At 49.1% G+C, this 57671-nt stretch carries 44 protein-coding genes and 1 pseudogene (1 of these 45 running past the window's edge); 19 read left to right on the forward strand and 26 right to left on the reverse strand.

Features of this window, described 5'->3' with window-relative positions; genetic code table 11:
- Positions 1-577: 577 nt before the first annotated feature.
- Complete coding sequence (locus ACQY8X_RS05330) at positions 578-991, forward strand: hypothetical protein (RefSeq protein ID WP_428034113.1); 414 nt, start codon at positions 578-580, stop codon at positions 989-991.
- Between the two features lie 45 nt (positions 992-1036).
- On the opposite strand, the gene ACQY8X_RS05335 is transcribed toward ACQY8X_RS05330, so the two are convergent.
- A complete protein-coding gene (locus ACQY8X_RS05335; protein ID WP_428034114.1) occupies positions 1037-1903 on the reverse strand; it encodes a metallophosphoesterase family protein in 867 nt (288 codons plus the stop codon).
- Positions 1904-2506: 603 nt separating this feature from the next.
- Between ACQY8X_RS05335 and ACQY8X_RS05340 the strand changes: the two genes are divergently transcribed.
- The gene (locus tag ACQY8X_RS05340) at positions 2507-3160 is read left to right on the forward strand and encodes a CDP-alcohol phosphatidyltransferase family protein (RefSeq protein ID WP_428034115.1); all 654 of its coding nucleotides are present in this window, start codon (positions 2507-2509) and stop codon (positions 3158-3160) included.
- A gap of 72 nt (positions 3161-3232) precedes the next feature.
- A complete protein-coding gene (locus ACQY8X_RS05345; protein ID WP_428034116.1) occupies positions 3233-3679 on the forward strand; it encodes an adenylyltransferase/cytidyltransferase family protein in 447 nt (148 codons plus the stop codon).
- A 173-nt stretch (positions 3680-3852) separates the two neighbouring features.
- Here the strand turns inward: ACQY8X_RS05345 and ACQY8X_RS05350 are convergent, their stop codons facing one another.
- The 7 genes and pseudogenes from ACQY8X_RS05350 to ACQY8X_RS05380 form a co-directional block, all read right to left on the reverse strand.
- The gene (locus ACQY8X_RS05350; RefSeq protein WP_428034117.1) at positions 3853-4782 is read right to left on the reverse strand and encodes an IS481 family transposase; all 930 of its coding nucleotides are present in this window, start codon (positions 4780-4782) and stop codon (positions 3853-3855) included.
- A gap of 93 nt (positions 4783-4875) precedes the next feature.
- Positions 4876-5420 (reverse strand): annotated as a pseudogene (locus ACQY8X_RS05355) (DUF6933 domain-containing protein).
- 24 nt (positions 5421-5444) lie between these two features.
- Entirely contained in the window at positions 5445-8690 is a 3246-nt protein-coding gene (locus ACQY8X_RS05360; RefSeq protein ID WP_428034118.1) for a type I restriction endonuclease subunit R, read from the reverse strand.
- 58 nt (positions 8691-8748) lie between these two features.
- Positions 8749-10224, reverse strand: a complete 1476-nt coding sequence (locus ACQY8X_RS05365; protein ID WP_428034119.1) for a Fic family protein — start codon at positions 10222-10224, stop codon at positions 8749-8751.
- Positions 10225-10371: 147 nt separating this feature from the next.
- On the reverse strand, positions 10372-11346 hold the full coding sequence (locus ACQY8X_RS05370; protein ID WP_428034120.1) for a DUF5655 domain-containing protein: 975 nt from the start codon (positions 11344-11346) through the stop codon (positions 10372-10374).
- Positions 11343-12704 carry a restriction endonuclease subunit S gene (locus ACQY8X_RS05375; protein ID WP_428034121.1) on the reverse strand — a complete coding sequence of 454 codons (1362 nt, stop codon included), beginning with the start codon at positions 12702-12704 and terminating at the stop codon, positions 11343-11345. Before ACQY8X_RS05375 ends, ACQY8X_RS05370 begins: the two co-directional genes overlap by 4 nt.
- 130 nt (positions 12705-12834) lie before the next feature.
- The gene (locus tag ACQY8X_RS05380; protein WP_428034122.1) at positions 12835-15210 is read right to left on the reverse strand and encodes a type I restriction-modification system subunit M; all 2376 of its coding nucleotides are present in this window, start codon (positions 15208-15210) and stop codon (positions 12835-12837) included.
- 218 nt (positions 15211-15428) lie between these two features.
- On the opposite strand from ACQY8X_RS05380, the gene ACQY8X_RS05385 reads away from it, so the two are divergent.
- The 4 genes from ACQY8X_RS05385 (at position 15429) to ACQY8X_RS05400 (ending at position 18904) form a co-directional block, all read left to right on the forward strand.
- Positions 15429-16202, forward strand: coding sequence for a hypothetical protein (locus ACQY8X_RS05385; RefSeq protein ID WP_428034123.1), 774 nt, complete (start codon positions 15429-15431; stop codon positions 16200-16202).
- Between the two features lie 131 nt (positions 16203-16333).
- Positions 16334-16465, forward strand: coding sequence for an alpha-amylase (locus ACQY8X_RS05390; protein WP_428034124.1), 132 nt, complete (start codon positions 16334-16336; stop codon positions 16463-16465).
- A 53-nt stretch (positions 16466-16518) separates the two neighbouring features.
- Entirely contained in the window at positions 16519-18120 is a 1602-nt protein-coding gene (locus ACQY8X_RS05395; RefSeq protein WP_428034125.1) for a hypothetical protein, read from the forward strand.
- A gap of 25 nt (positions 18121-18145) precedes the next feature.
- Complete coding sequence (locus ACQY8X_RS05400) at positions 18146-18904, forward strand: hypothetical protein (protein ID WP_428034126.1); 759 nt, start codon at positions 18146-18148, stop codon at positions 18902-18904.
- A gap of 83 nt (positions 18905-18987) precedes the next feature.
- Here ACQY8X_RS05400 and ACQY8X_RS05405 read toward each other — a convergent pair whose 3' ends face one another.
- Positions 18988-21276 (reverse strand): bifunctional diguanylate cyclase/phosphodiesterase, encoded by a 2289-nt coding sequence (locus ACQY8X_RS05405; protein WP_428034127.1) that lies wholly within the window; start codon positions 21274-21276, stop codon positions 18988-18990.
- 187 nt (positions 21277-21463) lie between these two features.
- Entirely contained in the window at positions 21464-23761 is a 2298-nt protein-coding gene (locus ACQY8X_RS05410; RefSeq protein WP_428034128.1) for a diguanylate cyclase, read from the reverse strand.
- A gap of 433 nt (positions 23762-24194) precedes the next feature.
- Here ACQY8X_RS05410 and ACQY8X_RS05415 point away from each other — a divergent pair, with 433 nt between their 5' ends.
- Positions 24195-25001 (forward strand): ion transporter, encoded by an 807-nt coding sequence (locus ACQY8X_RS05415; protein ID WP_428034129.1) that lies wholly within the window; start codon positions 24195-24197, stop codon positions 24999-25001.
- 32 nt (positions 25002-25033) lie between these two features.
- On the opposite strand, the gene ACQY8X_RS05420 is transcribed toward ACQY8X_RS05415, so the two are convergent.
- Together ACQY8X_RS05420 and ACQY8X_RS05425 are read right to left on the reverse strand one after the other, a co-directional pair.
- Positions 25034-25621, reverse strand: coding sequence for an AAA family ATPase (locus ACQY8X_RS05420; RefSeq protein ID WP_428034130.1), 588 nt, complete (start codon positions 25619-25621; stop codon positions 25034-25036).
- Positions 25605-26030: a TA system antitoxin ParD family protein gene (locus tag ACQY8X_RS05425; RefSeq protein WP_428034131.1), complete on the reverse strand. Its 426-nt coding sequence runs from the start codon at positions 26028-26030 to the stop codon at positions 25605-25607. Before ACQY8X_RS05425 ends, ACQY8X_RS05420 begins: the two co-directional genes overlap by 17 nt.
- A gap of 158 nt (positions 26031-26188) precedes the next feature.
- Here ACQY8X_RS05425 and ACQY8X_RS05430 point away from each other — a divergent pair, with 158 nt between their 5' ends.
- A complete protein-coding gene (locus tag ACQY8X_RS05430) occupies positions 26189-26671 on the forward strand; it encodes a DUF1294 domain-containing protein (protein ID WP_428034132.1) in 483 nt (160 codons plus the stop codon).
- A gap of 15 nt (positions 26672-26686) precedes the next feature.
- Here ACQY8X_RS05430 and ACQY8X_RS05435 read toward each other — a convergent pair whose 3' ends face one another.
- From ACQY8X_RS05435 to ACQY8X_RS05445, 3 genes are all read right to left on the reverse strand, one after another.
- A complete protein-coding gene (locus ACQY8X_RS05435) occupies positions 26687-27325 on the reverse strand; it encodes a c-type cytochrome (protein ID WP_428034133.1) in 639 nt (212 codons plus the stop codon).
- An 11-nt stretch (positions 27326-27336) separates the two neighbouring features.
- Positions 27337-28647 carry a sulfite oxidase gene (locus ACQY8X_RS05440; RefSeq protein ID WP_428034134.1) on the reverse strand — a complete coding sequence of 437 codons (1311 nt, stop codon included), beginning with the start codon at positions 28645-28647 and terminating at the stop codon, positions 27337-27339.
- 159 nt (positions 28648-28806) lie between these two features.
- Complete coding sequence (locus ACQY8X_RS05445; protein ID WP_428034135.1) at positions 28807-30450, reverse strand: fatty acid--CoA ligase; 1644 nt, start codon at positions 30448-30450, stop codon at positions 28807-28809.
- A gap of 380 nt (positions 30451-30830) precedes the next feature.
- On the opposite strand from ACQY8X_RS05445, the gene ACQY8X_RS05450 reads away from it, so the two are divergent.
- On the forward strand, positions 30831-31871 hold the full coding sequence (locus ACQY8X_RS05450; protein WP_428034136.1) for a hypothetical protein: 1041 nt from the start codon (positions 30831-30833) through the stop codon (positions 31869-31871).
- 316 nt (positions 31872-32187) lie between these two features.
- Here the strand turns inward: ACQY8X_RS05450 and ACQY8X_RS05455 are convergent, their stop codons facing one another.
- From ACQY8X_RS05455 to ACQY8X_RS05465, 3 genes are all read right to left on the reverse strand, one after another.
- Positions 32188-32964 (reverse strand): DUF3465 domain-containing protein, encoded by a 777-nt coding sequence (locus ACQY8X_RS05455; protein ID WP_428034137.1) that lies wholly within the window; start codon positions 32962-32964, stop codon positions 32188-32190.
- A 29-nt stretch (positions 32965-32993) separates the two neighbouring features.
- The gene (locus ACQY8X_RS05460) at positions 32994-34451 is read right to left on the reverse strand and encodes a two-component system sensor histidine kinase NtrB (RefSeq protein ID WP_428034138.1); all 1458 of its coding nucleotides are present in this window, start codon (positions 34449-34451) and stop codon (positions 32994-32996) included.
- Between the two features lie 285 nt (positions 34452-34736).
- A complete protein-coding gene (locus tag ACQY8X_RS05465; RefSeq protein WP_428034139.1) occupies positions 34737-35678 on the reverse strand; it encodes a LysR family transcriptional regulator in 942 nt (313 codons plus the stop codon).
- A 138-nt stretch (positions 35679-35816) separates the two neighbouring features.
- On the opposite strand from ACQY8X_RS05465, the gene ACQY8X_RS05470 reads away from it, so the two are divergent.
- The 3 genes from ACQY8X_RS05470 (at position 35817) to ACQY8X_RS05480 (ending at position 39904) form a co-directional block, all read left to right on the forward strand.
- Entirely contained in the window at positions 35817-37232 is a 1416-nt protein-coding gene (locus ACQY8X_RS05470) for an acetyl-CoA carboxylase biotin carboxylase subunit (RefSeq protein ID WP_428034140.1), read from the forward strand.
- A gap of 98 nt (positions 37233-37330) precedes the next feature.
- Positions 37331-39136, forward strand: a complete 1806-nt coding sequence (oadA, locus tag ACQY8X_RS05475) for a sodium-extruding oxaloacetate decarboxylase subunit alpha (protein ID WP_428034168.1) — start codon at positions 37331-37333, stop codon at positions 39134-39136.
- Between the two features lie 105 nt (positions 39137-39241).
- A complete protein-coding gene (locus tag ACQY8X_RS05480) occupies positions 39242-39904 on the forward strand; it encodes a carbonic anhydrase (RefSeq protein ID WP_428034141.1) in 663 nt (220 codons plus the stop codon).
- Between the two features lie 73 nt (positions 39905-39977).
- On the opposite strand, the gene ACQY8X_RS05485 is transcribed toward ACQY8X_RS05480, so the two are convergent.
- The 4 genes from ACQY8X_RS05485 to ACQY8X_RS05500 all read right to left on the reverse strand — a co-directional run bounded on the left by ACQY8X_RS05485 (position 39978) and on the right by ACQY8X_RS05500 (position 47374).
- Positions 39978-41219: an MFS transporter gene (locus ACQY8X_RS05485; protein WP_428034142.1), complete on the reverse strand. Its 1242-nt coding sequence runs from the start codon at positions 41217-41219 to the stop codon at positions 39978-39980.
- A gap of 139 nt (positions 41220-41358) precedes the next feature.
- Entirely contained in the window at positions 41359-42276 is a 918-nt protein-coding gene (locus tag ACQY8X_RS05490) for a pseudouridine synthase (RefSeq protein ID WP_428034143.1), read from the reverse strand.
- Positions 42277-42380: 104 nt separating this feature from the next.
- On the reverse strand, positions 42381-45503 hold the full coding sequence (locus tag ACQY8X_RS05495) for an EAL domain-containing protein (protein WP_428034144.1): 3123 nt from the start codon (positions 45501-45503) through the stop codon (positions 42381-42383).
- A gap of 407 nt (positions 45504-45910) precedes the next feature.
- Complete coding sequence (locus ACQY8X_RS05500) at positions 45911-47374, reverse strand: PLP-dependent aminotransferase family protein (protein ID WP_428034145.1); 1464 nt, start codon at positions 47372-47374, stop codon at positions 45911-45913.
- A gap of 111 nt (positions 47375-47485) precedes the next feature.
- On the opposite strand from ACQY8X_RS05500, the gene ACQY8X_RS05505 reads away from it, so the two are divergent.
- Together ACQY8X_RS05505 and ACQY8X_RS05510 are read left to right on the forward strand one after the other, a co-directional pair.
- On the forward strand, positions 47486-48262 hold the full coding sequence (locus ACQY8X_RS05505; protein WP_428034146.1) for an aldolase: 777 nt from the start codon (positions 47486-47488) through the stop codon (positions 48260-48262).
- Between the two features lie 9 nt (positions 48263-48271).
- Positions 48272-49150: a dihydrodipicolinate synthase family protein gene (locus tag ACQY8X_RS05510; RefSeq protein WP_428034147.1), complete on the forward strand. Its 879-nt coding sequence runs from the start codon at positions 48272-48274 to the stop codon at positions 49148-49150.
- A gap of 125 nt (positions 49151-49275) precedes the next feature.
- Here ACQY8X_RS05510 and ACQY8X_RS05515 read toward each other — a convergent pair whose 3' ends face one another.
- Complete coding sequence (locus ACQY8X_RS05515; protein ID WP_428034148.1) at positions 49276-50187, reverse strand: dienelactone hydrolase family protein; 912 nt, start codon at positions 50185-50187, stop codon at positions 49276-49278.
- A 130-nt stretch (positions 50188-50317) separates the two neighbouring features.
- Positions 50318-51199 carry a DMT family transporter gene (locus ACQY8X_RS05520; RefSeq protein WP_428034149.1) on the reverse strand — a complete coding sequence of 294 codons (882 nt, stop codon included), beginning with the start codon at positions 51197-51199 and terminating at the stop codon, positions 50318-50320.
- Positions 51200-51512: 313 nt separating this feature from the next.
- On the opposite strand from ACQY8X_RS05520, the gene ACQY8X_RS05525 reads away from it, so the two are divergent.
- The 4 genes from ACQY8X_RS05525 to ACQY8X_RS05540 all read left to right on the forward strand — a co-directional run bounded on the left by ACQY8X_RS05525 (position 51513) and on the right by ACQY8X_RS05540 (position 55468).
- Positions 51513-52964, forward strand: coding sequence for a TrkH family potassium uptake protein (locus ACQY8X_RS05525; RefSeq protein ID WP_428034150.1), 1452 nt, complete (start codon positions 51513-51515; stop codon positions 52962-52964).
- Between the two features lie 7 nt (positions 52965-52971).
- On the forward strand, positions 52972-54474 hold the full coding sequence (locus tag ACQY8X_RS05530) for a sensor histidine kinase (RefSeq protein ID WP_428034151.1): 1503 nt from the start codon (positions 52972-52974) through the stop codon (positions 54472-54474).
- Positions 54452-55147, forward strand: coding sequence for a response regulator (locus tag ACQY8X_RS05535; protein WP_428034152.1), 696 nt, complete (start codon positions 54452-54454; stop codon positions 55145-55147). Before ACQY8X_RS05530 ends, ACQY8X_RS05535 begins: the two co-directional genes overlap by 23 nt.
- Positions 55148-55228: 81 nt before the next feature.
- On the forward strand, positions 55229-55468 hold the full coding sequence (locus ACQY8X_RS05540) for a hypothetical protein (RefSeq protein ID WP_428034153.1): 240 nt from the start codon (positions 55229-55231) through the stop codon (positions 55466-55468).
- Between the two features lie 423 nt (positions 55469-55891).
- Here the strand turns inward: ACQY8X_RS05540 and ACQY8X_RS05545 are convergent, their stop codons facing one another.
- Together ACQY8X_RS05545 and ACQY8X_RS05550 are read right to left on the reverse strand one after the other, a co-directional pair.
- The gene (locus ACQY8X_RS05545; RefSeq protein ID WP_428034154.1) at positions 55892-56830 is read right to left on the reverse strand and encodes a glycosyltransferase family 2 protein; all 939 of its coding nucleotides are present in this window, start codon (positions 56828-56830) and stop codon (positions 55892-55894) included.
- Between the two features lie 22 nt (positions 56831-56852).
- Positions 56853-57671: the 3' portion of an NAD-dependent epimerase/dehydratase family protein gene (locus ACQY8X_RS05550; protein WP_428034155.1), read on the reverse strand. The gene runs 138 nt beyond the window's last position; the window shows 819 of its 957 coding nt (coding positions 139-957); its start codon lies off the right edge, out of view; it ends in the stop codon at positions 56853-56855.

Raw genomic sequence — 57671 nt, forward strand, 5'->3', positions numbered from 1 at the left:
TCATGTTTGATCCGTTCCAGGTTGTTATCAAGGCGTCGTTCATAGAGGATGTGGTCCGTCTCATCAATCACAGATACGACGCTGTTGTTGGAATGCAGATCGATTCCGGCATATAGTTTCATTGGTCGACTCCTCTTGTGGCTGTTTGTCGATGTTACCTCTTAACGATACGACTGCAGGGGGGAGTCGGCTAGATGATTATCAGGTCTTGCATTTTGCAGGGGTAAGGAAATAGGATTTAGTTCTTGTGCAAAATTCAAGACCAGCCCTTTTAGATGTCAACCGCTGCTGCATATGCCGTTTCGTCTGGATTGTGAAAGCAAAGTTACGGGTCACCGAAAACCGCATCAAGTGTTCGATGCACGGCATCATTTATCATCCTGAAACGGGGGTGTCTCTGAGTCCGACGATGTGTACCTGAGAGACACTAACCCCTGTTCAGACAGAGGAGGATGACGAGGGATTGTGGATGAGCGGGTCGAACTGCGCTCTCAGGGAAAAGAGTGCGCCGGTAATTGAGATAATCCTGTCTATACTAATCTGAGTTCTGGCCGCGCACACAGAGGAGTCGTTTAGTATGAATCGTTGGATCTACCCTGGAATCTACTCTGGAATCAGCCCCTGGTTAAACTTGTTTAAGTCGCCACTCAGTGGTGATGTGACACAGGATATATCGCCAGTGACCAGTTGGTGGTCACCGCAGATTGAACTCAATTTTGCCGGTAACCGGCCTATCGAAAACGCAGTGGTTCGGGATGTGGCCAGCTATGGTAAGCAGCTGGGCATTATCACCGATGTGTTGTTACAACTGACAAAAGATGAAACCGGTGAGGCGGTTGACCAGCTTCGTAAAGTCTCCGACGATGTTGAGAGGATAAAGCAGAAACACCTTAGCGTCAGTATGAGCACGCTGAAAGCTGGCTTGCTCAGGCTCAAGACGGAAGACCCTGAGGGGTATAAAAAGCTGCTGGATGAGCTGCAGCAGGGATGAATGGGTGCCGGTGACGATTCAGTTCTGCTGGCAGTGGTTAACACCTCAGTTTTCTGCGACTGGAAAATAGGGAATGATCTCTTCCTTGAACGTCAGAGATCTGTTTTTAATCGTGCCTCTGACGACATGGATAACCATGGCGTCGGTGCCAAAATTCTCGTAGTAGAGAAACATATTGGTATCGTTGGGGGTATTACTGCTGGACAGCGAGCCATTCTTGTACTGAGTGAAGGTGTGCCGGTGGTACAGATCGGTTGACCTCATGATCGACAGCTGATGCGTATGGCCGCAGAAGACATGTTCTATTTTATGCTCGCGTATAAATTCGACAACCATTCTTGAGTTGAACAGTGGATCTGAATCAGTATCGAGGATGGAGTAGTGATTCAGCAGCAGTATGCGATCATAACTGGCTTTGCTAATAGCATCAGACAGCGTTCTTAACATCTCCTTATCGACAAAACCGTTGTCGTCATAGAGCGAGTTGGCATCGAGGCAGACCAGCATAATCGATTCACCGTTGATGCTGATGTTTTTCAGGAAATTGATATCGGTAAAATGGTCTTTTATGCCATTGGTACTGCCAAGCAGAAAAATATTATTCTTCTTACAATTTTTCCGATTCAGGGGACGAAGGACATCGACATCGTCGATATACTGACGAAAGTAATCAGCACTGCGCATATTGCGTTTGTCATGATTGCCCGGAATCGAGACGATGTGCGGGCAGTTAATCGCCTTTAAAAAGTTCCCTGCTGCTTCAAATTCGCTTTCAAGAGCGTCGGTCGTATTATCGCCGGTGTTGATGACAATATCGGCAGCATAGCTGTTCAGTTTTTCCAGCAACAGCTCACTTTTCCCCAACCAGTGTCGGGGGCCAAAATGCATATCTGAGATGTGTAGTAGATTCATTTTGTGTCGGGTAAAACCCTTTGCCTAAGCAGGTGAATTGTGCCAATAAAGCAGCATTCAGGCGAGTAATCTGGGTTCAGTTGCACAGAGCTTCCACCAATAGCCCCTGAGTATGTCAACATACTGTGACAAACAACAGCGATATAAAAAGCGATTAGGAAATGGGCAGGTTTATTCGATTTTCCTTAGCGGTTTAATCGCTGAATAAGCGATTAAACCGGCAGTTCCATCTTATCGCTGTCAGCCCGACCCAATAGCGGGTATAGTGTACGAGTTAGTTTCCCCTGCATCGGGCCTACTGGCCAGCACGCCGCTATTCTTCTTATTGTTAGCTTTATTGTTCGACACGGCTTTTTCGACTTTTTCCAGAGCTTGTTTTCTTAGCTTTCTTTAAGAGCCTTTTCAAAGCGCATTTTTCGACCCTTTTTCACCTATTTGCCTGTACGCAAATAGAGTAGATTTTCGCACCGACTATCAGTGCTTCTCAGTACCTATGGGAATGGCCCGATTGTTAGCATATCTCTGATGTTGAGCAGCTGCTGCCCATGATTTTTCAGCGAGTGATGGTGCGTTGTTGATTTTTCCTTTTCTCTCAGGAGCACCATGACTACCACTACTGAAGACGTTCATAAACTACAACCCGCGATTCTTTCCTATGTGAAAGACCTGCCTAATCTCTGCTCACTTGCGGGCCTGGCCTGCACACTGTCTGCGATCTATTTCTGTATTATCGGCGTGTATGAAGCGGCGATGATCGGCATGATATGGGCCGTTGCCTTTGACTGGGCCGATGGCCTGGTGGCGCGACGCATGAAGGGGCGCACCGGCAATGACCGTATCTTTGGTGGTCAGCTGGATCTGGTAATAGACATTGTCAGCTATGGCGTCACCCCCGCGATTCTTCTACTGAGTTATGGACAGTTTGATCCTGTCTTTCTGCCTGCAGCTTTCATCGTCATTGCTGCCAGCGCGATACGTCTGAGTTACTTCAGTACCTATGGTTTGTCAGACCAGTCCAGATATACCGGCCTGGCCATGGATAACAACAATATTGCGCTGGTGTTTATCTTCCTCTTAGAGGGCGTTATTCCCCGGGAGATATTCGCTGTGATTTTCTATGTCAGCGCCGTAGGGCTTGCTGTACTCAATGTTTCTCAAATTAAAACCCCAAAACTGTCTGGCAATCCCAGAAACGTTTTTTTACTGGCGTTTTATACGCTCGGAATCACCAGTATTTACAGTTGGAAGCTTCTATAACTGGTAACAGTACTGGCAACAGTGTCGTTACCAACGGCACTTAAAATAATTTATTGAGGGGATAAACTGCCCATGATTGTATATACCGTAGGTACGTTTGATTTGTTGCATGTAGGCCACGTTGCGTTACTCGAATACTGTAAGTCATTAGGGGCTGTGCTGGCCGTTGGCGTTGCTTCAGATGAAGTTGTCCGCTCTTACAAGCCCAATGTTCCTGTTATTCCGCTGGAACAACGGATGGAGATGCTGAGGGCGTTGCGTTGTGTTGATATTGTGGTGCCGTACTATGAACTGGAATATGTCTCTGGCTGCAAAGAGGTGAGTGCTGATATTTTCGTGATTGGTGAAGACTGGGGAAGCCAGCCCCACAATGTCGCGGTAGAAGCGTATCTGGAATCGGAAGGCAAGCAGATCAGGCAAGTGGCCTACAACCCGCGCACATCCTCATCGACGATAAAGAAAAATGTGATGACCCAGCCCTACAAATCAAACGATTCAAATCTGGTTTTTGCGTCCTGATATTGTCAGTAGAGCAAAACAGGGGGAGTAAAACCCCCGGATTTGATTGTTTTGAACTCTGTTAACGATTGAGTATCCTGCCTGGTTTTTAAAATGCTTATCTCAAAAGCTTATCTAAAGAGCGTATCTGAAAAATAGCTCTCAACCAGAGAGTGCCCCGGTTCTGTTTTCATCTAGCTGTAGATTTCAGATACGTTGTTCACAAGTAACCGGCTTATAGGTGGTTGCTTGTTTAAACTACCATGTGGTCTGACAAGGTTATACCACTTCAGATAACAGGGTAGTTTCGCATTTCGCTGAGCGGAATTGTTATACAGTTTACCGTAAGACCATTCCCGAATCAGCGTCTGTATAAAACGTTCCGCTTTCCCGTTTGTCTGAGGGCGATAGGGGCGCGTATTCATGGGGCGTGCACCGATCGCTTTGACGGCATTTCTAAAGGCTCTGCTGGTGTAGCACTTACCATTATCCGTCAGCACCCGTTTTACCTTCACATCCATTGCTTTCAGTATCTTAAGGGTGTTTTCAAAGAACCTGACAGCATCCTTAGCCGATTGCCTGGGGTGAACCTCTGCATGGCTCCAACGAGTATAATCATCGATACAGATATGCACGTATTCCCAGCCAGCACCTTTGGTCATCACTTTACGAACACCTGTCTTGCGGTGGCCTGGCTGGCTGAAACGTGCGACACGCTTGATATCGAAGTGAATTAGCCCGCCTGGCTCATCGTATTCATAACGACGGACGGGTTCTGTCTTTTTCAGCAGGTGACCACACATGCGATGGGCAACAACACAGACAGTCGACAGCGGCATCTTGAGTGTGGCGGCAATATCCGTTTGTGACCAGCCACCCAGAGCCAGCGCTTTTATCGCTTGCTCTTGCCAATAAAGCGTTCGCGATGAGATGCGTTTAGGTCGACTTTTACGATCCCGAAGTCCATTGAGGCCTTCTTGATGATAGCGCCTGATCCAGCGATAGATTAGGCTTTTAGATACCTCGAAAAAGTCAGCCAGTTCGGAGACAGGTACCTCTTCTTCAAGATGTTTTTTGACAATTAAAACTCGACTATGGAGGCTAGATTTTGCATTCTTATGCATGGTTGTTCACTCCTCTGTTTAAAGGGCTATTGATTTCGCAACCAACAGCTTCCTATACAACCGAGTTGTGAACAACCTCTCTGAATTTCACAGCTAGTGAATGTTTATATCTGAATCAGGAAGGGCTTCAAGCAGGGTTCTCATCTCTCTGGCTGGCCACAAGGCTTCTTTCTGACCTTTAACCGTGCATGGACGGTCACAGAGGCTTCTGGACAAGGAATATGTGCCAAGATCGAGAATGTCAGTGCCATCCCAGGTGTATGACTCCAGTCCATCAATCATCAATCTCAGCGTGCCCTGAACTGAGCGGCTGCAATCGGTATCAAAAGACAGCTCACCCATCGTATCGAGTGCCTTTTTAATCAGCGCTTCAGGGTAGTCCATTTCAGCATGGTGTTGGCCAGCATATCGGTTAACCAGAAATCCAGCTGCTTAATCTCTTTCAGGGTGACAGCTGTTAATGCGACAGTAAAACGAGTCTGATCATGAGTAAACACGATGCACTGGCGGCGCTGTGTGGTGGTGATATTGGCATGCCAGTCGCCCAGCAGCGATGGCTTATTGGCTGATTTAGCAGGCAGATCAAAGCCTGCTTTTGTTAATTTTTCAGCCAGTTTTTTAGTGACGTGAATTATCATGTTATTTATACAATATATTGATAATCAGAGTTTATTATTCGTAAGCATATCGAACACTACCCGGGCAAACCCTTGAGCTACCTGCGGGTTGCTGAGTATCTGCATCATCTGGTTCTGATGGGCATCAGAGCTATCCATCACCGCTTCATCCAGCGCCATTGGAAAGTCCCCGAGGAAAGCCTGTTCTGAAGAGTTGTTTCTGATCTGATGCATCACCTTCTCGTTCTCCCCTACTTTGTCAGCCACCGTCCGGGCGTAGTTGAGCATGTCATCATCTGTCAGGTTATCGGTGATGAATAGCTCGTTGAGGCGTCGCAGAATAACGGACAGAAACTCCTCTTTTTTGTCCCTGGCTTTTGCGGAGCCAATATCGGTATTGGGGTCGATGGTGTAGACCCCTTCCTCTTTGATTTTCAGATCCTGCTGACGAATTTTAGACAAACGGTAATGGCTCAGAGTCACGTTGCTCAGATCGACATCATCATCCTGATCGATCTTTTCACGCAGCATCGGCCGAAGGTGGCGGGCGAACAGGCTGAGTTTTTCCAGCTCTTTATCATCGTAATCAACTATCTGCGACATAAACTCATAGAAGCGTACAAAGCTTCCCAGGTCTTTTTTGAAGATCTCCAGGGCATCTTTTTCCTGCTTACACTCTCTGAAACTGTTTTCCGCATTGGCGATCAGCGTGGCATCACCTGTATTTTTGGTACGTTCAAAGATATCTTTGGCCTGCTTATAGGCATCAATAGCCGAAGCATAACGTTTCTGCCAGCGTTCGACCGCCGGTTTGCAGATGTTACTGATCGCCGCATTGCTCTTATTTTTTATAAAGAAAGCGGCGCAGAACTGTTCGACTTCACTCCAGTGGAAGATCCCCTGCGCTTTAAGCTTCTCACAGAGGTCATACACCAGATTCGGGTCTGAAACATCCGTGAGTTCAGCGGTCTGATAATAGGGCTGAAACGCGTCCAGAATCTCCTGAGGGTCGTTAAAGAAATCCAGTACAAAGGTGCCTGACTCTGCTTTGCCCGGGTAGGTACGGTTCAGGCGGGACAGGGTCTGAACGCATTCCACGCCCCCCAGTTTCTTATCCACGTACATGGCGCAGAGTTTGGGTTGGTCAAAACCTGTCTGAAACTTGTTGGCAACCAGCATCACCTGATAGTCATCGGAATCAAAGGCTTTGCGCATATCGCGCCCTTTGAGCCTAGGATTCATACTGGTTTCGGTGTATTTCTCACCGATTAACCCCGCTGAGTTCGGATCATCACTGTTAAACTCAACCTCACCCGAGAAAGCGACCATTGCGGTGATGTTCTGGTATTTGTTATCGGCAACGTACTTATCGAACGCCAGCTTATAGCGTACCGCTTCTTTACGGGAGCTGGTGACGACCATCGCTTTTGCCTGACCACCCAACAGCCCCAGCACATTGTCTTTAAAGTGCTCGATGATCACCTGTACTTTCTGGGCGATATTGTAATCGTGCAGTCGCACCCACTGATTCAGTTTTACCTTAGCTCGCTTGCTATCAACCTCTTTGTCCTGTTCCCGTGCTTTTTCAGCCAGCTGATACGCCACCTTGTAACTGGTGTAGTTTTTCAGTACATCGAGGATGAAACCTTCCTCAATCGCCTGGCGCATACTGTAAACATGATAAGCCTCGGGCTTATTGGTTGATGACGCGGGCAGATCGGGATCGGGTAAACGGCCAAACAGTTCCAGGGTTTTCGATTTAGGCGTGGCGGTGAAAGCAAAATAGCTCAGGTTGTTTGAGCTTTTACGGGCGGCGATAGTGGCATCTAACAGATCTTCAGAGGTTAGTTCCTCCTGTTCCTCTTTGTCATCGAGCATCAACACCTCTTTCAACTGACGGGCAGTTGAACCAGACTGCGATGAGTGCGCTTCATCGGCAATCACCGCATAGTTGCGCGTTTTCAGGCTGACACTGTTCTCAATCGCTTTCAGAACATGGGGGAAGGTCTGAATGGTCACGATAATAATCGGCTGCGCATCTTCCAGCGCGCTGGCCAGTTTCTCTGACTTAGACCCCTGCCCCTCTTTATTATTGATCCGCCCGACGACACCATCGGCATGTTCAAACTGGTAGATGGTGTCCTGAAGCTGATCGTCCAGTACGGTACGGTCGGTTACCACAATCACGGAATGAAAACGTTTATTACCCTCCGTATCGTAAAGTGACGCCAGTTGATGGGCCGTCCAGGCGATGGAGTTTGATTTACCCGAGCCGGCACTGTGCTGCACCAGATACTTATGGCCAGGACCGTTATCACGGGCATCCCCCACCAGTTTATTCACCACATCCCACTGATGGTAACGGGGGAAGATCATCGTCTCTTTCTTTGTCTTCTTACCCTGCCAGTCCTCTTTGTCTTCGATCTGAAGGTGAACAAATTTGGCCAGAATTTTCAGCAGATTATCGGGTGCCAGCACCTCGTTCCACAGATAGGCGGTGGCATACTCGTTCGGATCAGCGGGAACATCGTTACCCGCGGCCCCCTCGGCGGTGCCTTTGTTAAAGGGCAGGAAGAAGGTGTTCTCTCCTTCCAGCTTCGTCGCCATATAGACTTCGTACTGACTTACAGCGAAGTGCACCAAAGCGCCGCGTTTAAAGGTCAGCAGTGGCTCTGGTTTATTGGTAACCGGATCTTTCGGCAGACGGGTGAGTTTGTACTGTTTTATGGCGTTTTCAACGGCCTGCTTGAATTCTGACTTCAGTTCCAGTGTGGCAATAGGCAAACCATTAAGAAACAGAACCAGATCGATGCGCCATTTTTTTGCCTGCTTACCTGTTTCAGTCAGATACTCATCCGTGGCATAGGGGCTATAGGTCAGCTCAGGCACTACCCTCAGACGGTTCTTCTGATAGCGTGCCAGCGCATCGGGGTTGAGATCATGATCAGGTTTAAACTGACAGAGGCGAAAGCGCGTACCGCGGTCTTTCAGTTCATTACGCAGCACGCCCAGGGTGCCAAAGGTGCGCAACTCTTTGCTCGCCGCATTCGGGTCCGCTTTGGACAGCTGAGAAGCGACCCGCTCAAGAAAGTGTTGTTCAGGGTTTTGTGGGTAGAGTTTGCAGTATTTCTGCCATTGAAGAGGCTGAGTCTCTTGCACAAATCCCAGCAGATCGGCTTCATACAGCGCCAATTTACGGTTGTAGTCTGATGCTGTACCAAGTAACCAGCCATTAACCAACAACTGCTGAATGATATCGTTCTGGAAGACACATTCCTGTGATTTGTTCATAGTGATTACGTCCCTACTTTCCCTTAATTATTAATCCATCTACTGCTTAAAAGCAGGGCTATTGATCAAACAGTGCGTCGTATTCCCGTTCCAGTGTGTCAAACACCTCATCGGGTAGAATATAACGGTATTGATCACGGCGTTTTTTAGACAGCCGACCTTTTTGATCAAGGCAGAGCATCACCAACCGGGACAGATCTTTATCATTGATATCAAACAACAGGTTAATTCTTTTTTTCAATGCATCATAACGGCTTAGATAAGCGACTTCACGCTTCATATACTGTTCTATAGCCTCCTCACTGGCATCAGCCATGAGTTCAGCACAGGCAGTTGCATCCCAGTATCGATAGATTGAGGCATCTCCTTTAAAAATAAGGTGTAGATTGTCCCTGTCTATATAGGTGATATCCCACATCTCGCGCACTTTAGCTGAATAGGCGTTCAACACATTAAGATAGTCGCGCTCTTTATCGTGTAACACAGCAGATACTGGCAGAATCAGGCCGTTGGAAAGGCTGCCTTTCTGGCAGAGCACATGATGAAACATAAAGCGTGAGAGTCGACCATTGCCGTCCATAAACGGGTGAAGATAGACGAATCCAAAGGCAACCACCGCGCCTAGCACCAGAGGGTCGACATCATCAGGCATATCATTGACCAGTGTTATCCAGCATTCCATCAGCTCACCACATAACTCAGGTTGAGGCGGAATATAGGTAACACCTAACGCCCCGGGTCCATTACTTAAATAGTTCTGTTGCTGACGAAATGAAGCCGCCCGTTCAAACGGGTTATTCAATGTGGCATTCTGCAGTTCGATCAGATAATCCTCATCAATGGCGCGCTGATTATGCGCCTGCCGCAACAGATTAGTGAAACGCTGCATTCTGCCACTATCGGGCTGCTCTTTTTCGATGGCAAAAGAGTCTCTGGTTTCGCTTAAATAGGCCCAGGAGAGCGCCCGGCTGAGCATGTCCGGGTCAAGTGATGCTGTAAACGCCTCGGTTTTTTCAAGCACCTGTTTATTCAGCGCGGCAGTTAGACGAGTGCTACGTTGTACCGTGATACAGTACTGCAACGAGCCCAGACCATTAAACTGAACCCGCCAGCGCTTATCTTTGTAACCCTGGGTAGTAATATACTGTTGCGGATCAAATAGCGGGACATAATTGCCCCTGTCCAGCGATGCTGTGCGGCAGATCGGTTGGCGGTTGAAGTGCTCCCATAAAAAGCAGGCGATGCGAATATACTTACCGGTTGGCGATGCATCAAAGGTTTCACGTATTGTCAGCTCATCAACCAGCGTTAGCGCTTGCGCAAGAATTTGAAGGTTAACGCCTTCATGTTTGAGGGCGAACAAGATATGCGCCAGGATGGTATCTTCAGGTATCAGGCTGGCCGGAATCGCCAGCATATTTTCAAGCCGCTGCTTGCGGTTGATTGGCATCACCTGGCAACTTACATCAAGTGCCAGCGCTTTAATCGGGTCTGCATCGAGCAGATAGGCATAGCCGGCGTACTGGCTCCCCATGGATGACTCCCTGAAAAATCGTTACCAATCCTAAATTTTTATTACAAACCAGCAAAAAACCAAAAAAATCATTACATCAAGAATAGCAAATAACCCAGCTGTTTTCTTCGCGCGGATTACCATGCTGAAATGTTCGCCTTTAGATAATCAATTTGCCTGATAACTTTGTGAGATCAGCTCAAAGGCGGTTTCGAGTTCAGCTACGCTGCGTAGATTCAGTTCAATATTACCCGTTCCCCAATGCCCAATATTGGATACATCGCGGATAAACTCAGGTTCATGGTGTTTGCCTGTGGGATTGAGTTTTAATAGCTCATCTGTGGGCGTCAGCTTGAGGTATAACTGAATTCTCGGGTCTTTGTTTTGTGGTAATACCAGCACGCTGACGAAGTTTTTGATCCGTTTAAAGGCGGTGTAGAGCTTTAGCTCTTTCCGCTGCACCTCATCCCCCAGACCGTTGGCGTATTCGCAAACCTGATTATAGAGGCTGATCAGGTCTGGGGAGGATTCAGCCAGCCGCTCTTCCTGGGATTTATCCCCTGACCTGCCCCGACTGCCTGTATTTGATGTTGCCCTGCTGCTTTGAGACGCAACCTTCTTCGGGGTGCTGGCATCAGCGGTTTGCGCGTTCACCAGTTCCAGCAACAGTAGATCATCGCCAAAGTAACGGTAGCGCATCAGTTCGATATTCCGATTGATCTGCTGTACCGCATGTTCATCATAGCGGTTGAAATCCGCCGCGATGCAGATCAGTCGTGTACCGCTCCACTCGATCGATTCGGTCACCTCTTTATCCAACTGTTTCATCACCAACAACTGAAACTCCGCCTGATGATCCAGCAACCAGTCGAGGTAGAACAACCCCTGATTGATCACATTCTCATTGCTATGGCGCTTATATTCGATAATAACGGGGCAGTTGTTTTCATCCAAACCCAGCGAATCGATCCGCCCTTTATGGGTTTTGCCGGTGCTGTATTCGCTGGCAAGAAAGCGCACCCCGAGAAAGGTTTCCAGCTGACTCTCGATCTGCTGTTGCAGCTCTTTTTCCAGCAACGCACTGCGCCCCGCCAGTTCAACAACACTGTCGGCGTTAATCGAGAATAGTTTGATATCGCTCATACGGTGGCTTCCATGCTGGGTTGATATTGTTCAGGTTTCCAGTTGCGCACGTCGATTTTTCCAGTGACGGCGGCTGAGATCAGGGCTGTGCGGCGTTCTTGGAGAAGCGAAACAAGACTCTCGGCTTTATTTATCGCAGCATCCATTAATGCCATTGTATTAAAAGCGTTATCTATAATCGCTTTTTGTTCTTTTAGCGGTGGAATGGCAGCCCGTAATGATCTCACGTCATCCATCCCTATGGTTTTAATTGTTGCACCAAACGTATAGCGCTCAAACTCTTCTTGCATTGCATAGAAGATCAGTAATAGGAACTCTGGTTTTATTTGATCTTCATAGCATAACCACGCAATTATATGCTGTGATACTGCCATTGGCCTCGTTGTGATCGCAGATAGCCCAATCGACGCATCTCTTGTAAAAATAACTGCGTTGGCAGGAAGAAGACGCGCGGATGAGTTTTGTATGCCTAATTCGTTAACCTTGTATTTAGTATCTTCAATATAGTCGACTATCTTAAGCGTTTTAGAGTCGTTAAGAGATACCCAAGGAATATTACAGTCCGTCCAATACTCTTCTTTTTTCTTATCTGGCGTATGACCACTTTCAATCTTAGCAAATTGCTTAATCGCACCAATTTTCCAATGTTCAGGCACTTGGCCTAACCACTCAACACCTGATTCTTTCATCGGGACGTTGGGGTTTAAGCCTTTGGTGACGGCATGGCTGATCACCGCCTGACGCTTCTCTTTCAGCAGCTTAATCAGTTGCTGCTGCTTTTCGATCAGGGTGTCGATCCTGGCGGTTTCGTGGTCGAGGAAGTTGACGATTTGTTTTTGTTCATGGGCTGAAGGCTTTGGGATTTGATAACTTCCCAACTCGTCCGAAGACAATTCCAAAAACGTAGTGCCTCTACCTAATAGATTTAGCTGAGAATTACTAATTAGCAGTATGTAATATACATACTTATGATCAAATTTATCTTTTATTACTAGGGATTTACATCCTTGGTTTGTACACAGAGTTTTTTCAGCTATTCCCAAGGTGCCTATCGGCGCACGTGAAGATAGAATTACTGAGTTAGCAGGAACAAGAGTCGTACCACATGATTCGTAACCAATCTTCGTAATACTTCTTTGGCCGTTACTGATGAGTGGTGTATCTGTTTTTCCTAAATCAGCTGGAGTAATCCATGATATTTCCCCGTCCCAGTACGATGACTCACCCGACTTAGGTGTTGCTCCATTAAAAATATCAGAAACCATTTTAACTGGTGAAGTCGTCCAGCCTTTTGGAACCTTTCCAATCCAATCTGAATTTACTTCTTGGTATTCAGGATAGACTTGATACCTACTCATATTCCAATCCCCTTCTCAGGGCGAGGATTTTTTTGTGAGCAGAAGGCGCGCCTGAGCGCAGCGAGGGAGCATAGCCTGCTATGTGACTGAGCGAGCACAGCCGCAACGCACTGATCGCGGAAAAAGACCGTCATGAGTGAACCTCCCGCAGCAGGTTCATGATCTCAGCACTTACCCTATCCAGATCCGCATCAATTTCTTCCAGACTACGGGGTGGCTGATAGACATAGAAATGCCGGTTAAAGGGAATCTCGTAACCGACAATACCGATCTCTTCATCTTTGGCATCGCGCTTATTGGCATCGATCCAGGCATCGGGTACATGAGGGGCGACTTCACGGTCGAAGTAGCTTTCGATCAGGTTCTGGGTGGGCTGTGAGGGATCGAGAGGTACATTCTCGTTGTCCCGCAGATCTCCATCGGGCTGGTATTCCACCACGGCGGGTTTGCCATTGATGGTTGCCTCAAAAGCACCGTATTTTGGTTGCGCTGTTTCTTTAAGAACTTTCCGAATAACGGGCTGCGCCGCTGGATTCTTCCAGCTAATGGCATCCAGCAGTTGTTTCTTCTCTTTGGCATCCAGCTTCACGCCTGTCTGTTTCATGGCGAGTTTCAGTTCGTCTTCAAACCGATTGAGGTCATCGCAGGGGTTATCAATAACGGCGTTAGTTCCCATTGATGCACCGAGCCCGCCCTGCAACTCGTAGCCTTTATGCAGCAGGCTTCGCTGGCTGAGCCAGAGTTTGCTGTCCAGCAGCTCTTTAATCTGTTTCTCTTTCAGTTCGGGGTAACTGGCTTTCAGTTCCGCCCTGATCTCAGTGGTGTATTCGCTCAGCTGACCATAACCGGTTTCATTCCACTGCTGGCCAAACTGTTCCCAGATCCAGCGCATCGGTGCATTAAACGGTTTCGGCGCAAAGCGCAGTTCTTCTAGGCGTTCATCGCTGATCTGTACCGACAGACGCAGTGGGCGCTCGATGGTAATACGACGATAACCGAAGTCCGTGGTATTGAATATTTTACTGGAGAAGGTTTTTGCTGATTCAGCCTTAGGATTAGCTGCCTGGCGGCCACGGCTGCTCTTCTGATCGGCAGGTTTATCCAATAGCTGATGATCAACGGTTTCGAATTCGCCAAAACAGCGGGTGATGATACGAATATCATCCGCACTCATCTCATTGCGCTTTGAGCCTAACGATTTACGCATCTTGCCGCAGAGATTAACTGCGTTAATCAGCTGCACTTTACCTTTGCGCCCGGCTGCTTTCTTATTCGACAGGACCCAGACATAGGTAGCGATGCCTGTGTTGTAGAACATATCATTCGGCAACGCGATAATCGCTTCCAGCAGATCGGCTTCGAGAATATAACGGCGGATCTCACTCTCTCCACTGCCTGCCCCGCCGGTAAACAGCGGTGAGCCATTAAGGATAATACCGATACGGCCGCCGCCCTCAACCTTGCCCTCAAGACTGCCTGAAGCGTTAACCGAGGTGTCGCGCAATTTGCTGATCAGGTGCATCAGAAACAGCAGTGAACCATCAGACACCCGGGGCAGACCAGGCCCGAAACGACCATCAAAGCCCTTCAGGGTGTGTTCGTCCTTGATCTCACCCTCGACCTTTTTCCAATCCACCCCAAACGGCGGATTGGAGAGCATATAGTCAAACTTATCGGCGTAGAGCTGATCGTTGGACAGGGTGTTGCCCAGCTTAATATTGTTGACCTCCTGTCCTTTGATCAGCATATCCGCTTTACAGATAGCGTAGGACTCAGAGTTAAGCTCTTGTCCGAAAGGCACCAGCTTGGCATTGGGGTTCAACTCATAGAGATATTCCATACCGCTGGACAGAAAACCACCCGTACCCGCCGTCGGGTCATAGATGGTGCGGATAATCCCCTCTTTGGTCAGCGCCCTGTCGTCTTCCATTAATACCAGCGAGGTGGTCAGATGGACGATATCCCGTGGGGTAAAGTGCTCCCCTGCGGTCTCATTAGAGCTTTCAGCAAAACGGCGGATCAGCTCTTCAAATACCAGCCCCATCTCGTGGTTGGAAATGGCATCAGGACTCAGGTCGGTATTGGCAAACTTCTGCACCACTTTGTAGAGCAGGTTGGCATCACTCAGCAAGCCGACAAACTCATCAAATTTAAAGTATTCAAAGATCTCACGGGCATCTTTAGAAAAACACTGAACATAGTTGTCCAGGTTATCTTTAATCCCTGTTTCACCCAGCTTATCAAGGGACATGGGCGAAGTGTTGTAAAAGTTCTGGCTGGTTGCCCGCAGAACTAACTTCTCAATCGCTTCCTCAGGCAGGCTCATGCCCTTCACTTTCTCATGAGCATCCAATACCGCCTGTTTATCCGCCTCCAGCACACATTCCAGACGCCGTAGCAGCGTAAACGGCAGGATCACTCGCCCATACTGACTTTGTTTGAAATCACCACGCAGAAGATCGGCCACTGACCAGATAAATGCAGCCGTTTGAGAGAAATTAGTCATGAAATCGTTTTGCCTTATTACAACGTATTAGCAGAGCCAGCGGGGAAAGAGATGAAGCGTCCGCTGCCTCTTTTTTGAATGGAAATCAGTGTACTACAGGCATTGGAGCTTAGGTATATCAGGCAGTCAAAATGGTGATAACGGAGTACAAATCATCGTGACTGCATGTTAGATTCAGTCTACCAATATTTGCATCACTAAATTAGCGGGAAGGAACCTTGCTCAGATCACTCAAGACATATTTAAGATCGTCGCTGCAAAATCAGACAGAAGAAACTTCAGGCTATGTTGTTTCGCTATTAGCCTTCATCGCTTTTTTAGCAGGGAAAGCAATGGGTTTTCAAGAGAATATTGAAGGTCTGTATTATTTTGCTGTTGTAGCATTGATATACGGCTTTCTAGTTTTCTTGAATTCATTGGCTAAAGCTTTCATTGGATCAGGTTTTGGAAAGCTATTGGTGTCTGGAGTCTTAGTCATAGGAAGTGGTATTAGCCTTGCTCTAGCGAGACAAACAATCAACGGTGAATTGCACGTACCCTCTTCTGCTTATCCAATAACCCAATCCATCTTAGCCGTTCTGTATGCGCCACTAACTCTCTCAATTTGTTTAGCGCTATCAGGTGTGCTTTTCCTGATGGTGGGCGTCGTACTAAGCTTTATGCCCGTCAAGGTAATATCGATGAAGAGTTTGCTTGTGAATTGGTGGAATGAAGCGTTTACAGCAAAAGAAATTGTACTCAACTTTACTAGGTTCATAGGCTTAATAGCTGTAATTAGTGTAGCGATGAACTTTGCCAAAGAAAACGATTGGTACACGGATGCGCTGGCATCATTTACCCGATGGTTTGCTTACTCATTCGAGTCTGAGGAGTATAGCTACTGCACTCTCAAGCCTGGTGAGCGTGTCGCGTACTTAAGCAATAACAAAATCGTAGTCGCAACCAAAGGCGTGAATGATGAGTATTTATACGAAATACAAACCTGTTTATAGCCTTGGTTGATATTCTTATCTGCCTGTTAATTAAAGAAAATTACTCGTCTCAAAAACTGACGGTTACTCAATTCTATTGATGAGATAAATTCTCACCTGCAATTACGCATAAACAAGTACAGGTGAATACTATGTCAAACAAAGCAAACAGCAATCATAAATCAAACATCAAGAATGCAAACCGTGGAACATCAGGAAATAACACCGCGAACGCCAAGGCAAATGGTAATCGTGGTAAGCAGTTAAATCCTAATCGCAAATAATTAAACGGTATTTCAGGCTCTCCACTGGGGAGCCTTTTAATCACGGAATAGATATGAAAACAGATATAGGCTTCCCTCCAGTAGGCATACTTGCGAAATTCTTGTTTAGTAGTACAGGACTGCTTGCCGAGAAAGATGCAAGAAAAGATCCCAGATTCTCTGACGCAGAGCGAAAGAAATATCAGAAAACACTTGATCGTCTCGTAACTGAAGAAGGTCAATTCGCCGATAATTTTGATCAGATCTTAGATGTTTTTCGTAAACAGCTTAAGACTATTATTCCATCCAAAAGAATTGCTAATGCAATGCTATGCTCAGTCAATGAGGTCTACGTTCAGTACAGGCACCTGATCAATGAGGAAGGAACATACTTCAGCCAGAAAGAAACTTTGAAGTGGGCATTAGAGACCCGATTCATTGGTCGAATGATTTTGTCACCCCAAAAAAACTACCTGCGATTTAATATCAAAGATGAGAGCTGGAAGACGCCTAATGATCCTTTTTGGTACCTGCCAACTGTAAAAGCAGATGGAATTACATGGCCTTTGCAGAAAGCGTTGGAATTTGGTCAAGAAGTTGCGAAAACTTCGCTTACTAATTTTCATTACCCTGGAGATGGAGGTGCTCAAGAGAACTACCAGCTAAAACAGAATGAAGCTAATGCTCGGAACTGGCTAAAAGGACAACATATTCCATCATGGCATGGCCTCAATATGAATTTGAGACAGTCGTTCGATGCGTTGCAAAGCTGCACATCAAAGCACCATCGTAAACTGTCCGAGAAAGAAAAATCTTCTGTATTGATTGTCGCTTTTATAGCCAGATTTAGCACCTATGTATGTCAAGAAATCGCTAAGGCTTTTGGTCGAGAGTTCCTGAGTTCTCTGATTGAACGTTATAAAATTTACACAGAACACCTTTCTCAGGATCACTCTGAAATAGAGGAGTATGTCGATTCAGAAATTGCTAAGGCTCTGCAAAATCGCAATTTCTCAAATGGTCTGCGGGATGAATTACTATGGACAAGCGTGCCATCCTACTGGGCGTACAAAGCAAATATTGGGACTGAATATGTAAAATCATTGGAACAGCGTAGACAAATTGAGACAAGACTTAATCAGCCATACACGGTTGAAGAACAGAAAGGCATCATACATAACTGTGGGAATTTTCAAGGACGCATGTTAATTGAAAGTCCCTGTCTTCAGGTTAAATATCCCCCACCCGAAGGTTTTTTTGATGAACTTCACGAAGCAGAGCAACTGAGAAAAACGCGAGAGATTAAGAAAGATACTATTCAAACGTTCGAACAACGTCTTAAGCAAAAATCTCTGACAGAGGCGCTGGGGTGGTATGCAAACTGGTTGTACGGAATAATGTATTATCGCCAGCAGTCATACGCTAAGGCTTATCTGTATTATGGAAAGGCGTTTGAACAAGCTAAGTATTCTGCGGGTAATAGACAATACCCCCTCGTAAATACATACATCGAATTATGCGCGAAAAGAAAGCAAAAAAAGGCATTTAGAAAGGCGGTGTCTTGGGCGCATTACATAGGAATGAGGGTACGTTGGATTGAGAGCGTACCACCTCAAGAAGACGAACTGGAAGTAGCTTATGCATTTTTTGAGAGTGCATTCTATCCGCAGACTTAAGGTCTTAGGCTGACAAGGAAATAACATGAGTCATTATAAATTGAAGTTGGGCAAGTGTCGTACAGTGTTTTTCGATCTTGAGTTCTATGTGCCTGAGAGCGCTCGCGTCGAAACAGGCTTCTGCTATAACCCTTGGGACAAAAGTTGTAAATTGATTGGAGGTGCTTTTCTCATTGCCAACCCCGATAAAGATATCAGGATATCGACAGATCAAGTTGAAAAACGAATTAAGACCGTATGGCGATGGGACTGCAAAACCGAGAAAGAGTTGGTACAAAGGATCTATGACATGCTCAATCAAGCGTTAACAGTGGTTCACAAAGCACATCAGGGTAAGCTAGCCGCTGTTCTGAGTGGTATTGGTATTTCCACTTCAGATGTATTGATTTTGTGTGATCTGTTTCGTCGTTATCAAATATTAGATAACGCGGAGACGTTCAGGTTTATGAATAAGTTTCGGATAATTGACCTTTCGCAGTTAGCGATTGGTATGTTTAACACGAATCACGATTTTCTTTATCCTAAGGTCAAGAATGACATTCTTAATAAATATCAACATGGAAAAAAATTTGAGTCAGGCACGAGTGTGTGGGCACTTTACGAGCAGAAGAAATTTGATGAAATCGAACATCGCGTTATAGATGAAATTGCCTCGACGCACCACTGTTACAAGGGAATGATTAGTGATATTAAGCGTTTCAGGTCGCTTGACTCAGAAGCAAAGAAACGCCAGAAAGAAAAACTAAAACAGCAAGCAGAAATGTCCTTGGAAGAATCAGCTTAACGTCAATACAGATAAAATGGGGTAGGTCAGGGGCGGTTTACCTACCCTACTCTCACATACCAATATCATTGGGCTTTAAGCAATTAACTAGCAACAATATCATGTTCCTCTATATACTGAATTAACGCCTCTTTTCTCATCGGTTTGGCAAAGTGATAGCCCTGTATCCGGTCGCAGCCAAATGCTTTGAGGATATCCACCTGTTCCCGGGTCTCTACCCCTTCAGCGACGATATCCATCTCCAGATTTTTGCCGATCATGATGATGTTTTGCACCATCTTCTGGGAGGATTCATCGACGAACATGACGTCGATAAAGCTCTTGTCGATCTTCAGTTCATCGATGGGCAGGCGGCGGAGGACGCTCAGGGATGAATAGCCGGTACCGAAATCATCCATAGAGATCTCGAAACCATGATCCTTAAACTCCTGCAGTAAAGGCACGATGTGATCAATATCCTCGATGAACAGGCTTTCGGTAATCTCCAGGGTAATCGAGGCGTTAGCGAGGTTGTTCGTTTGTATACTCTGAATAAATCGTTCGGCAAAGCCCACCTCCATCAACTGACGCACTGAGATGTTAATTGAGGTATGAAAAGACCGGTTCAGTGTGCTCTGAACCTCTTTCACATCTTTGAGGGTTTGCTGCGTGATAAAGTTGCCGATGGCGGGCATCTGGCCTGAGGTCTCGGCGACAGATATAAAACGATCGGGCGGGACAAACCCTAAGGTAGCGCTTTGCCAGCGCACCAGCGCTTCGACACCATAGAAATCTCCTTCCGGGGTGACCTGGGGCTGATAAACCATAAAGAGTTCATCATCGGAGATGGCGCTACGCAGGGCTTGCTCGATTTTGACGTTTTGCAGATAGCCCTCTTCCATCTTGTCTTCAAACAGATGGATACTGTTTTTAATTTTTTTCGATTCATACATCGCTATATCAGCAGAGCGCAGCAGGATATCAAAACTTTCACCATGGACTGGATATTGTGCAATGCCGATACTGGCCCCGATATGCAGTTTTAAGTTGTTAACCCTGTAGGGTTTGCAGATGGTTTCGATTATTGTTTGGGAGAGTGCCATCACCTCTTCGGTATCAACTAACGGGGTTAACACTACAAACTCATCTCCCCCGTGACGGATAATGATTGAGTCTTTTGGCTGAATCGACTGAAGTCTTCTGGCAAGGTCCAGCAGTAGCTGGTCGCCACACTGATGGCCAAAGCTGTCATTGATGCTTTTGAAACGGTCTAAATCGATATACAGAAGACTGAACGGCTTGGTAGGGTCACGAATCCAGCTATAGATATTGGTCTGCAGGTAACTCCGGTTGGGCATGCCCGTGAGTTGATCATGGGTTGCCTGATAGAGTAAATCTTCGTTTCTTTTCTTCGCTGCGTTGAAGATAATCCGAACCAGGGTGTAAAGAATGATCTCAACAGCCACAAATATAGAGAGATAGATCTTCACTAAATTTGTAAAGGCCGTGGTGATAATGTCCATTTTAGTGGTGGAGAGAAGCCAGAGTTTGTAGGTGTTGTCATACTTCAGTGACGCCAGATACTGGACCTTTTCGTCGCCGGTGTAGGGGAATGAGACTATATGCTCGGTGCGCTTCAGTTCGTCTTCTGAATGCTCATAATGCTGGCCTAAGCTCTTCTCAATGTTGACCAGTTTTTCTGCAGAAAAAGGCGATCGGTAGACTTCGTAATTATTATCAGGGCCGTTACTGGCATACTGTATGTACTGGTCATCGTCTCTGATAATAAGGGTGTTGTACTGATCGTTCTCATCGGCGTTTTTTACAATGAAGCCGAATGATTTTTCTAACCGTAGCGCAGCCGTAATGACCATTCTTACATTGCCCTGACTATCTCTGATCGCCTTTCTGATGGGGACTATCCAGTCATTAAACGGTTTAAAATAGTAGGTGCGGCCAAACATCATTTTTTGACTTTCCATCACCGCCAGGAAAGATTTACGACTCTCCTCCTGCTCAAGCAGATTAGGGAAACCGGACACATCGAGACCATTGGTTGCGTACAGCATTTGTCCCTGAGGATTAACGATGGCGATCGATGTAATCGCCGGACTTTCAAGCAGCGCAGCATCCAGTATCTTCATTGAACGGATGTTGTCTTTGTAACCGCTATCTTCAATAAACCGTTGCCCTAAAATATCCAGCATAACTTCGTGGGTCTGGTAGAGCGAGTGAGTTGAACTGGCTATCAGCTTAAGCGTATTCTCCTGGGACTTTTGGTACTGCAGGTAGATGTTGTTCCAACCGATGTAGGAGACTGCGATCAGACAGATCAAAAAGAAAATCGTGAGAATGTAGAATATCGACCAGATGCTCTTTTTGAACAACCTCATATGAAATCACCATTGATACGATGGTTTATAAGTCTGATTCAGTATGTCGCCTATTGCTGGATTCCGCGAACTCTTAATACCTAATATGGTTATTGTTTAAGCTGGAAACTGTTAGTTTTACCAATGATGCGTATCGGCTTTATCTGCCACTGCTGAATCAGCGCCGATGATTTTAGCCCTGTATCGATCAGGCACACACCACCCGGTTACGCCCTTCCTGCTTGGCGCGATACATCGCTTTATCGGCATCGGAAATCATATGGTTGATGCTGTGACTGCTGTCATTGTCAAAGTAGATTGTTGTCACACCGAAGGATGCGGTGACGGTGACTGTATCGCTGCCCAGAGAGATCGCCGCACTGGCAATTGCCTGACGTAGCCTCTCGGCACTGCGCTGCGCGTCATCGTGATTGGTCTGCACCAGCAGCACAACGAACTCTTCGCCCCCCAACCGGGCAAGAATATCAACGGCACGAATGGTGGCCAGACTGGCGTCAGCGACTTTCTGCAGCACCAGATCGCCAATCGCATGCCCGAAGGTATCGTTGATCTGCTTAAAGTGGTCCAGGTCAAACATAATGAGTGACAGAGGGTTGTTATAACGGCTGGCAACCAGTATCTCCCGGTTTGCCAGCTCAAAGAAATGACGCCGGTTGATCAGCTGGGTGAGAAAATCGGATCGGGCTTGCTTCTCCAGCTTCTGTTCCATCTCCCGGTGCAGGGTGATATCCCGCCCGATGGCCAGTGCGCCCCCACCCCCTTCATTCTCACTGACAATGTTGAACATCAGATAACAGTGTCCTGATGCTAGCGGCAGGTCGATCTCTACCTGTCGTGGCACCCCCGTGTGAATCACATTTTTAATCACTGAGTGGTAATGTCTAAGACTACTGTGATTTTCAGCTAGGTTCTTGGTAAACAGTGCGGCAAAGTTAGGATTGGTATAGATCAAATCACCGGCCTGATCATATCGGGCGATGGCATCCGGCGCGTTTTCTGCCAGGCTGCGGTAGGCTTGTTCACGCCTGATAAGCTCTTCCCGGTTATTAACATTCTCAATTGCAATAGCCGCCAGGTTTGCCGCAAAGGATATTAACTCGATATCGTCATCATTCGGGGAGCTTGGTGTTGCATGATAGATGGCAAAACTGCCCAGTATTTTGTTAGTCGATGCGATAATAGGTTCAGACCAGCATGATGCCAAACCTGCGCTAGCCGCCAGTTCACGATAGGGTTTCCAGTATGGATGGGTGGCAATATCTTCAACGATGACGCGCTTGCCCAAATAGGTTGCGGTGCCGCAAGACCCCACGCCCTCACCAATCTTGATGCCATTAATCGCTTCACTGTAGAAGTCAGGCAGGCTGGGGGCTGCGCCGTTTAAAAGATGTTTACCCTCGGCATCCAACAACAGAATACTGCAGTACATAGAGGGTTTATCTGTCTCAATGTCGGTTATCAGATGATGCATGATACTGCTGAGCGGTTCCCCCTGTGTGATCCGCTCTAACATTTTATTTCTTGTCAGGTTGCGCTGTTCACTGCGCCATTTTTCTGTGATATCGGTGCAGATAAACAGTTTTTTGTTGTTGATAGCCGAGATCTGCCCAGTAATTCTTTTGCTTGTTCCATCTTTACAATACACAGAGCTTTCGTGAGTAAAAGGTTCTGTGAATGTTCGACCGCTGCTGACCCAACCGTCCCAGCTAGACAGCATGGCATGATGACTTTCAGGGTCTGGATACGCAGCTTTAAACCAGGCTGTCAGGTTGGGCAGGTCTTCAAGGGTATAGCCCAACATGCGGCTGAAGGTGTGATTAATATATTCAATATTACCCGCCTCATCGCTCCAGCCTATGCCTGCCGGTGAGTTATCAAGCAGGTCTTTGATCTCAATGCTCTGCTTCTTACTATGTTTCAGTGCGTGCTGAAGGTGCTGTTCTCTGATAGAGCTCAGTGCACTGCTTGCCAGGACGGTTGTTACCTGAACCAGATGATTCAGTTGCCTCTCAATCTGCTCTTTGGGTATCACCGGAACCTGTTTAATTGCAGAGACATAGGCCGCTTTGTCGTAATTGAACTCCTCAGCCTGTTGTTCAAAATGTTTAAGATCCGGTGCTTCATGCAGCAGCTGCCCCATAAACAGGGTGGCAACATGGTTGCCCTCGATGATGACTGGTGTGGCATAGTCATACAGCCCGTTCTGACAGCGCGAATAGCTGACTTTTTGATTCTGGGCCTGTTCAAGAAGCGTGCAATTGCTTTTGACGCAGCGTCGGTTTGTCTCTTCATTGCCCCGATGAAAATAGTTGCAGGCTTCGGTCCAACCAGCCTGGGTAAGCACTTCACCATTAAGCCCGACAAGGCCATTCGGGATGCCTGTTGCCTGGTAGTAGCCTTCCAGTAATTCGGCAAAGCGAGTTATATCAAGCAGCTCATTGATAGGGTAATAATCACTGGAGCTGATTGCCGGGATCTTTTTCATCAGTTACATCTCAAGTTCCATCCATGTCGTATCAATTATCTGGCACAAGCGCCAGGTGGTCGCTATCCATAGTCCACACTTAATCAGGCATCCCACTCTATTTGTCTGCGCTACTGAGGTCAACGCACCCTGTTATATCCTGGGGTCTTTTTCTGCCTGTTTTGCTGATTTCCTCTCTTGCTCTCCTGTTAAGGCTAGTTTAATAACCTGCCACTAACCTGCCTTTGTGCTCTTTTTTAATAGAGGCTTGAGGTGTGTCATAAAGATACGTATTGTCACGGCCGCTTCGAGTTAAGGTTATCGCCACCGCTTCAGGGGCTGACCAGTCAAGCGTTTAAATTTTAAGAATCTCTATTTAACATATCGCTTTCAGAAACACCTTCAGCTATCTTTCCACCCGTGATGCCCAGAGTGGTTATGGAACCCGTTAAACATGATAAATTTTGGCCAGCTTCAGTCGACCTTTACCAAACTTCGCAGCAACAAAGCGTTTGAGCTGTTTGTTGTTATCGTTATTGTCAGCTCAGCCCTACTGGTGGGTGCTAAAACCTACGAACTGACACCGCTGGCGGTGTCTTTGGTCGTCTGGCTTGACCGACTGATTACGGTTTTCTTTTTAGTTGAGATCACTATTCGCTTCCTCGGAGAAGAGAATAAAAAGGACTTTTTCAAAAATCCCTGGAACATTTTTGACACCCTGATTGTCACCATCAGTCTGATCCCCATCGATAACACCGATATGGCACTGGTTGCACGTCTGGTGCGGGTTTTCCGGGTGTTGCGGATGGTTTCCGTTATCCCTGAATTGCGCCTGCTGCTCAACTCCCTGATTAAAGCGATGCCTCAGCTTGGCTATGTTATCCTGTTGATGTTTATCATCTTTTATATCTATGCTGCGATCGGCAGCACGCTGTTTGAAGATATCAATCCAGAGCTTTGGGGCGACATCACTATCTCGTTGCTGACCCTGTTCCGGGTGATGACATTTGAGGACTGGACCGATGTGATGTATGAAACCATGACGGTCTATAAGCTCAGCTGGATCTACTATCTGACCTTTATCTTCTTCACCGCGTTCGCGTTTCTGAATATGGTGATCGGCATCGTGGTGAATGTTCTGGATGAAGAGCACGCCAAGGTTAGAAAGCAGGCGGCGATCGACGCCCATGAGCCCACTATTGCTGATCTGCAACAGCAACTCGAAGAGATTAAGCTGCTACTGAAACAGCAGACAAAGTAGCGTTTTTACTGAGTCGCTGATGCCTCGGCTGACTAGACGAGATCGGTCAGCAGTTCCGCCGCCCAGTCGGGCAGCGGCTCAATGTGAGAGGTCAGCACCTGCTGGCGGATAGTGGCAATCTGGCGGAAAGGGTCGGTAGCGCTGGAGTTATCCAGAATTCTCACCTGATCACACAACGGCAGAGCCGCACGAACATTGATTAACGTTCTGGGGATGCGACCCTCCACTTTTTCTTCGGGCACAAAGTGCCCGCCCTCTTCTACTCGCTGACTGATGCGTGCATGGTTAAGCGCGCTGGACTGCACATGAATCAGTACCAGAATAATCTGATAGCCGAGCGCTTTGGCTTTTGCGATGAAATCAATCTTTGACGGGTGAGAGAAAACCGTTTCGAAACAGAAGTTGGCACCGTCCAGTAGCAACTGTTGACGCATATTTGCAGCCAGTTGTGCTGCGGTATAACTGTTGCCTTCGGGGTCATCCGGAAACAGTTGCTTTGCCAGGATGTCGGCATTGACGAAAGGCATCCCCAACGGTTGCAGAAACTTTCGGTAAAAGGTGCTTTTACCGGCACCATTCCCCCCTGTCAGCATCCACAGCTGTTTAGGCTGCACCGGCATCGAGCTCTTTTTCTACCTGAAACTGGCCGTTACGGAACTGCCCCAGAGAAACGTGTCCATCGCTGTCTATCTGCTCCAACAATCCCGGATGGCTGGCGGATGCCTGATAACGTAACGATGCAGTGGTAATGTCATCGCTCAGGCGGCCGCTTGTACGATCATTTTCAAGAGCCTCGAACAATGCATCAGGGTCAACTGCTGGGCCAACAACGGGCTCGATACGCACCCGGGCAAGGCCTGCACACACCTGCATCAGCGTATCGGGGCTGATGACATTGGCAACACTTCGGCCTATATCCGCCCAATATTCAATCTGCTCTGCGGTTGAGCGATGCAACTGCTTACCTGCCAGGGTGGCGTTTTCAACTAACTGCGCTTCTAAACGCAGTGGAGAGTGCGCTTTTGCCATGATGACTTTCTCCCGATGGGTTAACTTAAAAAATTGTAGCAGATCGCTACACGAATACCAATCATCCCCTGTTTCCTCGTCGCCGCTTTAGGATTAATATTGCGGCCAGACGACAAGGCTGACTCAAATCAGTAGTGATCACGCGACAAGGAGTGTTCATGCACACGATTCTATCTGACATATCTATGCTGGTTATCCCGCTTCAGATAGCCTTATCCTGGCTCAGCCTCTGGCTGATTGTTCGGTTTTTCTCCTCTCCGGTGGTTGCCACCTGGCTGACTAATGGTTTTTTTCTCTCATCTGTCGCCGCAGCACTTATTGTTAACCTGGGATTGCGACTGAACTTTTATGATGAACTGAGCTTTCGGGGGATACTGATCAGCCAGATGATCGGGATGAACCTTGCGGTTATGCCGCTTTTTTACTGGCTGGATAAACGCAGATCATTGCGTGAACACGCTAAACGGGCTCCGGAAGCGGCTCTGCACAGCCTGTCCTTTTTCGGTGGTGCAGGCGGTGCGCTGGTATCGCAGAAGTACTTCCATCACAAAACGGTGAAGCCAGGTTTTCGGGCAAAAACATGGGTGGCGTTTGCCGTCAACCTGGTGTTGTTCTATGCCATCCTTTTTTACATGCCCTGATGTACGATTGAACGACTATCCGCCGTAGTATTTTGCCAGATAATCGAGAATGCGTTCATGCTGGTCGTCGGGTAATTCATCCATGCCTTGCTCTTCAACCATCCACACCAGGGTGTCCGTCCAGCGGGAACGACTCATGCCCTGTTGCTTCACCAGCATAATGGAGTGGCAGCGAGAACAGACTGTGTAAACATCCTCCCGACCTGGGCCCTGTTTGAGCCCCCCGTAGTCAAAGCTACTGGATGCGCCAACCACAGGGCCATCGGCGGTTAGTGTTTGCAGATAGGCAACGACAGCATCGCGGTCAGATTCGGCACTGATCCCGGAGAATGCCATATGGTTATTGGGGATAAAGGTGGCGGGAGACGCCAGATAGTGCTTGAGATTCTCTGGTGTCCAGCTGCCGTCGAACTGTTTAAATGCGTCGGAGTATTCAAAGCCGACGGCAGAGCCCACCTTTCGGTCAACAACATCCCACAGGGTTGGACCGATTTTATGAGGTTGATCTTTAGCGAAGTTATGACAGCCCGAGCAGACCAGAACCAACTGCTTACCTTTGGCGGCAAGGTTGGCCTGATCGGCGGCGGCTGATTTAACCCCAATAAACCCGGTCAGCAGACTGATTATCAGTGCTGTAAAGACGTGTCTGATCATATAGCGCCCTATCAGCTAACGTTGACTGCAACCCGGTGCATACTGTTATTCAGGTAGCCTTTGGGATTCCAGGCAATGCCGAATGGCTGGCTGACACCCTTCTCATCCGTCGCTTTGGCCCACACTTCATAGTAGCCGGATTCCGGGAAGCTCACCTGTGCTTTGAAGCGCTGCCAGGCACCATAGTTGGGTTGCTCTCCCAGTTCAGCTTTGATCCAGGTAGCGCCGAAGTCGATGGAGATCTCCACCTGGGTAATTTTACGCTCTCCTGACCAGGCACTGCCGCGAACTTCCATTGATCTGTCACTGATGATGCTGCCGGTCGCCGGGTAGGTAATCAGGGATTTAACCGGCATGCGCTCGATAATAACAAAATCTTTTTTATCAACCTTTTCACCAGCAGCAACCGGGTGTTTCGGTACCCGGTAAGCGGTACCTGTCATCTTGGCACCATCGTGAACCCGATCACGAATGTTGATGCGTTGCAGCCATTTCTGCGAACAGGAACCAGGCCAGCCCGGAATAATCAGGCGCAACGGTGCACCATTCATCGGATGAATCGGTTGCCCATTCATGGCAAACGCGATCAGGTTATTGGGGTCCATCGCTTTGTCGATAGGTACACCACGGGAGATCGCCTCTTTATCTTCTTTACCGGAAAGATGTTTATCGGCACTGTGGTGAGCGGTATAAACCGCGCCGGGCTTAACCCCTGCCGCCTTGAGCACATCGGCTAAGCGGACACCGGTCCACTCAGAGCAGGCAACCGCGCCATAGGTCCACTGGTTACCACTGGCGGGGGGATTAAAGGCCGCACGGCCATTGCCGCCACACTCCACTACCACGGGCCGGGTAACGACTTCAAACTGCTCCTGTAGATCTTTGATCGACAGGGTTAATGGTTTATCAACCAGACCATCAATCGTCAGTTGCCAGGTGTCCGCATCCACGTCAACCGGAGGCACGCCATTGTTGCGAATGAAATGACGGCTGGTGGGTGTGATTGCATCGTCCAGCAGGTGGGCAGGCGTCTCAGCATTGACCGGCCGGTCATTGAGAATCGTCAGCCCCTCTTTTCCTTCAATAGAGAACGGGGTGGTATCATCGGCCATTGCTGCGGGAATAAGTCCCTGCGGCATATTGCGGTGATAAGGAATGAATGACACGCCCAACAGCGCTGCCATACTGGTGAGACCTGCCCCGCGCAGAAAGCCCCGGCGGTCCTGGTTTGCGACACGTCCGAAAACTTTCAGGTCAGCGGTGACAGGGTTATCTTCATACAACGCATGTAAGCCAACAGACTTTTTATTCTTGTTATTCATCTTTTTTACCTTCTCCGGTTTTTATTTTCAGATGAGTATTTCTCGAATATTAATAACAGCTAATATAGCTTAGTTAATAAATCGACAATTACCTAACCCGGCAGAAATAAAAACCGTTGGGCTGATGCAGGCAAAATTGTTGTATCAGCAAGTGCTCGTTTAGCCGCTATATTGCTGACGGATCACTTTTTTGTTGAGTTTTCCTACACTTGTTTTCGGTATCTCTGAGACCACACTCACCTTTTCAGGTATGGCCCATCTGTTTATCCGGCCACTCTCAACAAACTGCAGCAGGTGCGTCTGAATTGCGGCAGCGTCAATCTGATTGCCCGCGACCGGAACAATCAGAGCAAATGCCCGTTCCCCCCACTTTTCATCGGCAACCCCGACCACGGCAACCTCAGACACCAGCGGGTGCTGACTGATCAGGTTTTCCAGTTCAATTGATGAGATCCATTCGCCTCCGGTTTTAATGACATCTTTAATCCGGTCTTTAATCTCCAGTACGTCATGCTGATCCATTGACGCCACATCACCGGTATGCAACCAGCCGTTTTGCCAGAGCTCAGCGCCCTTTTCGGGTTCTTTGTAATAGCCCTGCGTCAGCCAGGGCGCGCGCACCACAACCTCGCCCACCGCTTCGCCATCATGGGCAACATCGTTTCCGGCAGGGTCTACAATTCGTAGTTCCACCATCGCGTTAGGGATCCCCGTTTTGATTCGCAGGGACGTCTGATCAATCATATCCAGCGCACGCGCCGCCGGAGGCAGATGGGTGGTGGTTAACAGCGGGCAGGTTTCGGACATCCCGTAGGCGGTATGGAAGAGAATCCCCTTTTCCGCCATCTGCTGTGCCAGGGCCAGTGTCGGGGCGCTGCCGCCAGTGACCATTTTCCAGCCAGTCATGTCCGTGGTTTTGGCCTCTTCACAGTTAAGAATCATCTGTAGTACTGTTGGCACGCCATGGGAGAAGGTGACCCTCTCTTCACGGTAAAGCTTTACCAGTTTATTGGGTTCATAGCGGCCCGGGTAAACCTGCTTAACCCCCAGCAGCGTCGCGATATAAGGCACGCCCCAGGCGTGCACATGAAACATCGGTGTCATCGGCATATAGACATCATCCGAACGCAGCATTGGCTGACCATCATAAAGTCCCAGAGTCGCTGCGCCATTCAGGGTATGCAACACCAGTTGGCGATGAGAGAAGTACACCCCTTTGGGGTTACCGGTGGTACCGGTGGTGTAAAACAGTGTCGCCACCGAGTTTTCATCGAAATCCGGAAACTCATACTGATCGCTGGCGTCTTGCAACAGTCTTTCATATTCACCAACGGTGTTTAAAGAGGTGGTGACCGGTTGCTGCTCATCGGATAGCTGAAGATACCCGATGACTTTGGGTAGCTCGGCGGATAACTGCTCAGCAATGGCGACAAAATCATCATGAACCAGCACTAACTTATCGTCCGCATGATCCATGGTGTAGCGAATCTGATCAGGACTAAGGCGCACATTGACATGGTGTAAAATTGCGCCAATCATCGGTACGGCAAAATAGGCTTCCAGATAGCGATGGCTGTCCCAGTCCATCAGTGCCACGGTGTCCCCCGCTTCTACTCCGGCATCGGTTAATACATGTGCCAGCTTACAGATACGCTGATAAAGGGTGCGGTAGTCATAGCGGAACAGATCGCTGTAGACGATCTCCTGCTCAGGTTGGTATCGCTTGCCCGATAACAGCAGGCTTTTGATCAAAAGTGGATAGTGGTAGGCATTTTCGGCGGGTTCTATTATTTTTGTTTTCATCGTTTTCCCTTAATTAAATTGTCATATCCCTCTGACGCAGTGCGTCATGAAGCGGTTTGGAGTTTATGGCTCTGCGAGTCTCAATAACCACCAATCTGCGGCCTGGCAAGCTGAACTAAGCAGCGATCTAAGCGACTGAAAGTTATATAGTTCTAGTCTTTTTGGCCGCCAGTGAAAATAGAGTATAGCTATGAATTCAGCGTAGCTGTAATTTTTCTCAAACCGACTGTCACCGCAGCAAACCTTAATCTGTCATAAATTTGTCACCAGCCTGTCACCACCAGAATTTAGCATGCCTCTGCTGATGTCAGGCCTGTGTATGGAAAGCCGTTGGCTGAGTAACTGTGCTTGTAAAATGAATTATGGGGATTATACGTATCATGTTGAAGAAACTACTGTTGGCCGCTTCAGGATCTTGCCTGTTACTGGCAGCTAATGCACCACTCGCGCTGGCTCATGATAGTGCAGAGACTCTCAAAGTTGGCCTCTGGGGCGATCAGTTCTATAGCAAGGATGCAGCAGAAAAGGCGCAGCGGGCCAGCCAGACTATCGAGTCGATGAATGCCCACAAGCTGAACTTTACAATGTACGCTGGTGACACTAAAAACGGCAGCAGCGAATGTAGTGACAAAGCGATTGGTGACGACATTATCAGTGTTTACAACCGACTGAATATGCCGACACTCTACACCCTGGGTGATAACGAGTGGACCGATTGTCACCGCACCAACAATGGCGCCTACAATCCGCTTGAGCGTCTTTCATTCCTGCGTAAAACCTTTTTCAGTAAAGCCACCACTCAGGGTAAAAACCCCATTGCGGTCGAACGTCAGGGCGAGCTGGGTGAAGCCTATAGTGAGAACAGTCGTTTCGTTGCCAGCAATGTCGAGTTTGTTGCTCTGGCGGTGACCGGAAGTAATAACAACCTGGTGGTGACTGAAAAACAGTGCACCAAGAAGTCTAAGCGTACAGCTGAAGACTGTGCCGCAGCCAGTGAAGAGTATAAAGCGCGTAACGCGAAAAACATCGAATGGCTGAAGCAGTCTTTTGCTAAAGCAAAACAGGAAAAACTGGCCGGTGTAGCCATCATTATTCAGGCTGATATCTTCTTCCCGTTTGAGCTTTCTGATGGTGGCTATGAAGATGACTTCATGAAGAATCTGGATGATAAAAACGGCTTCACTGATTTCTTCAAAACGCTGATCAGCGAAACCCAGAGTTATGATGGTCAGGTTGTCTTGATTAACGGCGATTCCCACTTCTTCAAAATGGATAAGCCGATGTACAACCCTAACGGTCAGCTGACGGCTAATTTTACCCGCGTTCAGGTGTTTGGTGAAGAGGATAACAGCTGGATTGAGATGACCGTTAACCCGGACAGCGAGAATGTATTTACCTTCGCTCCGGTGATGCTGAACTGAAACCTTGATTCATATCAACGTACTTAACATATTGAAAGTTATTGTGAAAAATAGGACTTTGTCCTAGTTACAGCATGCGGCATAGACCTTATTATGCCCAACGTGTTCAGGGTGATCAGGGATTTGATTACGGAATTCAGCAACGTGGCCAGAGGGATTGCAGGAAGCAGCGGCTACATGGAAATGGATGGCTGAACTTAAGGGGGCGTAGTATGGATGCTACAACTCCCTTGCCTTTTCTTCGGATAGCGCTTTACTCTCTTCTTACTGTTTTACCCCCTGTTTTTATTCGCTCTCCCTGCCCACTGGCTTGTTACTATTGATATCGTCTGGCGTTATGCTCCAGCCAGCCGTGAGGATGGTGACCTTTGGGGTCCCGATGAGTCCAGTGAACCACACCGCCTTTATTATTCCACTCATACTCGCCATTAAAGCTGACGCTGTCCCCTGTTCGCAATGAGTTCAGACGTGGCGCCAGATCGATATTATGAGCGATGAGAATAGTGATGCCCGACGACAATTGCAGAATAAAGCGCTGATGACGGCTTCCTTCCAGGTCGTCCGGTAAGAGTTTAACCACTTCGCCAGTGCCACTGACCTGCAGATTGCTCTGGTGGTTCCGGTACGCCTGCAGGATACGTTGGTTATCGTTTTGAACCCCTGCAGTGCTATGCTCAGCTGAACCATTCTGGACTGGGGCTGGAGGCGAACCACCCGGTAATGCGTTATAAACGGTCGCCCCTACCATGACGAAGATAATAGCTGAAACAACCCGCGACAGTTGCTTTGGTCTGCCACTGTTATTTGACGTCTGATGTCTTGAGTTTCGTACCGGTATCTGAGGCTGAGACCGCTTCTGGGAGACTGTTCGGTTTCGTGAGAGTCCCTCTATCTGGACATCAGCGGCACGTAGCCGCCCTTCCCGGTCTTTTATCGGCTGGTAGTGGATGATATCGCCGACCCGGGGTTTTCGGGGAATATTGCCGAAATCCCGTATATGAACAAACAGATCTTTGCCACCGCTGGAGGGTTTGATAAAGCCAAAGCCTTTATCATCCTTCCAGGTTTTCAGTGTACCGGTATGATGCTGCATATAACCTCCCTGTCTGCACCACCAGCAGATTATCGGGTGATGGGAATCTGCATATGGAAGGTTGAGCCGACAGCCGGATCTGAGGTAACCGCCATGTGCCCCTGATGCTGCTCCGTGATGATGTAGTAAGAGAAAGAAAGATGCTCACCGGTATCAAAACTATCAGCCTGCTGGGTAGTGCTGAAGAAAGGTTCAAACAGGTTCATCTGTTCTTCGCTGGTCAGCCCGATACCGTTGTGTTGAATCTTGATCCACATATTATCGTAACTCTCTGAAAGAATTATCTTTATGGTGGGCTCAAAGTTTTCCATTCCGGCTTTTTTCTGCAGCGCGATACAGGCATGGCGGAACAGGCTGAGGAATACTTGCTGCAACTCGGTGATATAGCAGGGAACCTGAGGCAGCCCTTTTTCAACCTGCCATTCCAGTTTAACCTGCTTGAACATCAGCCCGTCAGAAACAGTAATAACCTCTTTGCCCAGATTAACCGTATGCTCCATCACATCAACGATATCTGCCATCTGTTTCTCTGAGTGGCGGTTACGGGCAAAAGTCAGCAGGTTGTGAATTATCTTCGAGACCTGATCACCCTTGTCGGACATGTCACTGTGAATGGACTCCAGCAATGCCATTTTATCGTTACCGCCCTGCTCCAGCGTCAAGGGGTTGTCGGCCATGATATTTTTAAACCGTTTCAGATCCATCAGGATAGCCTGCAACGGAATATTAATATCATGCGCCATAGAGGACGCCAGCTCTCCCATAAATGACATTTTGTCATTGTGAATCAGCAGGTTTTCAGCGGTGGTCTCTTTAGATACATCGTCCACCAGAATAACAACGCCGGGCTCTGGACCGTTCAGCGGGTAGATGGTGATATCATAATGGGACAAGCTGCGCAGACTTTGCTTCAGGTGAATAATTTTATTCTGCTCAATCGCCTGCTGAATATGCTCGGGCACTACGGTCATGGTGGGATAGGCTTCCCACAGGGTTTTACCCAGCGCTTTCTCAGCCGCAACGCCAGACAGCTCCTCTACCCGGCGGTTCCACTGGGTCACCCGTCCCTCTTTATCCAGCCCCACCAACATCAGAGGCATCGATGTGAGAATATCCTTGATATAGGACTCGGATGAGCGCAGCTGATTGGCGGTAATAACGTGCTGATCAACTTCTGACTCCAGCAGATGGTTGCTCTCGATCAACTTATTGTTTGAGTCTTTAAGGGCCGCGGTACGCTCCTCAACGCGCTGTTCCAGCTCATTTTTAATGATGGTCAGCTCGCGGTTGGCTTTGTGAGCCCGACGACTGTATATCAGCAGATAGATGGCCGTAATTGAGAGGATAATAATCAGCGTGCCACTGCTGAAGTTGGCCAGGTGTTGCCATTTGGTTTTACCGTTTTCATCTTTAAACCAATCGACGGCTGCGACAACCCATGAGCTCTGCAAGCACAGAGCAAGTACAAATAATGCTTGTTTAATCATATATGTAATTAACTAATCCTGATGACCAAGAGGCATTTTTGGTCATGATAATTTTACGCAGCAGACGTAAGATACAACCGGTTTATCTTGTATCGTCTGATCCCAGATTCTGATTTTGCCCTATTCTATAGGATTTGACGCCGATTTCGTTATTTTTAAACACCTCTCCCCAGCGCGGTTCATTATCCGCTTATTGAGCCAGCGGAGGTTATGCATAAGCACCTGAATGACAGCCAGTGAGCTGCCGTGCTCAGCATTGGAATACAGGTGTAAGCCTGGCTGATTTTAACTGCCCAAAAACATCCGCTCAAACTGTTTAAGGTTCTGTTGAATGTAATCGAGAAACGCCTGCATCGCCGGGGTTGGATGTTTCGCCAGCGGATGCACAACACAGAAGCTTCGGCGCAGTGGAAAGCCATCGATATCAGCGATTTTCAGCTTCCCCAGCTCCAGTTCAGACATAATACTGAGTTGGGGCAACACCGCCACCCCCAGGCCCGCAATTACCGCATGTTTGACCGCATCGTTGGAGCCAATCTCCATGCTCGGGGTGAAGCGCAGACGCTGTTGCTGACAATGCTGTTCCAGCGCCAGACGACTGCCAGAACCGGGTTCGCGCACCAGTAAGTGACTGTCGAGAAATGTTTGTGCACCAATTTTTGATTGTTTCAGCAGCGGATGTTCATTGGGAACCACCGGCACCAGCACGTTATCGAGAAACGGCAAAGTCACCAGCGGTTTATCGGTGGGCACCATGCCCATAATTACCAGATCATCATTGTTCTCATTGAGTCGTTCCAGAGCGGTGGCCCGGTTGACCACCTTCACCCGCACACTGATCTGAGGATGCAGATCGAGAAACGCCCGTAACAGGTAAGGCACCATGTACTGCGCCGTGTTAACTGCCACCAGTTTCAGCTCACCGGCGATATTACCTTTCATCTCAGCCAGATCAGTCTGTAAATTCGACAGTTCGATAAAGACTTTATCGATGCTCTGTGCCAGGCGCACGCCAGCGGCGGTGCAAAACAGCCGTCGGCCAACATACTCGAACAACGGCTGATCCAGGGCCTGTTCTAATTGGCGAATCTGGCTACTGACCGCAGGCTGGGTCAGCCCGAGAAGGTCTCCCGCCTTACTGTAACTCTCCAGCTCGTATACGGCTTTGAATACCTGAAGTTGGCGAAAGGTCAGGCGACTGGTTATTTTTTTGATGGAAAGAGGCACTGAATGGATCTCACGCTGCTTAGTTATAAGTAATACCTTATAGATAAACAAAAAAATATCAATTTCTACTTATCGTTGTATGCGACTAGGATCTGTTTACACACTTACGGCACCGAGCCGGAGGCAGAGGAGAGTTTCATGATCAAAAAAGTACTGATCGCCAACCGGGGAGAGATTGCGGTACGTATCGTCCGCGCCTGTGCCGAGATGGGCATCCGCTCTGTGGCGATTTATACCGAGCCCGACCGCTATGCGCTACATGTTAAGCGCGCAGATGAAGCCTATTCTATGGGTGAAGATCCGTTGGCGGGTTATCTTGATCCACGGCGGATCGTTAACATGGCATTGGAAACCGGCTGTGATGCGATTCACCCGGGTTATGGCTTTCTTTCCGAGAATGCTGAGTTTGCCCGCCTCTGTGAAGAACAGGGTATCGCTTTTATTGGCCCCAAATCTGAAGTTATTCATAAGATGGGGGACAAAACTCAGGCGCGGGATTCAATGCGTGCCGCCGGTGTCCCGATTACACCCGGTTCAGAAGGTAACCTGGCCGACGTTAATGAAGCGCTGACCCTGGCGGACGAGATCGGTTATCCGATTATGATCAAAGCGACATCCGGCGGCGGTGGCCGCGGTATTCGTCGTTGTGACACCCCACAGGAGCTGAAATTGCAGTATCCCCGCGTTATCTCTGAAGCAACCAAAGCGTTTGGTTCTGCAGAAGTGTTTATGGAGAAATGTATCGTTGATCCGCGCCATATTGAGGTGCAGATTCTGGCTGACAGTCAGGGTAACGTAGTGCATCTGTATGAGCGCGATTGCTCTATCCAGCGGCGCAATCAGAAACTGATTGAGATCGCGCCCAGCCCGCAGTTAACCCCTGAGCAGCGCCAGTATATCGGTGGCCTGGCGGTTAAAGCGGCTGAGGCCGTTGGCTATGAAAACGCTGGTACCGTTGAGTTTCTACTGACCGGCAATCAGGTCTACTTTATGGAGATGAACACCCGGGTGCAGGTTGAGCACACCATCACCGAGCAGATTACCGGTGTGGACATTGTTCGCGAACAGCTGCGCATCGCATCGGGTCTGCCTCTGAGTTATCGCCAGGAGGATATCTCCTACCGCGGTTATGCCCTGCAGTTTCGCATCAACGCAGAAGATCCGAAAAACGATTTTCTGCCCAGTTTCGGCCGCATCTCCCACTATTACGCGCCGGGTGGTCCGGGTGTGCGGGTGGATACCGCGATCTATACCGGTTATGAGATACCGCCCTACTACGATTCCATGTGTCTGAAACTGGTGGTCTGGGCGCTGACCTGGGAAGAGGTTGTCGCCCGGGGACAGCGCGCTCTGGATGATATGCGCCTGCACGGCATTAAAACCACAGCGAACTATTACCAACAGATTCTCAAGCATCCTGATTTTCAGGCAGCGAATTTCAACACCAGTTTTGTACCAAACCATCCGGAACTGCTGAGCTATTCCGAGAAACGTCATCCGAGCGAGATGGCACTGGCGGTTGCGGCAGCCATTGCGGCCCATGCGGGCTGGTAAACGCTTTTCTGCGTCTTAAGCCAATGACTGATTGCAAAAACTAATTTCAGCCGACCGCCAGAGCGGTTGCAGGAGAAACTACAGTGAGTACTGTACATATGAACCAAGCAAAGAAAATTGAAGTCACCGATGTGATACTGCGGGATGCCCACCAGTCTCTGATCGCCACCCGTATGCGTACTGAAGATATGCTGCCGATCTGTGAAAAGCTGGATCAGGTGGGTTTCTGGTCGCTGGAGGTCTGGGGTGGAGCTACTTTTGACGCCTGTGTACGCTTTCTGAAGGAAGACCCATGGGAGCGCCTGCGCCAACTACGTGCGGCCCTGCCAAATACCCGTCTGCAGATGCTGCTGCGGGGGCAGAATCTGCTGGGTTACCGTCACTATGCCGATGATGTGGTTGAAGCGTTTGTTGCCAAAGCGGCGCACAACGGTATTGATGTGTTCCGTGTCTTCGATGCGTTGAACGACATCCGCAATATTGAAACCGCCATGAAAGCGGTTAAAAAAGCGGGTAAACACGCCCAGGGGACTATCTGTTACACCACCAGCCCGGTGCATACCCCGGAGCTGTTTGTGAAGCAGGCCATTGCGATGCGCGACATGGGTGCAGACTCCATCGCCATTAAAGATATGGCCGGATTGCTGACCCCTTACGCCACCTATGATCTGGTCGCAGCACTGAAAGCTGAGCTGGATCTGCCGATTGTGGTACACAGCCATTCTACCGCTGGTCTGGCTCCGCTGTGTCAGCTGAAAGCGATTGAAGCGGGAGCTGACCGTATCGATACGGCGATCTCCTCATTTGCGAATGGCACCAGCCACCCGGCGACCGAAGGTCAGGTTGCGGCCCTGCGCGGCACGCCTTACGACACCGAACTTGATCTGGAGCTGCTGGCTGAGATCGCTGATTACTTCCGTGAGGTACGGAAGAAATACCACCAGTTTGAAAGTGAGTTCACCCGCGAAGATGTCTCTGTACAGATCAACCAGGTGCCCGGCGGGATGATGTCTAACCTGGCTAACCAGCTGAAAGAGCAGAACGCCCTGGACAAGATCCGCGAAGTGTTTGCTGAAATTCCCCGGGTACGTAAGGATCTGGGTTACCCTCCTCTGGTCACGCCAACCTCACAAATCGTGGGTACTCAGGCAGTTTACAACGTGCTGGCCGGTGAGCGTTATAAAACCATCACCAATGAGGTTAAACGTTACCTGCAGGGCGGTTACGGTGCGGCTCCGGCAGAAGTGGATGCCCAGTTGCAGAAGAAAGCGATCGGCAATGAAAGCGTTGATGTGGGTCGCCCTGCGGACCTGCTGAAACCGGAACTGAACAAACTGCGTGAAGATATTGGTGATCTGGCGCAGACTGAGGAGGACGTACTAACCTTTGCTATGTTCCCCGATTTAGGTCGGGAATTCCTGCAACAACGGGCTGCTGGCACACTCAAACCTGAAGAGCTGTTACCCATTGATGCGGCGAAGGGAGCAAAACTGGGCCAGGCCGGTGCCTCTGAGTTTAAGATTGAGGTGCATGGTGAGGTCTATGATATCGCGGTGACCGGCGTAGGTGAGTTTGGTAGCGGTAAGCGTAAGATCTACATGTCGATGGACGGTGTGCCGGAAGAGGTGATCTTTGAGCCCCAGAACGAGTTTGTCTCCGAAGGTAGTAGTGGTCGTAAACACGCCAGCCAGCCGGGCCATGTCACCACTGCGATGCCAGGCAACATCTTCGAAGTCTTGGTTAAAGAGGGCGATGTGGTCGAAGCGGGTCAGGCGATTCTGGTGGCTGAAGCGATGAAGATGGAGATGGAAATTCACGCCAATATTGCCGGTACCGTTAAGGCTATTCATGTCGTCAAAGGTGACCGGGTCACCCCCGGTGAAGTGCTGGCTGAAATCGAATAACACTGGCCTGAATAAACCCAGAATCCAGGTTATTGAACGGTTATGGGGCACTCCCCCATAACCTCTGATTGTCACAAACGATATAAAACTAAGAGAGTCTGTTGCGTGGATAAAATTGTAAAAGGGGTGATCAACTTTCGCCAGAATGTATACCCGGAACACAAAGATCTGTTTGGCACCCTGGCCGACGGACAGAGTCCTGATGTGCTATTTGCCACCTGTTCCGACTCCCGAATCGATCCCAACCTGCTCACGGGCACCGCGCCTGGTGATCTGTTTATCTGCCGTAACGCCGGTAATATTATCCCGCCGCACAGCAACGAAACCGGCGGCATGACCGCGTCGATCGAATATGCGGTTGCGGTGCTGGGGGTACGCCATATTATTATCTGTGGTCATACTGATTGCGGTGCGATTAAAGGGGCGCTGGATCTGAATGCGCTCAACGGCCTGCCCCATGTCAGAGAGTGGCTGGGCCACTGTCGTTCAGCGATGGAGATTGTACGCGAACGACACGATATCCCTCATGATCATCCGGTGGGTTCCGAACACCTGAATGAAGCGATTGAAGAAAATGTCCTGCAGCAGGTGCAACATATCCGCACTCACCCGGTAGTCGCAGCAAAACTGGCCACCGGCAAAGTGGAGGTGCATGGCTGGGTCTACGATATTAAAAGCGGCACGATTCGCTGCTGTAAACACAACGACTCCGTTTTCAAGAGCTTTGACGAACTCTATGCCGATCTGATTGAAAAGATTGAGGAATAAGTTTTCACTGTTGTTTCCTACCTTTGCGCTTTGCTGAGTTCAGAAAGCGCTTTTTTTTTCGGGCATGACTGAGTTAACCCATTGCAGCAGCCTGCCCTGCCCTCAGTCGCTTCACCGGACGTTCGTCGATAAATATGTGAATCACCGCCGTTAGCAAGGCTATCGCGGCCGCCGCCCACCAGACAGTGTTGTAACTACCGGTCTGATCAAACATATAGCCGCCCACCCAGACTCCAACGAATGAACCTAGCTGGTGATTAAGAAAAACAATGCCATAGAGCGTCCCCATATGACGCAGACCAAACATCTGCGCCACCAGGCCTGAGGTAGCCGGAACGGTCGCCAGCCATAGAAACCCCGTGGCAATTGAAAACAGGTAAACGGTTGTCGTAGTGATCGGCAGCAGCATAAACAGGGCGATCACCAGCGCGCGCAACGCATAGATGATTCCCAGCAGATTTTTCTTTGAATAACGCCCCGACCAGGAACCAAATAACAGACAGCCGAATATATTAAACAGACCGATCAGCGAAAGGCTGGTAACCGCAACCGTAGAATCAAACCCCTGATCGGCAAGAAATGAGGGCATATGTACAGTAATAAAGGCCAGCTGAAAGCCGCAGACAAAAAAACCAGCGATCAGCAGCCAGTAATGCAGATGACCACCAGCCTCCTGCAGCGCTTCTTTTAACGACTGCGGAGATACGTCCTCAATTATTGTTCTGGGTTCGTCAACTTTACGAAAGGTGGTTGCCAGGATGATCATCATCAGCGCTCCGCCACCCATCAGTAACAGCGCAGTCTGCCAGCCATAGAGACTAATGAACGCCTGCGCCACCGGAATCACCATCAACTGTCCTGCGGAACCTGCCGCTGTTCCTAACCCCAGAGCGAAAGCACACTTTTCTGGCGCGACCATTCTTGCCAGCGCTGGCAAAATAACGCCGAATCCGGTTCCGGCAATACCCATGCCGATCAGAATCCCGGCACCGCTGTGCAGGCTCCAGACGCTGTCAGTGGTGGCGGTGATATAGATACCCAGGGCATAGAGCAACGCCCCGATAACCAGTGTTCTGAAGGTGCCAAAACGGTCGGCAAATGCACCGGTAAACGGCTGAAACAGACCCCAACATAGATTTTGCAGCGCCAGTGAGAAAGCAAAGACCTCCCGGCCATAGCCAAACTCGCTGGAGATCGGCGCCATAAAGAAGCCCATCGACGAGCGCAGGCCAAAATTAATCGCCAGAATAAGGCAGGAGGCAACGACAAACAGGCTGAGAAGCTTTACGTGGCCAGCGTTTATGGCAGTAGGCATAAGATCTGTTTCGACCGGGCTTAGGGTTAATGAGTAGCGTTAGTTAGATGGGCAGGCGTTATTATACAAACATGATATCGCCCCAGACAGATACAGATATTGCTGAAAACAGCGTGAATCTGCCTACTTCCGCCAGCCATTACACTGTTGCAGATAAGCCGGTTGCCAGATTCAGGGTATAGCCACAATGGAATGCTCTGGGCTGCTGCGTGACCGGGTCGATAAAGCGTAACTGCTGTGCTAACAGCTGCAAGGGCTGAGTAAAGTCATCGGCTGCCTCGGGCTGTAATGTGGGGTAATAGCGGTCATGCAGGATTGGCCATCCAAGGGTCTGCATATGCACCCGCAGCTGATGCGTTTTGCCGGTCACTGGCTCCAGTTCAAATAGTGCTGTGTCCTGTAGCCGGTCTAAGCAGCGCATCCGCGAATGACTGTTGGCAGCCCCCTCCACTACCTGCATCAGAAAGCGCGGATTGGCGGGTTGCAGTCGGTTAATGACCTCCCATTGCTGGCCATTCAATGGCTCGTCACGGCAGGCATCAACTCTGACAATCGCCTGATAGAGCTTGCTGACCTTACGGCTGGCAAACAGCTGGTGGTATAGATGGCAGGTTTCCGGATTAACCGAAAACATCACCAGTCCCGCCGTGGCCCGATCAATACGGTGTACCGCTTGCAGGGTTGGCAACCCGGTTTTCAGCCGCAGCCGGTTTTGCAGGCATTCATTGACATAACTCCCGCCAGGTGTAACAGGCAGAAAGGCCGGCTTATACGCCACCAGAATCTCGGCGTCTTCAAAGATGATCGTTTCGGTAAACGGAATCTCTGGCTCGCAATCAACTTCGCGGTAGTAATAGACCCGCTGCTTCGGACGATAGAGTGACTCAGCGCTGATGAGGGAACCATCATGCCAGTGCAGCTTGCCGTCGATTGACCGCTGCCGCCATACCTGAGCGTCAATCTGTGGGAATCGGCCAATCAGATAGTCTAAAACGGTAACGACGCCCGGGTTGATCTCTGGCAGGGTTAATTTAGATGGAAACCTGGCAATGGCCATGATCGGCTCCCAGTAACCGGTTAACCAATTCCATGAGTCTGCGAGGTGGTATCCTGCATGGCCCTTCCTGATATAGCAGAGACGACAACACTAGTGTATCTCCTTCATTGCTGCCACTCAGCATCTGGCAGCCATCGGGCGATCCAGCCGGGTATCTCGGCCGCAGGCATTGGTCGGGCGATGCCATAGCCCTGCGCTAACTCACAGCCCATCGCTAACAACTGGGTGCCGTGTGCTGTGGTCTCAATCCCCTCTGCGATCACCTGACGACGAAACGCTGCGGCAAGCCCAATGATTCCCATCACAATTGCGCGATCCGCTGGCTTATCAAGCATCTCCTTGATGAAACTAAGATCAATTTTCAACAGGTCTACCGGCAAACGTTGCAGATAGGTTAACGAGGAAAACCCCGTACCAAAGTCATCCAGAGCGAAGCTCACACCAATTTCACGGCAGGCATTCATGATGACAGATACATCAGCAATATCCCCCAGGGCACTGGTTTCCAGTATCTCCAGTTCCAGCCAGGTGGGGTCAATGTCCGGGTGTCGGGCCAGTGCTTCTGCCAGTTGGACAGGAAAGTTTGTCTGCTGTAGCTGAAGTGCATCCACATTAACGCTCACAGGGATCGTTAATCCGCCAGCGAGCCATTCTGACATCTGAGTCAGAACGGTATCAATCACCCATGACCCAATCTCAAGGCTGATCGGATGGTTCTCAATGATCGGCAGAAAGTCTCCGGGCAGGACGATGCCTCGTTCAGGGTGCTGCCAGCGGATCAGGGCTTCCACGCCGATAACCTTGCCGGTCCTCATGTTTACCTTGGGTTGGTAATACAGGAGAAACTCATGCTGAGCAAAGGCATACTCTATCTGTTCGATACTGGCGCGCTGAGTCTTGACCGACTCATCATGAAAGACATCAAACAGGTGATAACGATTCTTGCCCAGCTGCTTAGCCACATACATCGCCTGATCAGCATGACGCATGAGCTGATCTGCTTCGGCTCCGTCCTGCGGATAGATCGTCGCACCAATACTGGTGGAAATTTGTAAGGTTACGTCACCGACCGTGACCGGACTAGCGGCGACAGAGAGCAAACGCTCTAATATCGCTTCACATTCCTGCATCTGTTCTAAATCAACCAGCACGGCGACAAACTCGTCACCGCCTATACGGGCGAGCGTATCGCCGTCCCGCAGGACCTCCCCCATCCGCTGTGACAGCTTAATCAACAGCTCATCACCCATGTCGTGTCCATGAGCATCATTGATGGCTTTAAAACCGTCTAAATCCAGATAGACGACTGCCAGAAAGAGCTCACGCCGTTTACTCTGAGTCATCGCCTGATGCAGACGGTCAGCCAGGAGTACGCGATTGGGAAGATTGGTGAGCGCATCGTAATGGGCAATGTGCTCAAGCTGTTGCTGGTGCTGTTTCATCAGCGTGATATCAGAGAACAGTGCGACATAATTGCTGGTCTCTCCACGGGCATCAGAGACGGCACTGATCGTCACCAGTTCAGCGAAGAGATCACCGTTTTTGCGCCGGTTCCACAGCTCCCCCACCCAGTGTTTTTCATTCCGCAATGAGGCCCACATCTCTGCATAAAATGCTTTATCGTGCAGGTCTGATTTGAGAAGCCGTGGATTGTTCCCCAGTACTTCGCTACGACTATAGCCGGTAATATGGCTGAAGGTATCGTTGACTTCGATAATATTACCCAGGGCATCGGTAATCATGATGCCCTCACGTGCATGGGTGAAAACGCTGGCGGCCAGTCTGAGCTTCTCTTCTGCTTCTTTTCTTTCGCTGATATCTAAAAACTCGATTACCCGGGCTGGGCCGTTCTTATAGGTGATATTTTTACCTTTTATCGCCAGTGGGTATGTGGAGCGATCCTTGCGCACACCTACCACTTCATAACTGCGGTCATAACCGTTGCGTATATTGTTGACGACGGTATCCAGATACTCCGGGGCGATCAGTTCAAGACCGTTCATGCCGATGAGTTCCTGATAACTAAACCCTGTTATCTCAGATAAACCATTGTTACATTCGAGGATCAGCCCTTTATCGTGAATAACGATACCACCATAGACCGCGTGACTAAGGGCTTTAAAGCGCTCTTCGCTCTCTCTTAGTGTGGCCTGCGCGAGAGCCATTCGCCGATTAAAGCGATGTTGGTAATAAGCAATGGACCAGGCGGCAGCTAACAGCAAAAATGCCGTAATCAGTATCGGCAGCACCCAGTCGGGTAGACGGCTGGGGCTGGTATCGTAGATAAACCCCTCAAGCGCGTCTGAATCATCAACAAGTCCGGCTTTCACAAACGTATCAGCCATATGTTGCCAGCGACCAGGATTCATATGGCCGATTTCGATCAGCCCCGGAAAAATCAGCTTGCGTATCTCGTCGGCTTCAAACTGCAGATGATCGCGAGTTTTATCTACCTGATATTTATTGATCAGAAGATCAATGATCTCTTCCGGGTGCTCCAGCGCATAATGCCAGCCCTTTAAAGTCGCACGGTGCATCGCTTCAACCCGCTTTGGATAGTCACGCAGCTCTTTCTCGGAGGTAAATAAAATATCGCTGTAGAAGTCAATCCGGTATGAAACCGGATCAATTACGGTGAAGGGAATATTGTGCTGCTGCAGAAAGTACGGCTCATTTGTACTGTAAGCATTGATCGCATCGACCTTACCGGAGATAAGATCATCCAGCTGATAGCTACTGGGGACGATGTTAACTTGCTCTAAGGATACTCCCTCATTGAGCAGCATGGTCATGAAGTCAGCATCCGAGTCTTTATCAGCCAGCATCACTTTTTTGCCAATCAGGTCATGTACAGAGTTGATCTCTGAATGCTGTAGCGTGAGAAGAATTGAGGGGGAGTGCTGAAATATCGCCGCCAGCGCAACTAGCGGCTCCCCCTGCAAACGCTGGAAGAGCACTTCACTGTTACCCTCACCGTATTGCGCTCTCCCTGAAAGAACTTCCGGGACGGGCTGATGCTCAGGACCGCCAGCATGCAGCCGCACCTCAATGCCCTCCTCTTTGTAAAAGCCTTTCTCTACGGCTGCATAATAGCCAGCAAACTGAAACTGGTGGTGCCAGCGCAGCTGCAGATCAACAACATTTTCCGATAATGAGAGGGCGGCAACGGCGGACGGTGGCCATGACAAGGAGACCAACGCCAGGCAGAACATGACTGCACGGCTCATAACGCCCTTTCTGACTAATGATGAGGACGCAGTCAAACACATACCATGAACAGCGTTGTTGCAGAGCGTAAAGACGGAGATATTAGCTTCATGCTGTTTACTCAGAGAATAACTCAGGCCCTGGCTGCATCAAGTAAGACCTGGAAACCGGAGCAGCTCCCGATAGATTGTTTTTTGATCATCACAGTCACATCCTCAGATTATTCTACTGTAGCGGTATAACCCAACTGATGCCAGCCGGCGGAGCAGCTGTTTTCGGGCGGTAAATCCGGACATCCTGATTGACTCAGTCTCCTGCATTTTATGGCTGCTGACTATACCGCAGTTGTCCGCTGGATTGCTATTAGCAAAAAGCAGACATTAATCGCTTCAGGCCCGGTATCTGCTAAGCTGAGTCATGCTCCGGATCAGCCATCTGAGAGTGTTTCAGATAACTGTTCGACTGAGCGGCTGATCTCATCGGTATTCAGGGCGCCGAATCCAAACCGCAGATGCGTCGATACAATATCGTCATCGGTGTACAGGGTACTCAGGGTTGAGTCTTTACCGGGTAAGCCCGTTAACTTTTTGCCCTTGGTAAGCTTAGAGATATCTACCCAGATAGCCATACCGCCTGTCGGAAGAGTAAACGTCACCTTGTCACCAAACACCCGCAGAAACTCTGCGGCGGCGAAGTTTCTCCTCAACTCATACTGCTTTCTGGTTTTGCGGATATGACGCCTGACCTCCCCTGATTCCATCAGCGTCGCCAGCACGATTTCAGATAATGTGTTGCCCTGCCTGTCAATCAGTACAACCTCTTGTGCCACTCTTTCTATAAACTGAATATCTGCAGCAATGTAGCCAAGCCTCAGTCCCGGGGCAAACACCTTTGACATCGAGCCTATATGTACGACGTTCTCCGAATTAGGCAGACTGGCAAGCGGCGGAATAGGATTCGTCTCATAGTGAAATTCATGGTCATAATCGTCCTCCAGTACCGCAAAGCGGAACTCTTTGGACAGCTCTAACAGAGCCAGCCGCCTCTCCATAGGTAAGCAGACGGTGGTTGGATATTGATGGTGGGGGGTTACATAGAGGGCGGCAACCGGATGTTCCGCTAAGAGCTGCCGCAGATGGTTTATGTCCAGCCCCTGGTGATCCAGCCTGCACTTCAGCACCTTAAAACCATTCGACTCAAAGGCGGCTTTCGCGGGTAGATAGCAGAGATCTTCCATGATGATGGCGCCCTTGTTCGGGTCCAGCACCCTGGAGGCGAGGTAAATACCCATCTGACTGCCCCTGACGATGCAAATCTCTGCGGCAGAGCAATTCATAAACCGGTCACCGCATAACATTTTCGCCACCGAACTGCGTAGTTCGACAGTGCCTCTGGGGTCGCCATATCCCAGTTTTGAACGACGGCTAAGATCGACACACACCCGCCGGTAGGTTCTGGCGAGTAACTCATACGGAATCAGCCGGGAGTCCGGGGTGCCGTCATTGGTCACCTGTATTTCGCTAAAAGAACTGACAGCATCCTGATAGAGGGTTTCAACCAGTTCGGAGGTTGGTCTGGTCTTCTGAGTGCTGTTTACCAGACGTTTATCGGAGGCAGACAGACCCTGCTCTGGCAGGGTCTCAGAAACAAATGTGCCAGACCTGTAGCGCGAGACCAGCCACCCCTGGACTTCCAGTTCTTCGTACACCTGCTGGACTGTTTTTCGATTAATCCCCAGTTGTTTTGCTAACGAACGGGTTCCGGGAAGCAGGCTGCCAGGTGCTATACGCCCCTCTTTGATATCAGTCGTCAGTTTGTTCAGGAGCTTGGAATGCAGGGTTTTGCCAGAAGGCTCTTCCAGCCAGAACTGCATATCCCATGGTCTTAACATCCCCTTCCCCTCTTTCTGGACCAGTAAAGCTATTAAAACTGGATCTTATTTAAGGTCCAGTTTAGCGATACCTTTCTCCCATTGTCAAAGTAAAGACTAAGGAGAAAACCATTGAAGACAGCGACCCGGACAAAAAAGGAGCTGATGCGGAACGCTCAAAGCGATATGCACCGGCACATTCAGGATATAGATCTGAGCGATCGTGAAAAACTCGCGCTGACCTGTCGCATCCTGTTCGATAAAGGCCATGATTCCGGCCTGGCCGGACAGATCACCTGCAGGAGTGACCATCCAGATACCTTTCTGACGCAGCGGTTTGGTTTGGGCTTTGACGAAATTACCGCCCAGAACCTGATCGCTGTCGACCAGGATCTGAAACCGCTGAACGGTGAAGGTATGGCCAATCCAGCCAACCGTTTTCATACCTGGATCTATCATGAGCACCCGGAGGTTAACTGCATCATTCATACACACCCGACCTATGTTGCTGCCCTGTCCATGCTGGAGGTGCCATTAGTTATTTCACAAATGGACACCTGTGGTTTGTACAACGATTGCTCTTTTGTGCCGGACTGGCCGGGCGTGCCTGTTGGCAATGAAGAAGGCACGTTAATTTCTGCGGCACTGGGGAGTAACCGCGCAGTATTTCTCGCTCATCATGGCCAGCTTGTCACCGGCCGCACTATCGAAGAAGCGTGCAACCTGGCCATTCTGATTGAGCGGGCGGCAAAACTTCAGTTATTGGCTATGGCTGCGGGTGAGGTCAGACCACTGCCTCATGAGCTGGCTCAGGAGGCGCATGACTGGGTCTCTACAGATAAACGAAACAAGGTCAATTTTGCCTACTACGTCAGGCAGGCCCTGAAACACCACAACGACTGTATATGAGGAAAATGTATGAACTTATCAGGCATTATTGGTTATCCGGTTACGCCATTTAACCATGACAACAAAAGCGTTGATCTCGACAAGCTGGGTGTCGTCATCGATATTTTACTCGAAGCCCTGGTCGATGGCATCGCTGCCTTAGGCAGTGCCGGTGAAGCGGCCTATCTGAGCGAAGCGGAATGGCAGCAGGTTGCCGACTATACCGTGAAGCATGTTGCCGGAAAGGTGCCTGTTGTTATCGGCATTGCCGAACTTACAACGGAACAGGCGGTAACATACGCCAGACATGCTCACAGTATCGGGGCAGACATGATCATGCTCTCCCCCTTCTCTTACTATAAGCTGAGTGAGGATGAGATCTTTCGGCACTACGAAACCGTCTCAAACGCCACGCCGTTGCCGATCATGATCTACAACAACCCCGCAACCTGCGGTGTTGATATGTCGCCGGAATTCATGCTGAGCATGGTCGCGAATATCCCCAACGCGTGCATGATCAAGGAAAGCACCGGCGATATACAGCGCATGCATAAAATCTTCACGCTGTCTGATGGTAAGGTGCCCTTTTTTAACGGCTGTAATCACATGGCACTGGAAGCACTCAATGCGGGAGCAAGCGGTTGGTGTACGGCAGCCCCCTGCCTGATTGGTGATCAGCCAAAGCAGCTGTTTGAGGCGGTTAAAGAGGGTAAAAATGAAACAGCCCGTGAACTGTTTTATCAGCAGTATGCCTTTCTTGAGTTTATCGTGACTTCGGGGCTGGCTGCGGCGGTTAAATCCGGACTTGCCCTTCAGGGCGTTAGTGTGGGAGCCCCCCGAAGACCACTGTTACCCTTAGGTGAGCCTGCACAGAAACGCCTTAACGCTATGTTGACGGATCTGACTTAAGCAAACATCGCGGAAAAAAGCAGGAAAGGTTTGCGGTTTTCACTTATGCGAGATTGCAGGCCTTTTCTGTGATCTCTTAAAGCCCCTGGAGTCAGGGGCTTACGCTATTTTCGACCGTTATTCTTTTAACTCAGATGCTGTTTAAAAAACTCCAGCGTTCTGCTCCAGGCCAGTTCCGCACTTTTTTCATCATAGCGGGCTGTCGAATCGTTATGGAAACCGTGGTTTACATCGGGGTAGAAGAACGCAGTGTAATCGGTTTTTGCCGCTTTCAGCGCCGCTTCATACTCCGGCCAGTAACCATTAACCCGCTTATCCAGACCGGCAAAATGCAGTTGCAGCGGAGCTTTGATATCAGCCACAGGGTTTTGTGGCGGGGTGCCGTAAAATGGTGCGGCAGCATCAATAATATCCGGCAGCATCGCCGCCATCTGATTGGTCAGATAACCACCAAAACAGAAGCCCACCATCCCCAGCTTTTCGGTCGTCAGCGGATGTGCTTTCAGCATCCGGGCTGCCCCGGCGAAATCCCCCTCAATTTTATTGCGCTCCAGGGTTTTCTGCATCGCCCGGCCGTCATCATCATTACCGGGATAGCCGCCTAACGGATACAACGCATCGGGGGCAAACGCGACGAAGCCGGCTTTTGCCAGACGCCGGGCAACATCTTCGATATAGGGGTTCAGCCCACGATTTTCATGAGCCACCAGTACCGCCGGTGCTGGATTCTCTGCACTCACGCCCGCGGGTACAACCAGATACCCCCGCCCTTTTCCATGCCCTTCCGGGGCAGCAAACTCCAGATAACTGGCTTTAATATCCGGATCGTTGAACGACACCTGCTCGGCCAGTGCGTAATCAGGAATAAGCACCCCCGATAGCGTGCTCAGTGTCAGCCCGGCAATCCCCAGAGTGGCCAGGCGCTTCAGGAAGGTGCGCCGATCAATATCGCCATGGGCATACTCGTCATACCAGTCGAAGGCTTCCTGAGGAATATTAATCTTGGCGAGAGAGTCGTTATCGCTGCAGTTATTCATGTTGCCTCCTGATCGTGATGCGACCTGCTATTTTCTGATGCTCACTTTACTTAAGGAGCACAGAGCTGTTTAGGCACTATAGACCACGCAGAAAAAAACAAAACGCTCGGGGCTTTATCTTGTTGGTTTTTTAACTGCGGCCAACGATGACTCGCTTTAAGCGACGGCTATAGAGAATGTAGGTACCACTGACAACGATCACTAAGGTGCCCGACAGGGTCATCAGATCCGGTTGTTCATCAAAAATAACCACCCCCAGAATCAGTGCAAAGATCACCCGGGAGTAACGAAACGGGGCGACCACAGAGACCGCGCCGGAGCGCATTGCAATCGTCAGCGCGTTATATGCAATCACTCCAAACAGGATAGCCCCGGCTATCTTTAACGCCGAGTCAGCGTCGATGGCAAACGCGTTATCTTCAAACAGAGAGAGACATCCACCTGAGGCTATCAGCACCAGAAAACCATAGAAACCCAGTTGAAAATTGGAGAGTCTTGGTGACGCCGCCCGGGTAGCAAGATCCCGACCGGCAAAGCCCAGAGTGCTGGCCACCGCAAACAGTGAAGCGGGATTAAAGTCACCAGGGCCGGGTCTGACAATCATCAGTACGCCAACAAAGCCTGCAAATATTGCTATCCAGTGCGCTGCGGAGATCTTTTCATTCATATATATCGCGGCACCCAACACCACCACCAACGGGGTTGCCTGCAATATGGCTGAGGCGCTGGAGAGTGGCATTAAGATGATGGCAAGGGCAAAAAATGAGCGGCCGACAATTTCACAAATAACCCGAACCAGCATCGCTTTACTGAGAATATCCGGCGGCACCGTAGACTCGCCTCTGGATTTCATCAGGCCGAGGAATACCAACGCACCGCCTATACCAAACGCAAGCACCGCATATCCAAGCGGCACAACCTCAACGGCACTTTTTATGAACATATCCTCCAGCGAAAATGCCGCCATCGCCAGGAGCATAAAGAGGCACCCTTTCATATTTGCGCCACTCATATTTGCAGCAGAGTCCTGGTAGCTTCTCATTGAATCTTTTTACCTGATGTATAAGGATTGGGTTGTTATATCTGTAAGAGTACTGGCAGGATGAGAGTGCCTGTGTCCACAGTGGCTATGTCATCATAGGCTAAATCAAACGCCTGTCATGATACAGGGCTAGATTATTAAATCCAGGTAGGGACAGAATCTCACTCTGACCGTTTTTATAGACTTTTTTACGGAAATTTTACGCCTCTATGCATATTTGGCATCGAATATTTACAGCGTTCCAGCCGATAATCAGATCATGGATTTTTGAGGTGACACCGCAATGATTAAGCTCTTTCGCCCGGTTTTATACGTCTGCGGGGTATTGTCATTGATCATGGCCGCGCTGATGCTGATACCGGCGGGCTATGCTTTTCTAATCAGCCATGACCCGGAGCTGGTTCCGTTTCTGCTGTCTGCCGGACTCAGTACGATGCTGGGTATTCTTCTGATTCTGCTGTTCAGGGCCTCATCTTTCACCCTCACGTCACGACAACTCTACCTGTTAACCACGAGTAGCTGGATGCTGTTGTCATTTCTGGGCGCGCTGCCGCTGATGCTCTGCCACCATCCGCTGTCACTCTCTGACGCCGTGTTTGAGTCGGTCTCGGGTATTACCACCACCGGTTCTACGGTGCTGAGTGGTTTGCAGGATCTGCCCCCCAGTCTGTTGTTGTGGCGCTCACTGTTGCAATGGCTCGGCGGACTGGGGGTTATCGGAATGGCGGTAACGATTCTGCCCTTCCTGCGCATCGGTGGTATGCGCCTGTTCCAGACAGAGTCATCAGACTGGGCCGAAAAGTCCCTGCCCCGTTTTCATGAACTGGCCAGAACCCTGCTATTCAGCTATCTGCTGATTACAACCCTCTGTGCTCTGAGTTACTGGGCTGCGGGAATGAACACTTTCGATGCGATCAATCATGCACTTACCACGGTGTCCACCGGCGGCTATGCCACCGATGACCGCTCCATGGGGCGGTTTGGTCCGATGATTCTCTGGGTTTCTGTGTTCTTTATGTTATTGGGTGGTCTGCCGTTTACGCTGTTTATTCGTTTTCTGGTCAACCCCTCCTTCAAGAGTCTGCAGGATCAACAGGTTAAGGGGTTTTTAGCCATCGTTGCGGGCCTGGTGCTTATTCTGACCGCGCAACTAATGATTACCGGCAGCATGCCGTTTTTCGACGCCCTGACCCATACTGCGTTTAATGTGACTTCGGTGATTACAACCACCGGTTATGCATCGTCAGACTATACCCTGTGGGGCGAGTTCAGCATCGCGATGTTTTTTATTGTTACCTTTATCGGCGGCTGTTCCGGGTCTACCGCCGGGGGGATGAAAATATTCCGTTTTCAGCTCTCATTCTCCTTCCTGGCGGATCAGTTCCGTAAGCTGGTTCACCCCCGCGGCGTATTTGCCATTCATTACAACGGCAAGCTAGTGCACGATGACATCATCTTTTCGGCGGTGGCGTTCTCCTTTATGTTCTTCCTTACCCTGGCCATCACTACATTGTTGCTGACGGCCATTGGCGTTGATTTTGTCACCAGTTTTACCGGAGCAGCCACGGCCCTGACTAATGTCGGCCCGGGACTGGGGGATATTATTGGCCCGGCGGGCAGTTTTAAGCCGCTGCCCGACCTGGCTAAATGGATCCTCTCTTTTGCTATGATCCTGGGACGCCTGGAGCTGCTCACCGTTATAGTGCTATTCTCACCAGTTTTCTGGAAAGGATAATTAAATCATGGGATTAGCAAATATTCGTGAACGTTATTTGCCCTGGGTTCTACCCTGGCTGGCACCGCTGGTGGTAACACTGATCGCCTGGTTTCTCTCACCGGTTCTGCCCAAAGCCAATTTTGCCATGATCTATCTGGCCGGAGTGCTGCTGACCGCCGTGACGACGCGGGTTAAACCGGCACTGATCTGCGCCCTGCTGAGCTTCCTGGCCTACAACTTCTTTCACACCGAACCTCATTTCACCTTTCTCATGGTGCACCGGGAAGATATTCTCACTGTCAGCCTGCTGGTTCTGGTGGCTGTAGTCACCGGACATCTGGCAGCACGTTTACGGGAGAAAGTGATCGCGCTGGAGGATAGCAGCCGCTGGAATCAGCAACAGATGTTGTTGGCGCAGGAGCTGTTTACCTGCATTAACTGCCCCTCTGTGATTAAAGCACTGGCCCAGCATCTGACTCATAGTTTTGCTTTTGTCTGTCAGAAATATATTCAGGGCAACGAAGCGCTGGCCGGGCTTATTGCTGAGTATCAACTTGAATCCCCTGATATCGCACATACCCCTGCAGAGGTCGTTATTCGCGAAGATGAAACGCAACTGCTGCTCGCGTTTAACAGCCACGGCAGCTGTATGGGCCTGCTTAAAGTCACGCTCACCTCGCCGCTGACCCCCTGGCAGCGCTTTGGGCTGGATGGCTTTATCGGGCTTGCACGGCTGGCCTGGAGCCGAGTCGTGGTCAGCCAGACGTTGCAGCAGGAGGTTACGGTTAAAGAGCGGGAGCAGCTGCGCTCAGCGTTGCTCTCCTCCATATCCCATGACTTGCGTACCCCGCTGGCAACCATGATTGGCTCGGTTTCCAGCCTGATTGAGCTGAAGGAAGCTTTAGACCCGTCTCAGCAGGATGAGCTATTACACAATACTCTCAGTGAAGCTCAACGGTTAAATCGCTATATCCAGAAGCTGCTCGACATGACCCGCCTAGGGCATGGTGAACTGACACTGGACCGCGATTGGGTGGGGCTTGATGATATTCTCAGTGTGGTTATCAAACGTAGCAAGCCGCTACTGCAGGAAGTCAGCGTGAATATCAACCTGCCACCCGAGATGCCGCTACTCTATGTGCATCCGGCGCTGATTGAACAGGCGCTGTTTAACGTGTTGGAAAATGCGATCCGTTTTGCGCCTCAGGGTAGCGCGATCACGGTCAGCGCATTTACTGCAGATAGCCAACTGCACATCGACATACATGACGAGGGCCCGGGGATACCTCTGGAATCCTGGGACAGTATCTTTGATATGTTTTTTACCATGGCACACGGTGATCAGTATCCGGCAGGCACCGGGCTGGGGCTGGCAATCTGTCAGGGCATTCTTGGGGCACATGGTGGCAGTGCTGCGGTGCATGAAAGCGGCCCGGCCTTTGGAACCACTCTGAGGCTATCCCTGCCTCTTTCTGAAACTCAACTACCCTCAAAGAGCGACGAAGATGACACGTATACTGGTAATTGATGACGAGCCACAAATTCGACGCTTCCTGAATATCAGCCTCAGTTCGCAGGGCTACGCTATTCTTGAAGCAGAGGATGGCGCTAAAGGCCTTAAAGCGGCAGCACTGGACGCACCGGATATGATTATTCTCGATCTGGGACTGCCCGATATGGATGGTCAGGAGGTATTAAAAAGCCTCCGCGACTTTTTTAAAGGGCCGGTCATTGTGCTCTCGGTACGTGACAGCGAGCGGGAAAAAGTGATGGCTCTCGATAGCGGCTGCAACGACTATGTTGAAAAACCCTTTGGCGTCAATGAGCTGTTGGCACGGATTCGGGCGGTGCTGCGCACATTCTCCGGCATTGAGGTGCCACCCACCGGCTATAATGATGGTCGCCTTGTAGTCGATCTGCTCAATCGCAAAGTCACGCTCAATCAGGAAGATGTGCATCTCTCGAAAAAAGAGTTCGAACTGCTGCAGATGCTGATCAGTTACCCGGGCCGTATTCTCACCCAGCAGCATCTGCTGAAAGAGATCTGGGGCGCCCACCATACCAAGGATACCCACTACCTGCGTATTTTTATCGGACGGTTGCGGAGTAAACTGGAGGATGACCCTACCAGCCCCCACTATATTGAAACCGAGGCAGGGGTTGGTTACCGCTTCATCGGCATAGAAAAACCGCCGCTGTAGAGCAGCAAAACAGGTAAAGACACTGCTGGTAAAAAGAAAACATGACTCCTGACTGTATAACGGTATGCCAGGGAGAATCCGATGAAACAGAACTCCATCGTTACAGTGAATGAGATGAGATTGCTGGAAAAAGTGCGACATGGTGATTTTGATAACGTCTCTCTTATGCCATCTGAATTGCAGCCTTTAGTAACCAAAGGCCTGATTGAAACGGTCAGATCGACCATGCTCCCCATCATGCTAACCCGCTATCGTTACCGTCTTACACCTGTTGGTGAAAGAGCACTTTCAACAAGCGCTCAACAACGTAAAAAGCGTTAATAATTCAGCACACTCTGAAAGTCCGCCACTCTATTTCAGGCGTTAAACTATCGAGGATTAAAACAGACAAAATGCTGCATAACACCTGCCTTGATGCTATCTATTACTCATTAATAAACAGATAGATACATTAATATCCAATAAATCATATTAACTCTTGATAGCTTTTGTTTATTGGGTATTTCGGGGGGGTATACTACCCTCGTTTCCTGCTTATATTCCTCTGAGATCTGCCGCTACACATTAACGTCCAACCTACGATAAAGAGCAGATATCAGCCACACTGGGTGATCAACAGGAACTGAATATTTCTGAAAAATGAGGGGCTGCTCATAATTTACCGGCTGCGAAAATTAACCTAGCAAAGGCAGATATTGTTAGCTTAGGCTAACTACACGAAATGCTGAGCTGATTTTATATTCCTTATATTTTTCCCATAATAGTCTTAATTTGTTTTTTGTACTTCCAGCGCTTAAACAGATTTAAGTTGGGTTGTTGCAGGCGCACCTTAGGATCATTAAACACGCCTGCATATCGTCTTAGCATGGCGTATGGTTTATTGCCGGTGGCCGCTTCATCTACAAACTGGTCGGCCCATGTTCGTCCAATGGGCGGCTTGTTTCCGTATTTAAAACGATCGTAATATTCAGCTTTTAAGCGCTCCCTGATCATTCTGTCTTTATAGACACGATCACTACTCTGATGCACACCTGCATAGTGGTTCCCCCCATGAATACGGTATCTCATCAGGGGTTCTGGAAGGCAAAATTTACGATGCAATGCAAGTGAACTGGCAAGGCATAGTGCATTATCGGCACTAATCTTCCAATCACTGACAAATGGCAGCGGAAATATCTGATGTGCCGCTTTTGCCCGAATAGACATTACTGATGTTGGTTCGCCAATACTGATTTCTCTGGCCAATACCAACAGATTACTAAACCCTAAGTCAGTTAGTTCGGTCATGTTAAATGGGTATACAACCTCCTCCTCCAAGCCAAACTTTTCGAGTCCGGTATAGAGAAAATCGCACTCAGGTATAGCGCTGTATACCTCATAGATCTTTTGCAGATAATCTGGTTTGTACAGGTCATCTGCATCAAGGAAGGTCATAACCTCCCCTGTAGCATTTTTTACCCCGGCATTAAAAGCGGCAGCCTGCCCCCCATTTTCCTGAATGACTGCACGAATTCTCGGGTCTTTTTCCGCAATCGCTTTAATAATTGAATGAGAGTCGTCGGTTGAACCATCATCGACAATAATAAGTTCCCATTTTGTATATGTCTGAGATAGCACCGAATTAACTGCCTCAATCAAAAAATGTCCGTAGTTGTAATTATTTATAAGTACTGATATCAACATAGCATTTCTTGCCCGGCAAAAATTACGACACTTCTCTGGTCTGAATTTGACACTTCATGAAGTAATCAATAGTTTTGAGCAAACCTCCCTCCAGGTCAGTACATGGCATCCAATCGAGTAGCTCTTTAGCTTTGCTGATATCGGCTTTTCGTTGCTTAGGGTCTGCTTCAGGCAAGGGATAGTACTCAATCTCTTCCGGCCGCCCCAGCAGTCGCTGAATAACACCTGCTATTTCTGAAACCGTCAGCTCATTATCATGACCGATATTTATTACGTTAATAGGACCGCAATCACGCTCCATATATTTCATCAGGCCTTTAACAGTGTCTGATACATAGCAGAGAGAGCGGGTTTGCGAACCATCTCCATAAATGGTTAGTGGCTTTCCGTTCAATGCCTGGTTTATGAAGTTAGAAATAATGCGCCCATCTTCAGGGCACATTCCCGGTCCATAAGTGTTAAATATTCTAGCTATTTTAACCTCCACTCTATCGCTGTATTCATAGCAAAGAGTTTCCGCGATCCTTTTTCCTTCATCGTAACAAGCACGAGGCGTGAGTGTTGATACATTACCAAAATAACCCTCTGCCTGAGGGTGTACTAAGGGGTCTCCATAGACTTCAGATGTTGAGCTGAATAACAGGGGCGCCCCGCACTTCATGGCAAAATTCAAGACGTTTTTGGTTCCGATATAGCAAGTATCAAGCGTTTGTATCGAGTTTTTCTGGTATTGAGGGGGTGATGCAAGACAGGCAAGATGGTAGATCTTGTCCTGGTTTTTAAGCAATGAAAAGTCAAAATCACAGATGTCAGCTTCAATGAAATTTATATCAGGACAATC

It is taken from the genome of Amphritea sp. (assembly GCF_050300915.1).
Classification (GTDB): domain Bacteria; phylum Pseudomonadota; class Gammaproteobacteria; order Pseudomonadales; family Balneatricaceae; genus Amphritea.

Bases quoted from the DNA above. Each gene is read 5' to 3' on its own strand.
- ACQY8X_RS05490 (WP_428034143.1), bottom strand. From the start codon at position 42,276: ATGGCCATTGCCAGGTTTCCATCTAAATTAACCCTGCCAGAGATCAAC.
- ACQY8X_RS05470 (WP_428034140.1), top strand. From the start codon at position 35,817: ATGATCAAAAAAGTACTGATCGCCAACCGGGGAGAGATTGCGGTACGT.
- ACQY8X_RS05460 (WP_428034138.1), bottom strand. From the start codon at position 34,451: ATGATTAAACAAGCATTATTTGTACTTGCTCTGTGCTTGCAGAGCTCA.
- ACQY8X_RS05365 (WP_428034119.1), bottom strand. From the start codon at position 10,224: ATGGGGAGCCAGTACGCCGGCTATGCCTATCTGCTCGATGCAGACCCG.
- ACQY8X_RS05525 (WP_428034150.1), top strand. From the start codon at position 51,513: ATGATTAAGCTCTTTCGCCCGGTTTTATACGTCTGCGGGGTATTGTCA.
- ACQY8X_RS05425 (WP_428034131.1), bottom strand. From the start codon at position 26,030: ATGGCAAAAGCGCACTCTCCACTGCGTTTAGAAGCGCAGTTAGTTGAA.
- ACQY8X_RS05520 (WP_428034149.1), bottom strand. From the start codon at position 51,199: ATGAGTGGCGCAAATATGAAAGGGTGCCTCTTTATGCTCCTGGCGATG.
- ACQY8X_RS05375 (WP_428034121.1), bottom strand. From the start codon at position 12,704: ATGAGTAGGTATCAAGTCTATCCTGAATACCAAGAAGTAAATTCAGAT.
- ACQY8X_RS05535 (WP_428034152.1), top strand. From the start codon at position 54,452: ATGACACGTATACTGGTAATTGATGACGAGCCACAAATTCGACGCTTC.
- ACQY8X_RS05545 (WP_428034154.1), bottom strand. From the start codon at position 56,830: ATGTTGATATCAGTACTTATAAATAATTACAACTACGGACATTTTTTG.
- oadA (WP_428034168.1), top strand. From the start codon at position 37,331: ATGAACCAAGCAAAGAAAATTGAAGTCACCGATGTGATACTGCGGGAT.
- ACQY8X_RS05435 (WP_428034133.1), bottom strand. From the start codon at position 27,325: ATGATCAGACACGTCTTTACAGCACTGATAATCAGTCTGCTGACCGGG.
- ACQY8X_RS05410 (WP_428034128.1), bottom strand. From the start codon at position 23,761: ATGAAAAAGATCCCGGCAATCAGCTCCAGTGATTATTACCCTATCAAT.
- ACQY8X_RS05450 (WP_428034136.1), top strand. From the start codon at position 30,831: ATGTTGAAGAAACTACTGTTGGCCGCTTCAGGATCTTGCCTGTTACTG.
- ACQY8X_RS05540 (WP_428034153.1), top strand. From the start codon at position 55,229: ATGAAACAGAACTCCATCGTTACAGTGAATGAGATGAGATTGCTGGAA.
- ACQY8X_RS05445 (WP_428034135.1), bottom strand. From the start codon at position 30,450: ATGAAAACAAAAATAATAGAACCCGCCGAAAATGCCTACCACTATCCA.
- ACQY8X_RS05455 (WP_428034137.1), bottom strand. From the start codon at position 32,964: ATGCAGCATCATACCGGTACACTGAAAACCTGGAAGGATGATAAAGGC.
- ACQY8X_RS05415 (WP_428034129.1), top strand. From the start codon at position 24,195: ATGATAAATTTTGGCCAGCTTCAGTCGACCTTTACCAAACTTCGCAGC.
- ACQY8X_RS05340 (WP_428034115.1), top strand. From the start codon at position 2,507: ATGACTACCACTACTGAAGACGTTCATAAACTACAACCCGCGATTCTT.
- ACQY8X_RS05510 (WP_428034147.1), top strand. From the start codon at position 48,272: ATGAACTTATCAGGCATTATTGGTTATCCGGTTACGCCATTTAACCAT.
- ACQY8X_RS05400 (WP_428034126.1), top strand. From the start codon at position 18,146: ATGAGTCATTATAAATTGAAGTTGGGCAAGTGTCGTACAGTGTTTTTC.
- ACQY8X_RS05420 (WP_428034130.1), bottom strand. From the start codon at position 25,621: ATGCCGGTGCAGCCTAAACAGCTGTGGATGCTGACAGGGGGGAATGGT.
- ACQY8X_RS05430 (WP_428034132.1), top strand. From the start codon at position 26,189: ATGCACACGATTCTATCTGACATATCTATGCTGGTTATCCCGCTTCAG.
- ACQY8X_RS05485 (WP_428034142.1), bottom strand. From the start codon at position 41,219: ATGCCTACTGCCATAAACGCTGGCCACGTAAAGCTTCTCAGCCTGTTT.
- ACQY8X_RS05405 (WP_428034127.1), bottom strand. From the start codon at position 21,276: ATGAGGTTGTTCAAAAAGAGCATCTGGTCGATATTCTACATTCTCACG.
- ACQY8X_RS05395 (WP_428034125.1), top strand. From the start codon at position 16,519: ATGAAAACAGATATAGGCTTCCCTCCAGTAGGCATACTTGCGAAATTC.
- ACQY8X_RS05360 (WP_428034118.1), bottom strand. From the start codon at position 8,690: ATGAACAAATCACAGGAATGTGTCTTCCAGAACGATATCATTCAGCAG.
- ACQY8X_RS05330 (WP_428034113.1), top strand. From the start codon at position 578: ATGAATCGTTGGATCTACCCTGGAATCTACTCTGGAATCAGCCCCTGG.
- ACQY8X_RS05495 (WP_428034144.1), bottom strand. From the start codon at position 45,503: ATGAGCCGTGCAGTCATGTTCTGCCTGGCGTTGGTCTCCTTGTCATGG.
- ACQY8X_RS05500 (WP_428034145.1), bottom strand. From the start codon at position 47,374: ATGTTAAGACCATGGGATATGCAGTTCTGGCTGGAAGAGCCTTCTGGC.
- ACQY8X_RS05335 (WP_428034114.1), bottom strand. From the start codon at position 1,903: ATGAATCTACTACACATCTCAGATATGCATTTTGGCCCCCGACACTGG.
- ACQY8X_RS05390 (WP_428034124.1), top strand. From the start codon at position 16,334: ATGTCAAACAAAGCAAACAGCAATCATAAATCAAACATCAAGAATGCA.
- ACQY8X_RS05530 (WP_428034151.1), top strand. From the start codon at position 52,972: ATGGGATTAGCAAATATTCGTGAACGTTATTTGCCCTGGGTTCTACCC.
- ACQY8X_RS05370 (WP_428034120.1), bottom strand. From the start codon at position 11,346: ATGAGCGATATCAAACTATTCTCGATTAACGCCGACAGTGTTGTTGAA.
- ACQY8X_RS05440 (WP_428034134.1), bottom strand. From the start codon at position 28,647: ATGAATAACAAGAATAAAAAGTCTGTTGGCTTACATGCGTTGTATGAA.
- ACQY8X_RS05350 (WP_428034117.1), bottom strand. From the start codon at position 4,782: ATGCATAAGAATGCAAAATCTAGCCTCCATAGTCGAGTTTTAATTGTC.
- ACQY8X_RS05515 (WP_428034148.1), bottom strand. From the start codon at position 50,187: ATGAATAACTGCAGCGATAACGACTCTCTCGCCAAGATTAATATTCCT.
- ACQY8X_RS05380 (WP_428034122.1), bottom strand. From the start codon at position 15,210: ATGACTAATTTCTCTCAAACGGCTGCATTTATCTGGTCAGTGGCCGAT.
- ACQY8X_RS05345 (WP_428034116.1), top strand. From the start codon at position 3,233: ATGATTGTATATACCGTAGGTACGTTTGATTTGTTGCATGTAGGCCAC.